We start from the raw sequence: 57671 nt of genomic DNA on the forward strand, positions 1-57671 counted from the left end.
TGCTACTGAAGCATCGCTCTTAGCTTGACTTGCAGCGCTTGAAGCTACTGATTCTGCTGAACTTGCGGCACTTGAGTTGCCTTGACTTGCATAGCTTGATGCGGCACTTTGGGCACTTGAGGCTGTTGATGCAGCATTTGAGGCGTCGGTTGCTGCGGATGAAGCAGTTGAGGCTGCTGAACTTGCTACTGAAGCGGCTGAGCTTGCCTTATTTGCATCGCTCTTAGCTGCTGAATCAGTAGGATTCTTGTCTGCATTACTCTTGGCTTCACTTGCTGAACTTGAGGCATGTGATGCTGAGCTTGATGCATTACTTGCATGGCTACCTGCTTCACTGGCTGCTGAGCTGGCTTGGCTTGCGTAGTCACTTGAAGCTGAACTTGAGCCTGGGTTTACTGCACTTGAAGCTTCGCTTGCTGCTGATGAAGCTGTTGAAGCAGCTGAGCTGGCTTTTGATGCGGCACTTGAAGCTACTGAATCATCACTCTTAGCTTGACTTGCTGCGCTTGAAGCTACTGATTCTGCGGAACTTGCGGCACTTGAGTTGCCTTCACTTGCATAGCTTGATGCTGCACTTTGGGCACTTGAAGCTGTTGAGGCTGCACTTGAAGCATCACTTGCTGCATCTGAGGCAGTTAATGCGGCTGATGAAGCTTCGCTTGCTGCTGATGAAGCCGTTGAAGCGGCTGAGCTGGCTTTAGAATTGTTTGGATCCTTATCTGCATTACTCTTGGCTTCACTTGCTGCGCTACTTGCGTTGCTTGATGAACTTGAAGCATCACTTGCGTGACTTCCTGCTTCACTGGCTGCACTTGAAGCTTCGCTTGCGTAATCACTATTTGCTGAGCTGGCTGCACTTGAGTTATCTGATGATGAGCCTTCACTTGCTGCTGAACTTGATGCGCTTGAGTCAGCTGATGATGAACCTTCGCTTGCTGCTGAGCTGGCAGTTGATGCGGCACTGCTTGCTACACTTGCAGCACTTGAGGCTGTTGAAGCGGCGGAGCTGGCTACTGAGTCATCACTCTTAGCTTGACTTGCAGCACTACTTGCTACTGATTCTGCGGAACTTGCAGCACTTGAGTTGCCTTCACTTGCATAGCTTGATGCGGCACTTTGAGCGCTTGAGGCTGTTGAAGCGGCGCTTGATGCATCCTTTGCAGCGCTTGAGGCCGTTGATGAAGCGCTTGAAGCTGTTGATGCTGCTGAGCTGGCAGTTGATGCGGCACTTGAGGCTGTTGAGTTGTTTGGATCTTTATCAGCGTTGCTCTTTGCTTCGCTTGCAGAACTTGATGCGGCACTTGATGAGTTTGAAGCATCACTTGCGTGACTCTTAGCATCACTGGCTGCGCTTGAAGCTTCACTTGCGTAATCACTTGATGCTGAGCTATTAGCGATTGAAGTTGCTTCACTGGCTGCGCTTGAAGCTGTTGATGAAGCAGAACTTGCTTCTGATGCGGCACTTGATGATTCACTTGCGGCACTCTTAGCGATATCTGCATCTTCACTAGCCTTCTTAGCTGCATCTGATGCCTTTGATTGTGCTTCGCTGGCGGCTGAGCTGTTACCTGCTGAGGCTGCACTGCTTGCAATTGAATCTTGTTCACTTGCAATGCTCTTTTGTACATCGGCATCACTTGCGGCTGATGAAGCAGTTGAGGCTGCGCTTGAAGCTTTTTCTGCGGCTGAACTTGCTACACTTGCTGCTGAGCTTGCCTTGTCGGCATCACTCTTAGCTGCTGAGTTCTTTTCTGCTGCACTTGAGGCTGCTGATGCGGCACTTGAGGCATTAGAAGCATTGGATGCAGCTGAACTTGCATTGCTCTTTGCTACATCTGCTGCACTATTTGCCTCTGATGCTGAGCTTGATGCAGCTGGTTCATATGGTGTTACATCAATTGGCTTCTTGTTTGCTTCACTTTCTGCGGCACTTGCTGCGTCTGAGGCTGTTGATGCGGCACTTGAAGCAGTTGATTGTGCTGATGAAGCTTCGCTTGCTGCACTCTTAGCAATATCTGCATCTTCACTAGCCTTCTTAGCTGCGTCTGAGGCCTTTGATTGTGCTTCGCTGGCTGCTGAACTGTTACCTGCTGATGCGGCTGAGCTTGCAATTGAATCTTGTTCACTTGCAATGCTCTTTTGTACATCGGCATCACTTGCGGCTGAGCTGGCTGTTGAGGCTGCACTTGAGGCTTTTTCTGCAGCTGAACTTGCAACACTTGCTGCTGAGCTGGCTTTATCTGCATCACTCTTAGCTGCTGAGTTCTTTTCTGCGGCACTTGAGGCCTTAGCTGCGTTGCTTTGAGCATCGCTGTTTGCGGAACTTGCCTTATCTGCACTACTTGATGCTTGACTTGCTGCTGAGCTTGCTACATCTGCTGAGCTTGATGCGACTGGTTCATATGGTGTTACATCAATTGGCTTCTTGTTTGCTTCACTTTCTGCGGCACTAGCTGCGTCTGAGGCAGTTGAAGCTGCAGAACTTGCTGCTGATGCGGCACTTGATGATTCACTTGCGGCACTCTTAGCAATTTCTGCATCTGAGCTTGCCTTGTCTGCTGCTTCTGATGCCTTTGATTGTGCTTCGCTGGCTGCGGTGCTATCACCTGCTGAGGCTGCTGAGCTTGCTATTGAATCTTGTTCACTTGCGATGCTCTTTTGTTTATCTGCATCACTTGCGGCACTGCTTGCTGTTGAGGCTGCGCTTGAAGCTTTTTCTGCGGCTGAACTTGCTACACTTGCTGCTGAGCTTGCCTTGTCGGCATCACTCTTAGCTGCTGAGTTCTTTTCTGCTGCACTTGAAGCTGCTGATGCGGCACTTGATGCTGTTGAAGCATTTGATGCGGCGGAACTTGCGTTACTCTTTGCTACATCTGCGGCACTGTTTGCTTCTGATGCTGAGCTTGAAGTTGCTGGGTAGTAAGGGTTAACGATAATCTTACCATCTAAACCAGTCTTAGCATCTTCAATTGCCTTAGTTGCCTTATCTACTTCATCTTGAGTTGCATCTGGGTTATCTAACACACTCTTACCTGCTGCTACAGCATCATCGTAAGCCTTCTTAGCTTCGTCAGTACCATTAATGTATGCTGGAGTCTTTTCTACTGTTGGTGCGTCGTCAACTGCCTTTTGTAAGTCAGTTTTGTCTGCACCTTCTACTGTTACTGGAACAGTTACTTTGTCAGTAGTTCCATCTGGGTAAGTTACTGTTATTTCTCCAGTGGTTTCGCCAACCTTACTTGTGTCTGGAGTCTTAGTCCATTCATAAGTTGTGCCTTCTGGCATATCCTTAGCGTTAGTAATAGTAGTTTCTGCGTCTGGTACTTGGCCACCTACTGGAACCTTTACATCGGTTGATGCTTCTGGAGTGTAAGTATCTGAATCTGGCTTACCATCTAATGCACCCTTAGCCTTGTTGATTGCGTTAGTAGCGTCATCTACTTGAGCTTGGGTTGCATCTGGGTTATCTAAGACTTTCTTACCTGCTGCTACTGCATCATCGTATGCCTTCTTAGCATCGTCTGTACCATTTCTGTAAGCTGGAGTCTTTTCTACTGTTGGTGCTTCATCTACAGCTTGTTGCAAAGCAGTCTTATCTACTTCTTCTGCACCTTTTACAGTTACAGGTACTGTTACTGTATCAGTAGTTCCATCTGGATAAGTTACAGTAACCACACCAGTAGTTTCGCCAACTTTGCTTACATCTGGTTCAGTTGTCCATGCATAAGTAGTACCTTCTGGCATTTGATCAGCATTAGCAATTGCCTTAGCTGCTTCTGGTACCTTACCTACAATAGTAGTTAAATCAGTAGCAGCTTCTGGAGTGTATTGATCTGCATCAGTAATTCCAGAAGTAGTGATAGTAGTAGAAACTTTATCAGTTGAACCATCTGGGTAAGTTACGACAATCACACCTGGAATAGTTTGATCTGCAGTAACTGGGACTTGTTGTCCATCTTGCCATGCGTAAGTAGTACCTTCTGGTAACTTGTCCTTGTTCAAAATTTGTTCTGCTGCATCAGGTAATGATTCTGCAGTTGCTTGAACAGGATTCTTAACTTGAGGAGTGTAAATAGCACTGTCATCGTAATGAGCTGTACCAGTTACTTCAATTGGTTCAGCACCCGGAACAGTAACGATAACCTTAGCTGGTACATTGTCACCTGCTGTAGGAGTATTATCATCTGCCCAAGTTACCTTAGTACCTGCTGGTAAGTTAGCTGGATCCTTGATCATGTCATATGGAGAAGTTGGGTTCTTCACATCATCATTAGTTGCAACAGATACACTCTTAACAGTGGTTTGAGTAGTTGAACCATCTGGGTAAGTTACTGTTACAGGAACAGTTGTTACACCAGTAGTGTTAGTTGCTGGAATAGTAACAACACCAGTTGATGAATCAATAGTTGCACCTGCTGGAGCATTACCATCAATAGCAAACTTGGTACCTTCTGGTACAGCAACAGTCTTACCATCGTTATCAGTAATTACTGGAGTAATAGTTGCTGCCTTGTTAGCTTCAACTGCAGTAGTTGGGTAAGTTACATCAACATCATCAGCAGTTTGTGCTGGATCATTAACTTTGTATTGAACTGGAATATCTAAGTAAGCTGGAGTAGTACCATCTGCTTGCATTACTGATGGATAAGTTACACGAACAACACCATTGTTTTGTGTCTTAGTAGTTGGAGTTTCTGCCCAACTTAAAGTGTAATCAATACCTGCGTTATCTAAAGCAGTAGTGTCTACTAAACGCTTGAATTGAGTTTGAGTTAAACCGTTATCGATGCTCTTCTTTGAGAAGCCAAGATCAGTATTCTTAGCAGTAGCACCGGTTAAATCTAAGTTTAAGTCAACAGTTTGAGTACCGCCCTTAACATAACCATTCTTAACTACAACTGAATCTGGAGCAAAGCTAATAGATACTGGAGCTGTAATAGTTTCATTGTTACTTGGAGTATCTACCACAGTTGATGGAGTCTTAGCCCATGAAACTTTACCGTAGTTAGTAATATCTACTGGAGTAACTTCTGGATTATCCTTAGTTGGGATAGCGTAGTAAGTTAACTTGTAGTTATCAGCAATATTTTCTACTTGTGCTGACTTATCAGTAGTTTCTGGTAAGTTACCTGCAGCATATTGAATTGCAACAGCACCAGTGGTGTTACCATTTTCATCCTTTTGCCATACAGGTGTAGTATCGTTACCTAAAACATAAACAGGAGCAATAACTTGATCGATTGAGTCATCCTTGTAAGTTACAGTTACAGGAATGTTTACAACAGTACCAACTTGACCTTGGTTAGCAGCAAAAGTAATCTTACCAGTTGCTGAGTCAATAGTTGCACCTTGAGGAATTGTTACATTACCTGTTTGTACCCAACCTAATTGGTATGGGTGACCTGACATAGTGTTATCAAGTAAATCAGGATTTGGATTTGCTGGAGTAAGAGTTCCATCTTCACCTACTTGGTAGAAAGTTGGTGAATCAATGTTAATAGTTTCGCCAACTTTAGCAGTTGAATCCTTGTAACGTGCATCGTATTTGTAAGATTCAAGATCCATTGAAGTCAATACTAAACGTTGTTGAGTACCCTTAACGAAGTTAACGCTTGAAAGGAAATCATTTAACTTGTTGTTATCAACTGGTGCCATACCAGCAGCGTTAATCTTACCGCTAGATTCTTCACTAAAGTTTTCCACTTGCCAAGTCTTGTTTGGATCAGCATTGTTATTCCCCTTATCCCATTGCTTGACATCAACGCCACCAAATTTACCAGCATCCATGTGAAGACCTGAAGCAGCATCAATCAAGTTACCAACTGAGTAACCATTAGGGTTGGTTCTTTGAAGGTTTAAGTATTTAACTTGGCCAATAGTTCCAACCTTTGAGGTCTTCATGATATTAATTAATGGACTATAAGCATCTTTCTTACCAGTAGCAATACCTATACCACCTATACCAAGAGTCATACCTTCATTGTCAGAAGCATCTTGAATATCAATGGTTGATCCATCTGCAAACTCTAAGTCGTAAGCTTGACCACCAAATACTGTACTTCCTCCAAGTTGAATCATAGCAGTAGAAGTTTTTACATTTCCACGCTTCATCTTCAAAGTAGCACCATCTGCAACTGTTAATCTAGCATTACCAGTTTGTGAGAAACTAATTGCACCTAAAGCAATAGGAGCATAAATCCAACCATCTGAACCCATGTTACCAGACATTCTTTGACTAAAGCCATTATTGTCTTGCATGGTATCAATATTAAGAGTTGAGCCTTTCTTTAAGTCTAAGTTGGACAAAAGAACAGCAGATGAGTGACCTTTACCTAAGGTCATGTTAACAGTAGCACCTTCATTTAAAGTCAAGGTACCATTAGCATTACGTGAAGCAATACCACGTAAACTTGTAGTGCTGCCCTTACCATCAATACCATTAGTATTAATAGTTAACTTGGCATTCTTACCAACAGCCATACTACCAGCTGGATCACTACTATCACTAGTATCAGGACTAAGCTTAATTACATTGTGTTCTTCATCTTGAACACCAGAAGTGAGACCACCAATACCAAATGATCCAGTCATTGATGCTGTAATACTTACATCAGCATTGTCATCAATAAGGACATTACGTGCAAAAATTATATTTCTATCAGCACCTTGTTCAATTGAACCGGTAGCATTATTAGCTAAAGGTGAAACGTTAATAACATCTTTACCCTTGAAGATAACGTCGACACCATCTTCATCATTAGTTAATGGCGTGTTTAAATCAGCTTGGAAATTATTGAATGTAAGAGTAACCTTTTTGAGATTAGCACTGTTCATGTTACCAAAATAAATTGGTGTGTAACGTGTACTAGTTGAGTTATTCTTAACCTTTACATCATTGAAAGTTAACTTCCAACCATTAGTATTATCTTGGTTTTGGTTCCACAATGAAATGAACCATTTACCCATATTAACTGTGTGGTCATTACCATTAACAGTTAAATCACGAGCAATGCTAGTAAATGGACTGTTTGAAGTCTTATTAGCAGCTAATTCGTAAGGTTGTAACCAGTTATCACCAGTTAAACCAGTACCACCTGATACTAATCCACCATCAACTTGACTTTGTTCTTCAGTCATGTTGGTTAAATCAATATCCTGGTTAAGATTAATTGTAGTAATATCTTTGTTTGCAATAGCCTTTGATAAGTCAGCAAAGTTTTCTACATTAGCAGTATGTTCATCAGTAACTGCAGTTTTAGCAAGCTTATTTGCCTTAATTAAAGAATCTAATGAACCATTACCTTTTGCTAAATCCTTAGTATTAAGCTTTAAAGCAGTTGTTTCTGTGGATTTTGCATCTTTATTATCAGTCTTTTCATCTGCTTTTGTAGCAACAGATTTAACTTCTTCTGACTTAGGTGCATCAGACTTAACTGCATCTGATTTTAGAGCTTCAGATTCTGGAGTTGCATTTTCTGAAGTAGGTTGAGCCTTTTCAGTAGCAACTGACTTAGTAGTATCTTCAGCAGTTTGTTTTACTGGAGCTTGACTGTCAGCTTCTGGCTTTGCAGAAGTTTTACTGGTATCAGCTTTAACAGTAATATTTTGACCAGTTAATTCAGAAGCGTGAACTACGTGATTAGTTGGTCCTTCATTCATAAAGAACAATACTCCGATAAGAACAGAAGCAGCACCTACGCTAAACTTTCTGATTGAGAAACGTTCTTGTTTACGTTCCATCTTACGAAGACGTTCTTGATAATTATTTTTTGATAACATCTAATCGATCTCCTCCTGGGAAAAACAACAATCGTTGTTTCATTATTTTTCTTTATAAATATTATAGTATTATAAAGCATTTATTATATTACCATCATTGATTTTAAAATACCAGCTGTTATTGTTACAAATTAATATTTATTCATAATTCCTCTTCAACTCTTTATACTAAGGCCCGAACTAAAAGAATTACTATTATAAAATAGTAATAATTAATTAATAATTTTATATATCCGTTATTTAATCTTTTTTCTTTGATTATCATTTGCTAAATGTTATTTATTAAATAACTTTTAACAAATAAAAAACCGCTACTTTTTTAAGTAGCGGTTTTACTTAACGATAAAAATCTCCATCTTCTAATCGAGAATCTCGATCCTTTTGGATGGTATCAATTAATTCATCATTTGCTTTATCATCTTCAGTTGTTTCTAGAAACTCTTCTGTTTTTTCTAGTAAACTCTTTTTCTTCTTTTCATGTTTTGGTTTATATGCCATTTTGATCATCCCTTTTCACCCTTATTTTATCCTCTTTAACAAAAAAGCTCCAAGAATATATCTTGGAACTTTTCTACTATATTATAGTTACTTTTAAATTAGTCTTCGTTAGTGTATTCTGCAGTCCATTGCATTTCTTCAGTAACCTTAGCAGGATCAGTAATACCTTCACCAGCTAAACCTTGGTCAATTGCGGATTGAACGACTGCACGAGCTTCAGTCTTAGTAAATGATTGAAGCATTGAGATTGGTGGCAATACTGCTGCACCTGGCTTAGAAGTATCAACGATACCACCAAGTGAGTGAGCTGCAGCTGATAAAATTTCATCATTAACAAGTCTAGTCTTACTTGCCAATACACCCAAACCTAAACCTGGATAAATCAAAGCGTTGTTTGCTTGACCAATGTGGTAAGTTACACCGTTGTATTCTACTGGAGCTGATGGAATACCAGTAGCCACTAATGCACGTCCTTCAGTCCATTTAATTATGTCTTCTGGATGAGCTTCGATCAACTTAGTTGGGTTAGAAATTGGGAAAATAATTGGACGTTCAGTACCAGCCGCCATAGCTTTTACAACACCTTCAGTGAAAGCACCTGGGTTAGTAGAAGTACCAATCATAACGCTAGGATGAACTGCCTTAACTACGGCTTCTAAGTTAGTTAATTCATCAGCATTAGCAAATTCACTTCTCTTACGTACAAATGGCTTTTGTTCTGGAGTTAAGCCTGGAGTATCTTCGAATAAAAGACCTTGCTTATCTACTAAGTAGAAGTGCTTCTTAGCTTCTTCTTCACTTAAACCTTCCATACGCATTTCACGGTACATCATGTTGGCAATACCCATACCGGCAGTACCAGCACCGTAAGTTAAGAATACTTGATCAGTGAATTTTTGCTTAGAAATGTTTAAGGCACCTAATACACCAGCTAAACATACAATACCAGTACCTTGAACATCATCGTTAAAGACAGGAATCTTATCTTGGTATTGCTTTAAGATCTTAGTAGCATTATCACGACCAAAGTCTTCAAAGTGTAAGTAAACATCTGGGAATACTTCACGTGCTGCTGCAACAAATGAATCTACGAAGTGGTAGTACTTGTCACCGTAAACACGTTTCTTTCTCAAACCTAAGTATAATGGATCGTTCAATAAAGTTTCGTTATTAGTACCAACATCTAAAGAAACTGGTAATACTTCGCTAGGATCAATTCCAGCTGCAGCAGTATAAACCATTAACTTACCAATAGCAATGTTGACACCGTTAGTACCCCAGTCACCGATACCTAAGATACCTTCTGCATCAGTCGCAACAATTAATTTAACGTTACGACCAGCAGCTGCATTCTTCAAGCTTTCCTTAATATCATCTTCGTTATCAATTGATAAAAAGGCTGCTTCTTGAGGTCTTTGGAAAATTTCACTGTATTTTTCAATTGCAGGTGCAATGATTGGATCGTAAATAATTGGCATTAATTCTTCAATGTGGTGTTGCATCACATAGTAGAACAAAGTACGGTTAGTATCAAAAACTTCCATTAAATATTGACGTTGTTGCAAGCCTTCTGGACGATTCTTGTATTCGTCATATACACGCTTAGCTTGTTGTTCAATAGTTTCAACTTCAACTGGTAAAGTACCAACTAAGCCAAGTCTCTTTCTTTCTTCATTAGTAAATGCAGTACCCTTATTTTTAAAAGGATTGTTTAAAATTGACCATGCATTACTCATTATATTGCCTCCCTAGCCTTGGTAATTCTAACTTTTTTCTTGTATCATAAGTTAGTATAGCCCGATGAAAAAATTATAGTCAAAGATAACGCTATCCTAAACTTTTATTTATATGAGGAGGACTAATATGAATATTCAGGATTTAAGATATTTTCATGCTCTAGTAAATTTAAAAAGTTATACTAAAACAGCTGAAAAATTTAATGTTAGTCAACCAACTATTACTGCCGCCATTAAACGTTTAGAAAAGAAATTTGGTGGTCAATTTATTATTCGGGATCAATCACATAAAAGTATTATTATTACTAGTTTAGGGCAGCAATTTGATGAACACGCGCAAGCAATCTTAAATGAAGTTTCAGTTGCCGAAGCAGAAGTTAAGGCTCAACCTAGTCCTGATATCTTATTTGGTTTACCACCAATTATTGGCCGTAACTATTTACCTACTATTGCTCCTACTTTATTTGCGAAAGGAATTTTACCACGCTTAAATGTAGTTGAACGTGGCTCTAATGATTTACGTAAAATGCTAGTAGAAGGTGAAATTAATCTTACCTTACTCGGTCTTGCCTCTTTAGATATTGAGCCAATCATTAAAATTCATGTAATTGATCGCTACCCAATGGAAGTCATTGTTTCAAAAGATCATCCCTTCGCCAAAAAAGATGGTATCTATTTTAAAGACTTGGCTAAAGAAAACTTCATCGGAATGACCCAAGACTATATTCATACACAGGCTTTAGAAAAACTTGCCCATCAAAATCATCTTACCTTGAATACAATTTATCGTAGTCCCGATGTGGCTGTCATTAAATCATTAGTTGCCAAAAATTTGGGTGTTTCTTTTATTACTACCTTATCCTTGAATGAAAAAGACAATGTAGTTTCAATTCCACTTTTAGACAAAGAACAACCAGAATTTATTTTTGCGGCGGCAATGAGAAAAAATCATATTCTCACTTCAAAAGAAGAAGTATTATGGGACATTTTAACGCAAAAAAAATAAGGCTTCATTTGAAGCCTTATTTTTATAGCTAATTATCCTTTTATACAAAAAGACGGTCATTCGACCGTCCCTGCAAGACCTTGCTCGTCCTAAGAACCACCAAAGGACATTACGCACGCCTTATATTATCTTGTTTTATATGTTTATTGTAACATGGTAAACTAATAATTGCACGCGAAGATCTTACCAAATCTTCATTCTTTGTGCAGATGGGAGGTGTTCCCATGGAAGCTTATATTATCTTGTTTTTATTACTCGTACGTGAAATTCTGCACGAGCTTAATAAGCTTTTACGTAAATAGGGGTGAATAGAGAGTCTTTGACTCTCTATTTTTATACACTAATCCCAAAAATTCAAATTTTAATTTTCCTCAACACTTAACGCAAAAAAAATAAGGCTTCATTTGAAGCCTTATTTTTATAGCTAATTAGCCAATGATAAACATTAAAACTGGAACAACGATGATGAAGAGCAAAGTACTCAAAACAACAACGTTGGTTGCGTAATCAACATCACCATGTGCTTCACCAGCCAAGATTGGAAGAACAGCAAGAGCTGGAGTAGCAGATTGAACGATGAAGGTCTTACCCATTAAGTTAGCAATATCTAAGTGAAGGACTGTAGGTCCAAACCATTTAACTAATAAGATCATTACTACTGGAGCTAAAATGAAACGTCCAAGTAAAGCAAAGACTGTATCTTTGTCAAAGTGAATACTCTTAAGACCAGCATTAGCTAACACAATACCAATATAAATTAATGATAATGGAGTAACTAAATTACCAACGTAGTTAAAAGTATCACCTAAGAATTTAGGTAATTGAATTCCAGTTAATAACCAGATAACTGCCACAAAGAAACCAACCAATGGCATTGGTAAGATCTTTCTCCAGTTAATCTTGTTATGTTGCTTTTCAGCTTTAACTAAAGTTGGATCGTCATTCTTAATCAAGAACACACCAAATGCCCAAGTAGAAACGGTATTGATGATGTAGTAGATTAAGAAGTATGAAGTTGCTGCACTACCAAAAAGTGCTAAGTTCAAAGGCATCCCAATAAAGATCGTATTTGCGTTAGCGATGGTGTTAATGAATACCCCACGGCGACCAACCTTAACCTTAAGAACTTTAACTAAAATAAAGGCAACAATATAGGAAATAACTACTCCAATAAATGGTAATAGTAAACCTGCAAATAAGTTAAACAACTTGCCTCTAGTTAAGTTGTTTTGCACAGACATAAAAATGGATGCTGGCAAGGCAATTTGAGTAATTAACTTAGAAACGTTACCGCCAAATGAATCTGCGAGCCATCCTTGTTTTCTAAGAATGTATCCCAAAAGCATAATCAAAACAATAACGACTACACTTTGGATAGATGATAGAAATGCTTGCATCTAATCCCCTCTCATATAAATAAAATTTTACTAGCGTTATGAAATGCTTATATGTGCACTTCCTGAACGAATTATTTATAACACTTTTTAGAAAATTTTAAAACTTTATTTTTAATTATCCGTCTAATTCAACACCCTGTAATTTCTTCATGGCGTTATAAACTTTGCCACGTTCTCCCTCATCTACTTCAATCACCAACATGTCACCTGCTTGAATGATAGTATTTCCTACTGGAATTAAATCTTCACTATTACGTCTAATCATTCGAACTAAGGTGTTTTCAGGCCACTTAATTTCAGCAATCTTTTTACCTACTAACTTACTATCTTCATAGACAGGTAAAGTAATTTGATCTTGGCGTCCAGTTCTTTCGTCATGATAAGAATTAGTTTTTTCCATGGCATTAGCCAATTGGTCATAGATTGGATGTCCACCTAAAAAGTCATCAACTAGCAATGCAATAAAGGCTACAACTGCTAATGGCATTAATTGAAAAATCGAGCCCACCATTTCAACAATTAATAAAATCGCTGTAAATGGCGCATGAATTACTGAAGCAAATGCTCCTGCCAAAGAAAAAATAATTAGATTAATGATATAACGTTCTGGCAATAATCCTAATTGGGCCATCAAAGCACCATAAGTCGCACCAATCACAGCTCCTAAAGTTAGGACCGGTAAGAATACCCCACTGGGAACACCTGAATCATAAGAAACAATTGAGAAAACTAATCTAATTAAATAGTAAACTACCAGCATCCCAACTACTGTCCAGCCCAAAGGACTAACCAATTGATTTAATGAAAGAATCAGACGGCTACCTGAACCAGTAATATTCGGTAGATAATAAGCAATGGGAATCAAAATTGCTAATGGAATTAAACTATAAAGCCATGCTGGTAAAAAAGTGATTTTAGCATAAAGTTTTTTAACATTAAATAAACCAATTTTATATAAATGACCTAAAAGTCCAATTAACAAGCCTAAGATTACCAAATGCCAATATAAATTTAGCGGCAACATGTGCCCATAATGTAAGGGCAGTGCAACATGCTGGCCGAACATATTAGATACCACAAAATTAGCTGCAATTGCACCTGCTAGTGAAGTCATCCAAACTCTAGGTGCAAAATCACGAAAAACTGCCTCCAAAATAAACATACTTCCTGCTAATGGTGCACCAAATGCGGCCGCTAACCCACTAGCACTCCCACTAGCTAGTAACACTCTGGTATTTGTTTTTGACTGCTTAACTCCTTGAGCTACACCTTTACCAACCATTGCTCCCATTTGAAGTGAGGGACCTTCTGGTCCTAGAAAAAGTCCTGAACCAATTGTTAAAATTCCACCAATAAACTTACGCCATAATGTCGGCCACCAACTCAATGACAGCTTACCGGCTAATTCCAATTTAACTTCTGGAATACCAGAGCCACCAACATGGGGATGCTTTTTAACTAGTAATCCAGAAATTACACTAATTAAAATAAAACCGATAATTATAACTACAAACCAAAGATTATTTTCATGAGCATTGGCAAAAATTTTTAGCCAAGAGTTTGTTACATAATCTAATCCCCACCTAAAGGCACCAATTACTACACCAACAAGAGCTCCGACGATAATTGATTGAAAAATAAGTTTCCAATATACAGCTGTGAGTGTTTTTTTCATAACTTAATCCATAACTTTTATAACTTTACTTTAATATACCTTACCTATTATAGGACAAAATAAAAGACTCATAGAAATTTCTATGAGTCTTTTGCGTTTCACATGAAACAATTATTTTTCTTCATACCATTCAGTATGGAAAGTACCTGGACGATCATTTCTTTGGTAAGTGTGAGCACCAAAGTAATCACGTTGAGCTTGAAGTAAGTTCTGTGGCAAGTTTGGATTAAAAATTGATTCCAAGTAATTCAAAGCAGCACTTAAAGTTGGGGTTGGAATACCCGCATCAGTTGCTAATTTGATAATGTCACGTAAAGCACCAATATCTTCTTTCTTAACTTTGTCAAAGAACGGAGCTTTGAAAAGATTTTGCAAGTTTTCGTCAGCACGATAAGCAGACTTGATATCTTGTAACATTTCTGAACGGATGATACATCCAGCTTCCCAGTTTTGAGCAATGGTATCGTAGTGAAGTCCCCAATTATAAGCTTTAGCAGCTGCAGTCATTTGTTCAAAACCTTGAGCATAAGAAACAGCAGTAGCTAGGTATAAAGCTTTACCTAACTTTTCAACCAAGTCTTCAGGTGCCTTTTCAGGAGCAGTAGCTGGTTCAGGATCATCTCTAAAGGTAGCTTTTGACATGAAACGAGCCATAACTGCTTCAGCAATTACAGTAATTGGCACACCTAATTTAATAGCATCTTCAAGCATCCAGTTACCAGTACCCTTGTATGAAGCCTCATTTAAAATGTGGTCAACTACGTAATCAGGAGTTAAGTCATCTTTTTGTTTCAATACTTTAGCAGTAATTTCAATGAGGTAACTCTTAAGGGCACTTTCATCCCATTTAGAAAAAATGTCACTCATTTCTTCATTAGAGTAGCCACCAATGGTACGTAAAATATCATATACTTCACAAATAATTTGCATAATACCATATTCAATACCATTGTGAACCATTTTTACGTAGTGACCACTACCTTCAGGCCCAATATAACCAACACAAGGTTGACCACTTGGAGTCTTAGCAGCCATTGCTTCTAAGATTGGAGCAACTTCTTCATAAGCTTTTTCATCTCCACCTGGCATTAAAGCTGGGCCATTAAGAGCTCCTTCTTCACCACCGGAAACTCCCATACCAAAGAAGTGAATGCCTTTTGCTTCAAGCTCACGTGAACGACGAACAGTATCGTGGAAATTTGAGTTACCACCATCAATGATAATGTCTTCTTTATCAAGTAAAGGAATTAATCGTTGAATAACTTCATCCACTGGTGCACCAGCCATAATTTGTACCAAAATTTTACGTGGACGTTCCAATGAATTTACAAAGTCTTCTAAAGTATAAGTAGGTTTAAGATCTTTATCTTCATATTTTGCTAAAGCATCTACTTCAGGTTTATCAATTGAATAGCCTGCAACAGAAAAGCCATGATTCTTTGCATTAAGAGCTAGGTTCTTTCCCATAACTGAAAGACCAATAACACCGAATTGTTGCATAATTGCGCCTCCATAATCTAAATATCTCTAGTTATATAGTATAAACGTTTTTTGAAAAATTTATTACCCTTTTACTTACTTTTAGTGATTACTAATCATAATAAAAAGTCTGCCTCAATTCAAGAGACAGACTTTTTAAATAATAACTTATTTTGTATCAACTTTTAATGTTGTGATGCACCACTTGAAGTATCAACAGTTGCTTCTTCTTTTTCATCTTTGTCTTCATGTTGAGAGGCACCAGTTTCTGCATCAAGATCAACACCATACTTTTCAGCAAAGTAGCTAAATGGCTTCAATGCTTGAGCTTGATACTTTTGAACAAATTCTGGGTCATCCAAAGTATTTAATTCAGATGAGTAAGGCATATCATGAGTGAACTTAACATCAATTAACATTGGTCCATCCATCTTCTTAAATTCCTTAACTGCATCTTCAAATTCTTTCTTAGTACGAACAGTTACGCCTTTAACATTCATACCTTCTGCAGCCTTGGCCCAGTCATTATCTGGAAGTAAAACGCCTGATAATGGTTGGTGAGATTCATCTTCTTGTTCAGCTTGAATGTAACCCAAAGTTTCATTAGTAAATACTACATTTAAAACATGCATATTGTAACGAGCTTGAGTAAGCAATTCTTGGTTCATCATAGCAAAACCACCATCACCAACTAATTGCCATACTTCACGATCTGGATATACCGTTGCGGCTGCCAAAGAAGCAGGTGAGCCATATCCCATCGTTGCATATAAACCAGAAGTTGACCACTTTTGCTTATCGTGCAAGTTCATTAAACGTTGGAAGTCAATGTTTACGTTACCAACATCAACAGCAAAAATCGCATCATCAGCGGCATATTTATTAATTACATCAAAGATTGGTTCAGGTCTAACTGGCATTTGATCTGAATCTTTAAAGCTATCTTGCCATGCATCCCAGTTTTCACGGTCTGCTAAAGCAGCCTTGTAAAGTGGTGATTCTTCTCTGCCATCACCTGCTTCAATTAAGGCTCTTAAAGTTTTCTTAGCATCAGCCAAAATTGGTACATCAACCTTGTGACGTTTACCTAATTTTTCTGAATCAGTATCAATTTGAATTACCTTTGCATTTGGATTAAAGAAGAAGATTGAGAATGGTGAATTATTACCAACCCAAACAACCAAATCAGCATGAGTTTGAATATCATCACTTGGTTTTGGAGCAACTCTGCCAATTGAACCCATATATGCAGGAAATTCATCTGGTACAACACCTTTAGCCAATACTGATGACATAATTGGCATCTTAAATTTATCAGAAAATTCTTCTAATTCTTTACCAGCATGTTTAGCACCTAAACCATAGTAAACAACTGGATTATGGGCTTCTTTAATTAATTTTACAGCTTCTTCAATTGATTCTTTCTTAGGAGCTGGGGTATTTTCACGGTGTGCATTGGCATTAACACGGAAATTATCTTCAATTTTATCCCAACCAAAGTCCTTAGGTACGATAATTACAGCTGGACCCTTTTTAGCATAAGCTTGACGAATAGCTTCATCCATTAGAATAGGAAGTTGTTCTTTAGTCTTAGCTTCACGATTCCAAACAGCAACGGGATCAAACCATGGCTTTTCGTCAAATGCTTGGAAGAAATCAATTTCTTGACGATTAGTTGGTACATTAGCAACAATAGCTACCATTGGTACCTTATCGTATTTAGCGTCGTAAAGCCCATTCATTAAGTGAACGGCACCAGGACCAGCTGAACCAAAGCAGACAGCCACTTTACCAGTGTATTTATATTCAGCAGAAGCAGCTAAAGCAGCAGCTTCTTCATGACGTACTTCAATAAATTTAATCTTATCTTTCCAATTATGAATTGCGTTCATTGATGAATCAAAAGAACCGCCTGGGAAACCATAAACATGGTCGATACCCCAATCATAGATTACTTGGAACATAGCATCAGAGCCATTTATTTTTGCCATTTAAAGCATCTCCTTATCCCTTTTTTCTCTTCACCATTATTAAACCACTTTCATTCACAATATAAAAGCGTTTGCATTTGTGATATAGCAGCGTTTATTAATTTATAAAGATAATTATTTCACAATATTTCGACTACTTAAAGTAAAAATTAGCTCTTTATCGGTTCTTTACTGTTGTGATTAATTGATCATAATTAGAGTTTTTCTAGCGAAAAAATTTTAAATATTAAAAAAAGCAATAGCCTTTCACAAACTATCCCTTTTTTCATCTTAATTTATATTTTAATTACTCTATTTATCTTCAGGACGGTAACCTGGCAATTTGGCAATTTTTCCTTGTTGGATATATGCAGTCAGGATTGCTAAGTCAGCCGGATTTACTCCAGAAATTCTTTCTGCTTGAGCAATTGATTCCGGTCTAATTTTTTCAAACTTTTGACGAGCTTCAGTTGCTAAACTAGAAATAGCAGAATAATCAATTCCCTCAGGAATCTTCTTCGATTCCAAACGATGAAGACGTTCAACAAGCTTTTGTTCTTTCTTAATATAGCCTTCATACTTAATTGCAATTTCAACTTGTTCTTTTACGTAACGGTCATCAGCAAGTGGCTCACCTACAATCTTTTCGATTGCTTCGAAAGTTACACGTGGGCGCTTCAAAAAGTCAGCAGCAGTCACACCCGCATTTAACTTATCTTGATTAATGCTTGCCAGGTACTCCTGTACTTCATCAGTAGGATGAATTTTAATTTCATGCATCTTCTTTAAGGTAGCTTCAATTGCAGCACGTTTTTCAACAAATTTTGCATATCGTTCATCATCAATCAAACCTAAATCATGACCTTTTTCAGTTAAACGAAGATCTGCATTATCGTTACGTAAAAGCAATCTGTATTCGGCACGAGATGTTAAAAGACGGTAAGGTTCATTAGTTCCCTTAGTAACCAAGTCATCAATTAAGACACCGATATAAGCTTCATCACGATCTAAGGTAAAGCCTGGCTTATTTTCAGCACTTAAGGCAGCATTGATTCCAGCAACTAAACCTTGTCCAGCTGCTTCTTCATAGCCTGAAGTTCCGTTCATTTGACCAGCTGTAAATAAGCCCTTAATATTTTTAGTTTCGAGGGTATGCTTCAATTGCCATGGTTCAATTACATCATATTCAATTGCATAACCAGGACGCATTAATTCAGCATTTTCTAAACCAACAACTGAGTGAAGCATCTTTAATTGAACTTCTTCTGGCATAGAAGTTGAAAAGTCACCAACATAAACTTCTTTAGTATTTCGTCCTTCCGGTTCTAAGAAAATTTGGTGACGATCTTTATCAGCAAAACGAACAATTTTATCTTCAATTGAAGGACAATAACGTGGTCCTACACCTTTAATTACACCTGAAAACATTGGTGCACGATCCAGGTTTTCGCGAATAATTTCATGCGTCGTAGGATTTGTATAAGTCATGTAACAAGACATTTGATCTTCTACAGGAATGTAGTCCTCATCTTTACTTGTATAAGAAAAATGACGTGGTTCTTCATCTCCAGGCTCTTCTTCAGTCTTAGAATAATCAATTGTATTACCGTCTACCCGTGGTGGGGTACCTGTCTTAAATCTTCTTAATTTAAAGCCTAATTCTTCCAAGTTTTCTGAAAGCTTAATTGAAGGAATAGAATTATTAGGTCCTGATGAATAAGAAAGCTCTCCAATAATAATTTTTCCACGAGCTGCAGTTCCCGTGGTTAGAACTACACTCTTAGCCAAATAACGAGCTCCAGTATTGGTAATGACACCTTTACAAATTCCATCTTCTACAATGAGTTCATTCGCAATACCTTGTCTTAAGGTTAAATTAGGTGTGTTTTCAATTACATCCTTCATGTGCTCATGGTATTGCCACTTATCTGCCTGAGCTCTTAATGCACGAACTGCTGGGCCTTTACCAGTATTGAGCATTCTCATTTGAACGTATGTAGCATCAATATTTTTACCCATTTGACCACCAAGGGCATCAATTTCGCGTACTACTGTCCCCTTTGCAGGTCCCCCTACTGAAGGATTACATGGCATAAATGCCACCATATCTAAGTTAATAGTTAATAAAAGTGTTTTTTGCCCCATATGAGCTGCTGCTAAAGCTGCTTCACTGCCTGCATGCCCTGCTCCAACAACAATTACATCATATTCTTTTGAATCATAAGTTTTCATTTTTTACCTCTATTTTCCAAGACAAAATTGACTAAATAATTCCGTAATTAATTCATCAGGTGCACTTTCACCAGTTATTTCACCTAAGCTGTCCCAAGCATTTGTTAAATCAATTTGTACCAAATCTAATGGCATATCATTATCCACCCCATTGATTACTTCTTGGAGGGACTGCTTAGCCTTAGTTAATAAGGAAGATTGCCTTTGATTAGTGACCATTACTTCATTAGATTTATTCTCAATTCCATTAAAGAAAAGTTTTTCAATAGAATTTTCAAGTAGATCCATGTTAGCTTTTTGCAAGACGGAAATTTCAATGATTGGATCACTGGTTAAATTCTCTATCATTTCCCGGGAAATTTTTGTTCCTAAATCATTTTTATTTAAAACAATAATTCTCTTTTTATGTTTCGTAAATTCTAATAAAGACTTATCTTCTTCGGAAAGATCTCGACTTGCATCTAAAAGAAGTAGTACCAAATCAGCTTCATCAACTGCCTTTTTGGATCTTTCAACTCCAATTTTTTCAACTTTATCTTCAGTTTGATGAATTCCAGCTGTATCAATTAATTTTAAAGGAATTCCCTTAACAGAAACATATTCTTCCAAGGTATCTCTAGTAGTACCTGCTACATCAGTTACGATTGCCTTTTCGTCTTGAGTTAAGTAATTAAGTAAAGAAGATTTACCTACATTTGGACGCCCAACAATTGCTGTAGCTAAGCCGGAACGAATAATTTTTCCTTCTTTTGCTGTTTCGAGTAAGTGATCAATCTTTTTAGAGACGGAAATTGCTTTTTTCTTCATTTCTTGCCCTGTCATATCATCCATATCATATTCAGGATAATCAATATTTACTTCTTCTTGAGCCATTGTATTAAGCAATTCTTGACGTAAGTCTTTTATCTGATCCAGCAACCCACCTTCAAGTTGATTCATTGCGACTGAACGTGCCCGATCAGTTTTTGCACGTACCATATCCATAACTGATTCAGCTTGCGTTAAATCGATTCTACCATTCATAAAAGCACGACGAGTAAATTCACCTGGTTCGGCCATTCGCGCACCATTAGCTAACAGGAGTTGCAGAATTTCATTAGTTACTACCATTCCACCATGGCAAGAAATCTCTACCGTATTTTCACGGGTAAAAGTTTTAGGTCCTAACATTACGGTAGCCATCACTTCATCAATAGTTTCTTTCGATTCAGGATTTATAATATGTCCGTAATGAATAGTATGTGTAGGAACCGTCTGCAGATTTGCGCCTTTAAAAACTTTATTCGCAATCTTAAGTGCCTCTTCACCAGAAAGACGCACAATTGAAATTCCACCTTCCCCAATTGGTGTTGAAATTGCTGCAATAGTGTCAAATTGAGTTAAAACTTGTGCCATTTTTATCACCTTAAATAATTTTTTAAATAAAAAAAGCGCTAATTCCACCAATAAAAATAATGATGGATAAAGCACTTTCACTACTTTATCTATTAAACTTAGATAATTATTTAGTTTGTTTACGACCTAATCGCTTATAAGTTTTACGAATACGACGTTGACGTTCTCTTTCAGCTTCCTTTTGAGCTTCCAATTCTCGTTGATACTTAAATGGATTTTGTAAAAAGAAAGTCTGAACTACTTGGAATAAGTTAGAAATCACCCAGTAAAGGGAAATCGCTGATTGAATTCCAACCGCTGAAATACCAATAATCACTGGCATTACATAAGTCATAGACTTAGTCATCCCATTTTGTGAAGACTTAGGTTGTGATAACTGACTTATATAAGAAGACATAAAAGTAAATACTGCAGCCAGCACTGGCATTACGTAATATGGATCCGGACGTCCTAAATCCATCCATAAGAATTTACCATTCATCAGTTCCGGAGTTCTGTAGATTGTTTGGTACAAAGCCCACATAATTGGAAGTTGAATTAGTAATGGCAAACATCCAACATAAGGATTAATTCCCGCTTCTTTATATAATTTACTTGTTTCTTCTTGAAGTTTTTGTCTAGACTCTACATCTTTACCATTATATTTTTTACGCAAGGCTTCCATTTGAGGTTGCACTTGTTGTTGCTTAGCCATACTTTTAATTGAAATAGCATTTAATGGCAACAAAATAACTCTGATAATAAGAGTAAAGATGACAATTGCCCATCCATAAGAATTATTTACTAAACTAGCAATCCAAATAATGAACTGTGAAAGATAGTAAATAACATATCTGCTCCACCAACTTCCACTTGTATGAGAAACTGGTTGAACATGTCCCGTATTAGTTGCACAACCGGATAAGGTAACAGCTAATACTGCAATTCCAAGAACTAAAATTAACCTTTTGATATTTCTTTTAGTTAAAAGGTTTTTCACACTACTTTTCCTCTGTTTCCGTCGTCTTCATCACTAAAATATGTGACAAATTCATCACATGTTCCAGATTTTTTCTCGTTCTTTCCATATTAAAATCACGAGCATAAGGTCGAGCAATAACTAAAAAATCTAAATCAGGTTTGATATAGGGTTTTAAATCTGTTAGAGCTGCACGAATATATCTTTTAAGGCGGTTACGAGCAACCGCTGTATGTCCTACTTTTTTTCCAACGGAAATTCCAACACGAAAATGTTTTTGCCCTTCTTTAGGCAAAACATAGAGTACGAAAGCTCGATTCGCCATTGATTCGCCATTTTCAAAAACAGTTTGAAAATCTTTTTCAGATTTAACCCGATAGGATTTTCTCAAAATAAATCATCCTAACTTAGATAAAAAAAACCACTGGTTTTCAGTGGTTTAAGCAGATAAAACTTTTCTACCCTTTTTACGGCGTCTTGCTAAAACCTTACGGCCATTTGAAGTAGCCATACGCTTCATGAAACCGTGAACACGTGAACGGTGACGTTTCTTAGGTTGGTAAGTTCTTTTAGTGGTCATTAATATGCACCTCCGTTTTTAGTACTTTACGCACAATTTATTAAAAAGAATACCATATTTTTTTCAAAAAACCAAGGCGTTCTAAGAAAAAAGACCCATAAATCATAATATTTTTCTTTAATTTTTTGTGGATATCTTGAGTATCAAATTTTAATAAATATTTTTTCAACAGACTAATTCTCAATTTTATACACAATTAACAGAGTGTGAAAAAGTCTATTCACAGCTTGTGGAAAAGCATTTAAAAAATCTGAATCAAAGCCTTTTAAATAAAGGATTTTTTATCCACATTTTTTCTGTGGAAAATCCTATTTTTTTCTCTTTCTTATTTGTTCCTGTGTATTTCTAAAATTATTTTTCCACACCCTTGTTAATTTGTTAATTTTATATTTCACCTTGTGGAAAACTAACGTTAAAAATGCTAAACTTATTTTGCTTTATTGTTATAATCATCCCTTATTGGAGGAATTATTTTGTTTGATCTAGATAAATTTTGGCAATTTTTTAATTCAGAGATGAAATCTCGTTACAGCGAAGTTGCCTATAATGCATGGTTTAAAAATACTAAACCAATTTCCTTTGATAAAAATACTAAAGAAATGATAATTGCAGTTGAGTCTCCAGTTTCTAAAGGTTATTGGGAAAAAAATTTGGCTTCTCAGTTAGTGCAAGAAGCCTATGCATATGCAGACATGGAAATATCTCCAGTTTTCCAAGTTGCTGGTAGCGGCGGACCAGAAAGGATAGTTACACCTAGTAAACCTGAACCAGTTCCCCACCTTGCTAGCTCCGACCAACCTGATGAATTTACTAAAGACCTCCAATTAAATAGCAATTATACTTTTGACACCTTTGTTCAAGGTGAAGGAAATAAATTAGCAGCTGGAGCTGCATTAGCTGTAGCTGATAATCCTGGGAGTTTTTATAATCCCTTATTTATCTTTGGTGGTGTTGGTTTAGGTAAAACTCACCTTATGCAAGCAATTGGACACCAAATGTTAGCAGAAAAACCTAATGCTAAAGTTGTTTACATTCAAAGTGAAACTTTTGTTAATGACTTTATTAATTCAATAAAAAATAAGACCCAAGACGAATTTCGAGAAAAATATCGTACTTGTGATCTTTTATTAGTTGATGATATTCAATTTTTCGCTAAAAAAGAGGGAATCCAAGAGGAATTCTTCCATACATTTGAAACTCTTTATAATGATCAAAAACAGATTGTTATGACCAGTGATCGTTTACCCAATGAAATTCCTGCCTTATCTGAACGTTTAGTCTCACGTTTTACCTGGGGGCTACAAGTTGAAATTACCCCTCCAGACCTAGAAACTAGAATTGCTATTTTGCGCAAACGAGCTGAAGCAGATGGACTTTCAATTGACGATAATACTTTGGATTATATTGCTTCACAAGTTGATACAAATATTCGTGAACTTGAAGGTGCACTGGTTAAAGTACAAGCTCATGCCACAATCGAAAAAGAAGATATCAATATTGATTTAGCAAAAGAAGCTTTAGCAGATTTAAAATTAGTTCAGAAAAATCGCGGTTTGCAAGTTTCTAAAATTCAAGAAGTAGTAGCCAATTATTTCCAAACTTCTACTACTGAATTAAAAGGCAAAAAACGTGTTAAGCAAATTGTAATTCCACGCCAAATCGCTATGTACCTCTCCCGAGAACTAACAGATTCGAGTTTGCCAAAAATCGGACAAGAATTTGGGGGAAAAGATCATACTACTGTTATGCATGCATGCGATAAAATTAGTCGTGCACTCAAAACTGATTCAGAAATTAAGTCAGCTGTGTATGATTTAAGAGCGATGTTAGATCATTAAAAAGTTAATAACATGTGGATAACTTTAATATTTTTCCACATCTTTTATACATGCATTTTGCTTTAATATTACTAGTTTGTTCCAGTTTTCAACATAATCCACTGGACCTACTACTACTTCTATATATTTAATATATAATTAAATAAAAAGTATTCGAAAAAACAGGAGGTAAACGATGCAGTTTACAATTAATCGAAATTTGTTCCTGGAAAACTTAAATAATGTTATGCGGGCAATTTCTTCTCGTACCACTATTCCAATTTTAAGTGGTATTAAATTGGATTTATCTGAAACTGAATTAGTTCTAACAGGTAGTGACACAAATATTTCTATTGAAATAAAGATACCAGTAAATGATGATTTAAAAGTCATATCAACTGGTTCTATTGTTTTACCAGCTCGCTTTTTCAGTGAAATTATTAAAAAATTACCAGGTAAAGATTTTTCATTTGAAGTTAAAGAAAGTTTTCAAACTAAAATCACTTCAGAAAACACAGAATTTATGATTAATGGTTTAGATGCTAATAACTATCCACGTTTACCAGAAATTCCTAATGATTCTGCCTTTACCTTATCAGGAAAAACATTTAGAGAAATAATCAATGAAACTGTTTTTGCGGTAGCTAATCAAGAAAGTCGTCCAACTCTAAATGGGGTTAACTTTAATTTTAGTCAAGATAAAATTAAGGCAGTTGCAACTGATAGTCACCGTTTGGCTCAAAGAACAATTGAGCTAGAAAATGGACCTGAAACAAAAGCTAAGTTGGTTATTCCAGGTAATAGCCTAGTTGAATTTTCACGAATTATTGGTGAAAGTGATCCAGAAATCACTGTTAGTCCTGGTGAAAATCAAGTCTTGTTTACAATTGGAAATCTAGCTTTCTATTCACGTTTATTAGAGGGATCCTACCCAGATACTGATCGTTTAATTCCAACTGAGTCTACTACTGAAGCTGAATTTGATTTATCGACATTAGCAAGAGCACTTGATCGTGTAAGTTTGTTAACCCATGAAAGTAGAAATAACGTTGTTAAGTTAAATTTAGATACTGAAAATCAAAAGGTAAAAATGACAGGTGATTCTGCGGAAATCGGTAATGTAGAAGAAGAATTACCATTTAAGAAATTAACAGGAGAAAGTTTATTAATCGCATTTAATCCTGATTACTTGCGGGATGCCCTAAGAGCTTCATTTACTGATTCAGTGGTAATGAACTTTACACAACCATTACGCCCATTTACCGTTGTGCCTGGAAAAGATGATGTTGAATTTACTCAACTAATTACTCCGGTAAGAACTTTTTAACTTAAAGAATAAAAATAAAAATTAATAAAAAAGCTGAAAGAGGCAAAATTAGCCCATTTCAGCTTTTTTTATTAGTTTTAATATAGGGATATTAATAGAGGCTAAAACCTCTCAGAGGCTTTAATGGCATTGCGTAAGCTCTTAAAAAACGGTATAATAGCTTGGTGTAACAAGGTAATGGGGTGATTTCGATTAAAAAATTTATAGTTAAAGGTGAATTTATTACTTTAGCTCAATTTTTAAAGGAAGAAGCAATCATTTCGTCTGGAGGTCAAGCGAAATGGTACTTACAAGATAATCCTGTGAATTTGAATGGCCAGCTAGAAAATCGGCGTGGTAAAAAACTACATCCAGGTGATACTTTAAAAGTTGAAGGGGAAGAGTATAGATTCGTTACAGAATAATTAATGTATCTTGAAAATCTAACTTTAAAGGGTTTTCGTAATTTTTCTGAGCTACAAATAGATTTTGATCCAAACGTTAATATTTTTATTGGGCAAAATGCGCAAGGAAAGACTAACCTACTGGAAGCAATCTATTTTTTAGCACTGACTAAATCTCATCGTACCAATAATGACAAAGAATTAATTAAATTCGGTAGCAAATTTGCAGGCTTGCAAGGACGACTACATAAAAGTCAAGTAGAAGTAGAATTGCGTTTACGACTGACCACTAAAGGAAAAAAAGCTTGGGTAAATCGGTTAGAACAAAAGAAGTTATCTGGTTATGTGGGTCAAATGAATGCGGTCTTATTTTCTCCGGAAGATTTAGCCTTGGTAAAAGGGGCGCCGGCAGTACGACGTCATTTTATGAATTTAGAATTTGGTCAAATTAATCCGGAATATTTATATTTTTCAAGTCAATATCGCCAGATATTACAACAAAAAAATAATTATCTTAAGCAATTATCGGCAGGGAAGGCAAAAGATAAATTATTTTTGGATGTCCTCTCCGATCAATTGGCCGGAGTGGCAGCTGAAATTATTTATAGAAGAATAAAATATGTCTCTCTATTAAATAAGTATGCACAACAGGCACACCAGCAAATTAGCGGGAAGAAAGAAGAATTATTAGTTCAATATCGACCTTCAGTTCCAGATATTGAAGATGATAATAGTGTCGAAACGATTTATCAGAAGGTTTTAAGTAATTTTCAGAAAAATAAAAATATGGAAATCCGCAAGGGTACTACTCTGAGTGGGCCGCACCGGGATGATCTGGAATTCTTTATTGATAAAAGAAATGCCCATGATTATGCCTCACAAGGTCAACAAAGAACAATTGCTTTGAGTATGAAATTAGCAGAAATTAGTGTTGTTCATGAACTAACAAATGAATACCCCATTTTACTGTTAGATGATGTGATGAGTGAGTTAGATCACACCAGACAGAGTAGTTTATTAAGCTATATTCATGGAAAAACACAAACATTTATAACTACTACTGATTTAGAAGGAATTTCCTGGGAAATAGTAAAAGCGCCCCGTGTTTTTCAAATTAGTAATGGTATTGTCACAAAAGAGGAGAAATAAATGGCTGAAGATAAAAGTAAAAATAATTTAAGTGAAGCCGAAGAATTTGAAAAAAAAGCCGATAGTTATGATGCTAGTCAAATTCAAGTTTTAGGTGGTCTAGAAGCTGTTCGTAAGCGTCCCGGGATGTATATTGGCTCGACTAGTGTACAGGGTCTACACCATTTAGTCTGGGAAATTATTGATAACAGTATTGATGAAAGATTAGCTGGTTTTGCAACTCAAATTGAAATTACTGTTAATGAAGACGGTAGTGTAACTGTTCAAGATGATGGTCGTGGTATCCCGGTTGATATTCAAAAGAAAACTGGACGGCCTGCTTTAGAAACTGTCTTTACTGTTCTTCACGCTGGAGGTAAATTTGGCGGTGGCGGATATAAAGTATCTGGTGGACTCCATGGGGTAGGGGCCTCAGTTGTTAATGCTCTTTCAACTAAGCTGGACGCTACTGTTATGCGTGATGGTAAAAAATACACTATTGCTTTTGATCATGGACGTGTTGTGCAAGAAATGAAAGAAGTGGGCGAAGTTCCTTTAGATCAACATGGTACAATTGTTCATTTTTATCCTGATCCTGATATTTTTACTGAAACCACTGTTTTTGATGACAAGATTTTAAAAAATAGAATTCGTGAATTAGCTTTCTTAAACAAAGGATTAAAATTAACTTTTACTGATAAGCGTAAAGAAACTGCTGAAACTGATGTTTACCACTTTGAAGGTGGTATCAAGGAATATGTTTCATTCTTAAATAAAGGTCAAGAAATTTTATTTGATGAGCCAGTTTATGTAGAAGGTACTTATGACGGTATTGATGTTGAAGTAGCCCTTCAATATACTACTGGTTACAAGACCACGATGATGACTTTTGCTAATAACATCCATACCTATGAAGGTGGGATGCATGAATCAGGCTTTAAGACAGCTTTGACTCGTGTTGTGAATGATTATGCTCGTAAGTCAAAAATCTTTAAAGATAAAGATGATAACCTTTCTGGTGAAGATATTCGTGAAGGTATGACCGCAGTCGTATCTGTAAAACACCCTAATCCGCAATTTGAAGGTCAAACCAAGACTAAATTAGGTAACTCTGATGCTAGAGCAGCAGTTGATAAGGCCTTCTCAGAAACGTTTAGCAAATTCTTAATGGAAAACCCTCAAGTTGGACGTAAGATTGTTGAAAAAGGACAATTAGCTGCTCGTGCTCGTGTTGCTGCTAAACGTGCTCGTGAAGTTACGCGTAAGAAATCTGGTTTAGAAATTGCCAACTTACCAGGAAAATTAGCTGATAATACAAGTAATGATCCAGAAATCTCTGAATTATTTATCGTCGAGGGTAACTCAGCCGGTGGTTCAGCTAAGCAAGGACGTTCACGTTTAACTCAAGCGATCTTGCCAATTAGAGGGAAGATTTTGAATGTTGAAAAAGCATCAATGGACCGAATTTTAGCTAACCAAGAAATTAGATCTTTATTTACTGCTCTTGGAACTGGTTTTGGTGCAGACTTTGATATTTCAAAAGCTCGTTATCATAAATTGATTATTATGACTGATGCCGATGTCGATGGTGCCCATATTCGTACTTTATTATTGACGCTCTTCTACAATTACATGCGTCCAATGATCGAAAAGGGATATGTTTACATCGCTCGTCCACCTCTGTACCAAGTACGTCAAGGTAAAGTTATTAAATATCTTGATACCGATGAAGAATTAAAAGATTACATGGGAACACTCCAACCTAGTCCAAAACCAATTGTGCAACGTTATAAGGGACTTGGAGAAATGGATCCTGAACAACTTTGGGAAACAACCATGAATCCAGAAAATCGTCGTTTAGATCGTGTAAGTCCTGAAATGGCAAAAGACGTTGACGAGGTCTTTGAACTTTTAATGGGTAATGAAGTTTCTCCAAGACGTGAATTTATCGAAAAGAATGCTAAATACGTAGAAAACTTAGATGCATAGGAGGGTAGTAATAAATGGCTGATGATAATCAAATGCAAGATCATAGAATTAGAAATGTTGATCTAACGCAAACTATGCGTAGTTCATTTTTGGACTATGCCATGTCCGTTATCGTGGCACGTGCATTACCTGATGTACGTGATGGGATGAAGCCGGTTCAACGTCGTATCTTATACGGGATGAACGAATTAGGAGTAACTCCAGATAAACCTTACAAAAAGTCTGCCAGAATTGTTGGGGATGTAATGGGTAAGTTTCACCCTCATGGTGACTCATCAATTTATCTAGCAATGGCACACATGGCTCAAGACTTTTCATATCGCTATATGTTAGTTGATGGACACGGTAACTTTGGTTCTGTCGATGGTGATGAACCAGCTGCCATGCGTTATACAGAAGCTAGAATGAGTAAAATTACCCTGGAAATGCTTCGTGACATCAATAAAGAAACGATTGATTGGGTTCCAAACTATGATGGAACTGAAAATGAACCTGAAGTTTTACCGGCTCGTATTCCAAATCTTTTAGTTAATGGTGCAAGTGGTATCGCCGTTGGTATGACTACTAACATTCCACCTCATAACTTGTCAGAGGTAATTAGTGGTCTTCACATGTTAATGGGAAATCCAGACGTAACAGTTAAAGAATTAATGCAAGTGATTCCGGGACCAGATTTTCCAACTGGCGGAATTGTAATGGGACGAAGCGGTATCTATCACGCATATGAAAGTGGTAAAGGAAATATAGTTGTTCGGGCTAAAACTAATATTGAAATTGAAAAGAATGGTCGCGAACGAATCGTTGTTACTGAATTACCATATTTAGTTAATAAAGCTGAATTAGTTAAAAAGATTGCTGAATTAGCTCGTGAAAAAGTAATTGACGGTATTACTGGAATTCGCGATGAATCTGACCAAACTGGAATGCGTATCACTATTGATATCAGAAGAGATGCTAGTGCTAGTGTTGTGTTAAATAATTTATTTAAAGAGACACAAATGCAGGCAAACTTTGGTATCAATATGGTGGCAATTGTTAATGGTGCGCCACATTTCCTAACGCTGAAGGAAATGCTTCAATACTACCTTGATCACCAAGAAGATGTTATTACTCGTAGAACTAAATTTGATTTAAAGAAAGCAGAAGCACGAGCTCACATCTTAGCCGGTTTAAGAATTGCGTTAGACCATATCGATGAAATTATTAGTATTATTCGTGGTTCAAAGACTAGTGATATTGCTAAAACTCAATTAATTTCACGTTTTGGTTTAGATGATCGTCAATCCCAGGCTATTTTAGATATGCGTTTAGTACGTTTAACTGGTTTAGAGCGTGATAAGATCGAAGGTGAATATCAAGATCTCCAAGCAAAAATTGCTGATTATAAGGATATCTTAGCCAAACCAGAACGTATTGATAAAATCATTTATGATGAATTACTTGATATTCAAAAACGTTTTGGAGATGAACGTCGTACCGAAATTGCTGCTGGTGAAGTAGTTTCAATTGAAGATGAAGATTTAATTGAAAAAGAAGATGTTCTTTTAACTTTAACCCATAACGGCTACATCAAGAGAATGCCAGCTAGTGAGTTTAAAGTTCAAAATCGTGGTGGTCGTGGTATTAAAGGAATGGGCGTCCAAGATGATGACTTTATTAATCACTTGATTTTCTCAAGTACTCACGACTTCTTATTATTCTTTACAAACTTGGGTAAAGTATATTCTAAGAAAGCTTATGAAATCCCAGAATTTGGGCGTAATGCAAAGGGATTGCCAATCGTTAACTTGCTCCAATTAGACAAGGGCGAAAAAATTCAGGCCGTAATTAACATTCCTGAAGATGCAGATGATAGTTACTTATTCTTCGTTACTAAATTAGGTACTGTAAAACGGACACCAGTTTCAGAATTTGAAAATATTAGACGAAGCGGATTAATTGCTTTAACTTTGCGTGACAGTGATGAATTAAACAATGTTTTAACTACTGATGGTAATCAAAATATCTTTATTGGTACCCATTTAGGTTATGCAGTAACTTTTAATGAAAATGATGTTCGTGCAATGGGACGTACAGCTGCTGGAGTCCGTGGTATTAAACTAAGAGATAATGACTATGTTGTTGGTTCAGAAGTACTTGCGCCTGATTCTGAGGTACTAGTTATTTCTGAAAATGGTTATGGTAAGCGAACAGCTGCAAGTGAATACCCAGTTAAAGGCCGTGGCGGTAAAGGGATCAAGACTATCAATGTGACTGAAAAGAATGGTCCATTAGCCGGAGTAACAGTTGTTAATGGTAATGAAGATATCATGCTGATTACTGATGCCGGTGTAATGATTAGATTTGATGTTAACGATGTATCGCAAACTGGTCGTGCTACCTTAGGAGTCCGCTTAATTAAGGTAGATGATGGGGCTAAAGTAGCAAGCATTACAAGGGTTGCTTCAACAGAAGATGAAGAAGAAACAGATGAAGCTGAAGTAACAACTGAAACTAACAGTGAAAATTCAGAAGAATAAAAAATAAAAGTTCTTCTTTTACGTAATAATTAATGAGCAATGTGCTCAGGATCACGTGAAAAAGGTTTGTAAATTTAAAAAAATATGGTAAAATCAAGCACTGTGAGTAATAATATTCATTACTCCTTGTTCTTGATTTACAAGAACCATTTAGTCCAAGAGGAGGTGCATTTTAATGGCAAAGACTAAGTACGAAGTTACTTACATCATCAAGCCAGATATTGATGAAGATTCAAAGAAGGCTTTAGTTGAACGTTATGACAAGGTTGTGAAGGACAATGGTGCTGAAGACCTTGACTCAAAAGATTGGGGTAAGAGACGTTTCGCTTACGAAATTGAAAAATACCGTGAAGGTACTTACCACATCTTAACTTTCACTGCTGAAAACGCAGATGCAGTTAACGAATTCGGTCGTCTTTCACGTATTGATGGCTCAATTCTTCGTTCAATGACTGTTAAATTAGACAAGTAATTGATTATTCGTGAATTAGGAAAGGGGACAAAAGTATGATTAATAATGTTGTACTTGTTGGCCGTTTAACACGTGATCCTGATTTACGTACTACTGGGAGCGGAATCTCAGTTGCTACGTTTACCCTTGCTGTGGATCGACAATATACCAATAGCCAAGGAGAACGTGGTGCTGATTTCATCAACTGTGTAATTTGGCGTAAAGCTGCAGAAAATTTTGTCAACTTTACATCCAAAGGATCACTTGTGGGAATCCAAGGAAGACTTCAAAGTAGAAGTTACGATAATAAGGATGGACAACGTGTTTATGTAACTGAAGTTGTCGTAGATAATTTCTCATTCTTAGAATCACGTCGTGATCGTGAAAATCGTCAAGCTAATGGTGGTGCTAACTTTGCTCCGCAAGGTAATAATGCACCAAGTACAAATAACTTTGGTGGTAATAGTGCTCCAAGCACTAATAATGCCACCCCAAGTTCTGACCCACAACCTCAAGATCCATTTGCAGATTCAAGTAATTCAATTGATATCTCAGATGATGATCTCCCATTTTAATTTTAGATAGAAAGGATCTTTGACATGGCTCAACAAAGAAGAGGTGGCCGTCGTCGTCGCAAGGTTGACTACATTGCTGCTAACCACATCGACTACATCGACTACAAAGACGTTGATTTGTTGAAACGTTTTATCTCAGAAAGAGGTAAGATCTTACCACGTCGTGTAACTGGCACTAGCGCAAAGAACCAACGTAAGTTGACTGTTGCTATTAAGAGAGCTCGCGTTATGGGCTTATTGCCATTCGTTGCAGAAGACTAAGCAATACAGATCAAAACAATTAATAAAAAGAGTATATCTGCTTAGATATACTCTTTTTTGTTTAGCTTTTTTAAGGTATTATTGATTAGTATAGAAAAAAGAAATGAGGGAGAAAATGATTATCAAGCAAACACTTTCAGGTGAGTATGATTTTGATTATAAATGGTTTGATATTTATAATCTTGATGATCATGATATTGAAGTTTTAAAAGAAAAATTCCATCTTACTACTGAAATTATTTCTTATATCAATGATATTCATGAACGACCTCACTTTGATCATGATTATATAACTAATAGTGATCTTTTTGTTTATGATGTGCCACTATGGCCTACATCTGAAACGGATCATTTTACTAGCCTTCCTATAAAGTTTTTAATGGTTCATGATATTTTGTTTACTGTCCATACTCCAGAAACAACATATATGATTGAAGAATTTAAAACTACTGCTCCTAAAGATATTCATAGTAATAAGGAATTAGTATTTGCTATTCTTTTTTCTGTAACTAAATATTTCCAACGTGCCTTAAGCCAATTAAATAGTCAGAGGATTGTGCTTGATGCTCATTTAAGTGGGAGTAAAATTAAAAATAAGGACTTACAAGAACTTGCACAAGTAGAAAAAAGTTTGGTCTTTCTTTCTAGCTCTATTAGAACGAATTTAATGATGTTAGAAAGCTTAAAAAATAAAAAATCTGGGTTACACATGAATGCTTCTGAAGAAGAGATGTGTGATGATATCATTATTGAGGTACAACAAGCTTCACAAACAGTAAAAATTTATAATGAAGTTACCGAAGAGATCTCAGCTACTTCCAATAATATTTTGAATAATAATTTGAATGATACGATGCAATTTTTAACTGTTTGGTCTTTATTGCTTACTGTGCCAACTATCGTAACTGGTTTTTTTGGAATGAACGTTTCATTACCAATTTTGAATAAGCCAATTGATTGGATCATTATTACCGTTGGAACCCTATTGGTAATGTTGTGGCTATTATGGTATTTGAAAAGACATAATAGATTTTAAAAGTTATGACAAAGAGATAAAAGAAGATAAACTTATCCACTGTGGAAAAGTTTATCTTCTTTTTTGGTATAATATAAAGTAACGCAGTGTACATTATTTAGGAAGGAATCTTTATGAAAGATTTTTTACGAAAATTAGAATTACCTGCATTTATTAAGGATTCAAGATTAACTGCATCTATTATAATTATACTTGCACTTTCTTTACTGGGTACAATTATTGGCTTTATTATTAGCCCTTTATATGGGGTAGCTATGCTTTTGTTATTCTTGTTAACCTGTATTTTTGCAGTTTATGGAACCTACGTTTTAGCTAATAATGCAAATAACTATGCCGCAAACTTGTCTTACCGTATTAAGCGGGGAGAGCAAGAGGCAATGATAAAAATGCCTTTGGGTATTTTACTTTATGATAAGGATGAACAAATACAGTGGGTTAATCCTTATCTACAACTTTATTTAAAAAATAAAGATTTAATTGGTTCCTCAATTAAGTCAGTTGATCCAGAACTTTATGAGTATATTCAAGATGCAATTACTGATAAAACTGTCCAAAGTAAGATAATTGAATTAGATAATCATAAATTTCAAATGATTGTCCAAGATGATTTGGGAGTAGTCTACCTCTTAGATGTAACAAAATATGTCAATATCGAAGAGAAATATCAACAACAACGCTTGGCAATTGGGTTAATTTTTATTGATAATTATGACGAGTTAAGTCAAGCAATGAGTGATGAAAACCTAACGGATATGAGTTCTTATGTACAAAAGGCACTGAATTCATATGTTAAGAAATTTCATGCTTACTTAAAACGCATTGACGAAGACCACTTTATCTTACTTACTCATATGGCTGACCTCAAAAAAATGGAAGAAGATAAGTTTTCGATTTTGGATAAGGTTAGAAAGGATTCAAGCCGTCGTAATACTCCACTTACACTTTCAATTGGAATTGCATTTGGTTCAGAAAGTCTAAATGAAATCGCTAAGCAAGCGCAATCTAACCTTGATTTAGCTTTAGGACGTGGAGGAGATCAGGTAGTTGTAAGACAACCTGGCGAAAATGCACATTTTTATGGCGGTAAGTCTAATCCAATGGAAAAACGTACTCGAGTTAGGGCACGGATGGTTTCACAGGCGGTTGAAGAGCTATTTAAAGGTGTTGATCATGTCTTTGTTCAAGGCCACCGTAATCCGGACTTAGATGCTATTGGATCAGCAATTGGGATTGTAAAAATTGCTCAAATTCACGGTGTTGATGCTCATGTAGTATTAGATACTGGAGACGTTAACTATGATGTAGGACGTCTAATTGCAAAAATGAAAGATGCAGGAGTAGATGAAGATATGTTCATGGCTCCAAATGAAGCATTAAATAAAGCAACTGATGATTCCTTATTGGTTTTAACTGATCATTCAAAGTTTTCAATTACATATGATCAAGATTTGTATGAACGCTTAAAGAGTCGGCTAATTATAATTGATCACCATCGTCGTGGTGAAGAATTTCCTGAGAATCCGATGTTGGTTTATATTGAGCCATATGCTTCCTCAACTTGTGAATTAGTAACTGAAATGATTGAATATCAACCTCAAGGAGGAGAAGGAGTTCTTAATAATCTTGAGGCTTCAGCAATGCTAGCAGGTATTACAGTGGATTCTAAAGAATTTTCACTTAGAACTGGTACGCGAACCTTTGATGCTGCTAGTTATCTACGATCAATTGGAGCTAACTCTTCAGTGGTAGGAGAGTTATTAAAAGAAAACATTAATAATTATTTGCAACGAAGTCATTTGGTTTCAACCATTGAAATGATCAATTCAACAATGGCTTTATTAATGGGGGAAGAAGATAAAATTTATGATCCCGTTATTGTGGCCCAAGCTGCTGATACTGCTCTTTCTTTAGAAGACGTAGAGGCTAGTTTTGCAATAGCACGTCGAAGTAAAGATGAAGTTGGTATTTCTGCCCGTTCAACGGGAAAAATTAATGTCCAAATTATTATGGAAAAATTAGGTGGCGGTGGTCACTTATCAAATGCGGCTGTGCAACTAAAAGATGTCAGCTTAAAAGAAGCAAAAGAGCAACTCCTAAATGCAATTGATGAGTATAATAAAGAAAATGAGTAGGAGGTCATAATTATGAAAGTTATTTTTGTAAAAGATATGAAGGGTAAAGGCAAAAGAGGAGACGTTAAGGAAGTTCCAGATGGCTATGCCCAAAACTTTTTGATTAAACGTGGTTTTGCTAAAGAAGCTACTAGTAGCAATTTGAATACATTAAAACGTGTTGAAAAAGCTGAAAAAGATGCTTATGAAGCAGAAAAGGCTGAAGCACAAAATATTAAAAAGAAGCTTGAAGATGACAAAACAGTAGTTGAGTTTAAATCAAAAGCTGGAACTGATGGCCGTTTATTTGGTTCAATTTCAGGTAAAAAAATTATTGAAGGCTTAGACAAACAATTTGGAATTAAACTAGATAAACATAAGTTAGCTTTACCTGAACCAGTTAAAGCACTTGGTTACACTAACGTACCAGTAAAGTTATTTAAGGGTATTGAATCAACTATTAGAGTACATATTACGGAGCAAAATTAATCAAAATGGACAATGTTGTTTCCCAACAAATCCCTCACGATAGTGATGCAGAAAAGGCGGTCTTAGGTGCCGTCTTTTTAAATCCTGAAGCAATTATTGAAGCTTCAGATATCGTACAACCGGATGATTTTTATGAAAGAGCTAATCGTCTTGTATTTCAAGCCATGCTTAATATTGCTGATCGTGGCGATGAAATTGATCCTGTCACGTTACAAGACGAATTAAAAAAGAATAATCAACTAGAAGATATTGGTGGAATTGCTTATGTTTCAGAGCTTACTTTAGCCACTCCAACAGCAGTTCATGTAACTTACTATGCCAATATTGTAAAAAGACAAGCCTTATTACGTAATTTAGTAACAACAAGTCAACGAATTATTCAGAATGCGATTAGCGGCTCTGATGATGTTACAGACATTCTTGATGATGCAGAGAGTGCAATTATGAATGTTTCCCAGGAAAACACCGCAGGGGGCTTTAAATCGATTCATGAAGTATTGAATGATACTGTCGAGGCAATTAATAATATTCCTGAAGATGGCAATTCAGTAACAGGATTGCCAACAGGTTTTCAAGAATTAGATAAAATGACGACAGGTTTTCATGAGGATGAATTAATTATTTTAGCTGCTCGTCCCGGTGTAGGTAAAACTGCTTTTGCCTTGAATGTAGCTCAATTTGTTGGGTTGCATACTGATAAAACAGTGGCGATGTTTTCTTTAGAAATGGGTGCGGACCAATTAGTACAAAGAATGCTAGCATCAGAAGGATTGATTGATTCCCAACATTTGAGAACTGGACAATTGACTGAAGAAGAATGGCGTAAACTTGTTGTAGCAGCAGGCTCACTTGATCGGACCAGTATTTACATTGATGATACTCCGGGGATTAAGATGAGTGAAATTCGGGCTAAAGCACGAAGATTAGCCAAAGAAAAAGGTAATCTTGGGTTAATTGTAATTGATTATTTACAGTTGATTGAAGGACCACGTAGTGAATCTCGTCAACAAGAGGTTTCAGCTATTTCCCGTCAATTAAAGAAACTAGCTAAGGAATTAAAAATCCCAGTAATTGCCTTGTCACAGTTATCACGTTCTGTTGAACAAAGACAAGATAAACGACCAGTCTTATCTGATATTCGTGAATCGGGATCAATTGAACAGGATGCGGATATTGTTGCTTTTCTTTATCGTGATGATTACTATCGTGATGAAAATGAAGATGGGGATGAAGGACAAGTAGAACCTGAAGATGATAATGGTGAAGTAGAAGTTATCATAGAGAAGAACCGTTCCGGTAGTAGGGGTACTGTTAAGTTAATGTTTTCAAAACCTTATAATCGTTTTTCAAACCTAGATTATGCTCATGATGCTCCTAATAATTAGTCTTTGAAAGCGCTGTAATTACTGCTATAATATGAACAATAAATTTAATTAAGGAGAAGTGGAGACAAATAATGACGCAAGAAAAATTTCTGGGTAGTATTGAAGCAGGTGGAACAAAATTTATTTTGGCAGTTCAAAATGCTGAAACAGGAGAAATGGTCGCACAAAAACGTGTTCCAACTACCGATGCCAAAGAAACTTTACAAAAAAGTGTAGAATTTTTTAAAGACAATCCAGTTGCGGCACTAGGAATTGGTACTTTTGGCCCAATAGATATTAATCCAAATTCTCGGACATACGGTTATATTTTAGATACCCCAAAACGTGGGTGGTCTGGAACTGATGTAAAGGGATTTTTTGAACAACAATTACATATTCCGGTTGTAATGACCACTGATGTTAATGCTTCAGCTTATGGGGAATATATTGCACGCGGAAAAGATGATACAAAGACTTATTACTATATAACCATTGGAACTGGAATTGGTGCTGGTATTGTGCAGGCGGGTAAATTTGTTGGTTTAAATAATCACCCAGAAATAGGTCATATGTTTGTTAGAACTTATCCAGGAGATGATTATGCTGGTAACTGTCCTTTCCATGGTAATAAATGTGCTGAAGGGATGGCAGCCGGCCCAACTTTAAAAGGAAGAACTGGTATTGCCGGGGAAGATTTGCCACGTGATAACCAAGTGTTTAATTATCTAGCTTACTATGTAGCTCAAGTACTCTACAACTCTTATATGGCCATGCGTCCCGATGTAATGGTGGTTGGTGGCTCTGTTTTAAATGAAGATGATTTAAAACAAGTCAGAAAATATTTTGATGAATTTAATAATAACTATGTGGCTACACCACCTTTAGACGAATTAATTGTTCGTCCTGCTGTGGCTGATAATGGTTCAGCTACATTAGGTGATTTTGAATTAGCAAAACAAGCTTTAGCACAAAAGTAACAATACACAACTAAAAAAGAACTTCCTAAAAAGGAAGTTCTTTTTTGGTTTCACGTGTAACTTTATGATCCGTCATATGAATCAAGTACAATCGGTCCCTTGCTTGAATCATTACCAAGAGGTTCTAATACTTCAGCCTTATTAATGAAGGGAATGTGCACATGTTCACGCGTATTGGAAGCTAAATCAGTTACTATTTTATTGGCTAGGAGTCTAATTTCAGGATCAAGTGCCAAGTAAGCATGACTAAATTGGATTGCTCCACGAAGCTTATGAGCAGTTAGCTGGTTCATTTCAGTAATATTTTCATCTTCTAAAGTAGTAAATAATGCCATCCAAAGTGATTCACGTTCCTCACGTGGAATTGCTGTATTCCATGAAATTAAGGAATGACGAATTACCCGACTGGCGGTAGTTAAGCCGTTAGGAGCTAAAACAAAGCCGTTACGAGCTGCACGCCAGCGACGTGGATCATGTTGACTAACCATGTGTACATCACTTGAAACAACTAAAGTACGTTCGGGATGATCTAGCATCATCCCAAAAATAGATCCTTCAGGTACATAAGTAATCATTTTTGGAATCATCCGTTGAAAAGCAGGCGTTGAATAGGTAGCTTTCATAAAGCCTGGGCCATCAAAACTATAAGCTTTAATTACGCGGTCTTCATCTCCAATGGGTAATCCTGTAATTGCATAAGTAGCTAGGTTACCACCTTTAGAATGTCCAGTAGTATAAATTTTGTCATTAGGAAAACGTTGAGCAATTTCTTTTAAATAATCAGCAGCAACAGTTTGACCAACAATTTGTGGCTGATAAGACATGTTAATATCTTCGGTTAAACCAATCATTGAGCCATCAGTACCACGAAAAGCAACTAAAATTGTATTTTTATCAAGCCGCAAGGTCATTGCCGTAAATTGCACTGGTGGTTCTTTTTGTTGTTTATCAGTCCAATCAAGAATCTCTAAATCTTTATAACGTGCACTATAAGGAATTAAATGGAGGGTAGTAGTATCTACAGTATTTAATTGATAAGGTTTAGTACGTTTGTAAAGTAATCTTTTGGATGCTTCTTCAAGTGTGTGATTAGCAACTGATTTATCGAAAGGAAGATATGAAAAAGTAGCAAAAAAAGCAGCATCAAGACTGTTGAAGGGATCTTTTTCAAAAGAAAGGTCCCCGCGCCAACGAACGTAATCAAGTAGTTTTGGCATAAAAATTTCCTTTCTAATTTTTCTAACAAATTAATTTTAATAGTTTTTGATTAAGATAGTTAGTACAAAGCTTTATAAGTATAAAAAAACTGACAGATAAAATCTGTCAGTTTTAAAATATTTAAATAATTTTTACATTCCACCACGATTATGAAGTACACGATGGATATTTTGATTTTTTTCAAGTGACATAATAATGTCATTTTCATCTTTACGATTTTTAATTACACCATCGACATTAATTAAGATACGATCAGAAGAAACATCTAAGATCTTCATACTAATTTGTTCAACTTCGTTTTCTTCTAAATCTTTCTTTACATCTTGGAGGATATTTGGCGTGTTATTGGCATCAACGTTAGCATTAAAGCGAACATGCAAAATGATGAAATTAATAAAGGAATCGTCGTGGAAAAGAATTTGAATTAAGAAAAGTAAAACCGTACAAATGATTCCAATAAAGTACATGCCAGCACCGATTGCCATACCGATAGCAGCAGTTGCCCAGACACCGGCGGCTGTAGTTAATCCAGAGACTTGTTCCTTACGAACTAAGATTGTACCTGCACCAATGAAGGAAATACCAGTAACGATTTGAGCGGCAATTCTTGATGGATCAAGTGCGATATTATGTAGATTTAAAATATCAAAGAACCCATATTTGGAAACTAACATAAATAATGCAGCTGCCACTGCAACTACCATGTGGGTACGCATCCCAGCACTTTTACGCTGCGTAGCTCTTTCATAACCAATTGCGCCACCACAGAGGGCCGCAATTAAAAGACGACAGAACCAATCTATTTCAGTTGAAAATGAAGTAAATACAGACATAAATTCTCCTTTTTGTATACTGTGTTTTATTGTAGACCTTTTTTGAATATTAATATAGGAGTTTTAGACTCTTTTAGCTATTAATAAAAAAACTTTATCGGAGGAAAAATGTAATTTCTTTCTTCTTTTGTCGTTATTTTATTCTGTAAAAATAAAAATATAACGAGTTATTGACCTGATAAATTATTTTCTGTAAGCTTTAAAAAGTTGGATAAGATTTGTAAGAGTAAGAATGAGAATAAATCTAATAAAATTATTACCTAAAGTAAATCTTTGGGTATATTTTTTAATGATTAAAAGAACATAAGTTATTAATAATGATTAAAAGCCTGAAAATCTAAAAGCTATTAAGGCTTTTCATTTTTTACTTGAAGATGTTAAAGATCTGCGAGAACTTTCAGATAAATATATATTTCTTCCAACAATACTCATCTTAGTAAATTTTGAGATATGAAAAAGGAAATGAGAATGGAAATAAATGTTAATGCTAAGCGATCAATTCTATTAATGAACTTAGTAGTCGCTTTTTTAATAACTTTGAGTTGCTTTAGTGTCTTTAATTCAACAGTTAATGCTGATAATAAGGATGTTCAAGATAATGCCCAAGTCTTAATGGAAGAAACGCAGGCTCATATTAAACAAGTTAATGATAATGAGCTTAGTAAAATAGATGGACATCCCCAAATTGCAGTTATTACACAAGAACACTTAAATGGGGAAGATTTAGATCAACGTGCTCAAGACTTATTTGATAAATATAAATTTGGTCGTAAAGGCTATGATAATGGGATTTTATTTTTAATAATTACTGGCGATCACAAAATGCGTATGCAGACAGGATATGGTGTAGAATCGGCAGTCCCAGATACTTTTATTAATGAGTTAGTTGCCGGTGAGACTAAAGAAGACTTACAAGCTGGCGATTATAATGATGCAGTGACTGCAATTGTAGATAAGACTGCAAAACGATTAGCTGATCATGAAGATGAATTATTGGATAAAGGAGAAGTGGCCCAGGAAGAAAAAGCCCATCCTCATAAGACTTCTATATTTAGCTCTATTAGTAAATTTTTTAGGAATAATATTGTTAATAAAATTCCAGATACACTTATTGTTATTGGGTTAATTATTTTAGGTATCTGGGCCTTTAAAGATGAATTATTGGTCATTTTAGCTGCTTTAGGATTGTTAATTGCAAGTCCGTACTTTATAGTTCACGGGCATAAATTGAAAAAGGCCATTAGAGCCGAAGCTGCTAATCTATCACAAAGAGATTTAAAAAATATGCTAAATGAAGCGGACGAAGCCGATATAAAAATAGAGCAGGTCCCAACCTTTGTAAAATTCTTTAAATATAATAAAGAAATTCGAGGTAAAACACTCCCTTGGTCGTCAGAATTGCTTGATGAAATTTCGAATATGGATCTTGATGAATACAAGAAATTAACTGAGCGTTATAACCAAACTTTTGAGGCAGGAAGAAAAATAGAAAATTGGTCTGAAGATGATTTTCTTAAATATTTAGGAACTACAGCAGTGACTGCTTCTATAGGAGCACTTTTAGCTAAAGATTTTGATCCTGAAAAATTAGGTAAGAAATGGGATGAAGATGTTCATAAAGCATATAAGAGAAGTGTAGAGCAGGCAAGTAGGGATAACGATTCTTGGTTCTTTGACAGTGATTCAGGTGGGTCATCAGATTTCGGTGGCGATGGAGGATCATCCGGTGGAGGAGGTGGAGATGCTTCTTGGTAAAAGACGGCATCTTCAGTAATTAATATTTAAGCGTAAAGGTTAAAATAAAATGGATAAAAACAAAAGTAAAATTTGGTGGATAATAATTGGAGCTGTTGTGATCTTAGCAATAGGATCATACATAAAAATGAGTAATGATTTAAATAATGCAAAGCTAGCAGTTGATGCTCAATGGTCACAAGTTGAAAATGTAATGCAACGAAGAGCTGATTTAATTCCTAACTTAACTAGTTCAGTTCAAGGCTCAATGAAACATGAAGATAAGGTTTTTGGCGAAATTGCCAAGGCTAGATCCAATTTTAATAATGCCAAAACACCTAATGCTAAATTAAAGGCAAATGATGAATTGAATGATAAAACTACTGTGTTAGTTAATGCAATTTATGAAAATTACCCTAACTTAACTTCTAACAAAAATATTAATAGTTTAATGACTGAGCTTGAAGGAACAGAGAATAGAATTGCAGTTGAACGACGTCGCTATATTCAAGATGTTAATGCCTATAATCAAAGGGTCTATAATTTCCCAACAAATATGGTTGCATCATCAAAAGGGATGTACCCAATTCAAAACTATAAAGCAACTTCTTCAGCGCAAAAGGTTCCTAAAGTTAAATTAGATGAGTAATAGAAAAAACTATATTTAAATAAATAAACTATACTTAGTAATAGATAATTTATTTGTAGAAAGGCTGGAAATTTAAGTGAAAGCTGTTGTAATTCATGAACCAGGTGGTCCTGAAAAATTAATTTATGAAGATATCCCAACACCAACTATCAAACCAGGATGGTCTTTAGTAAAAATAAAAGGTTTTGGAATTAATCATTCAGAAATTTTTACTCGTAAGGGCTTATCACCATCTGTTAAATTTCCTCGAGTTTTAGGTATTGAATGTGTAGGAGTAATTGCTGAAACTACTGATCCTGAACGTTTACCGAAAGGACAAAAGGTAATCTCTATCATGGGAGAAATGGGCCGAGACTTTGATGGATCTTATGCTGAATATGCACTTTTACCAAATAAACAAATTTATCCAGTAAGTACGACATTAGATTGGGCAAGTTTAGCAGCCGTACCGGAAACATACTACACCGCTTTTGGGTCATTACTTAATTTAAAGATAGAGCCTAGTGATAGTATCCTTGTTCGTGGTGGCACTAGTGGAGTAGGGATTGCGTTTACCAAATTAATTAAGGCACAATATCCGCAAATTAAAGTTGCTGGCACATCACGTAGTTTTGCTAAGGCTGAAGCGATGAAAAAGGTTGGCTATGAAGAAGTTGTAGTAGATAAAGATGGAGAACTCCAAACTCCTAAAAAGTTTGACAAAATTCTAGAATTAATTGGTCCTAAAACTATTAAGGATAGCTTTAAGCATACAAATGAGGGCGGAATTGTTTGTTCAACAGGTGAGCTTGGGAATGAATGGTACCTAAATCACTTTGATCCTATCATGGATATAGCTCCAAATGGTTATCTAACAAGTTTTTACTCTAATAATGTTGATCAAAGCAGAATTAACGAAATGCTTGCTTATATAGAAAAATATCATGTTGATGTAAAACCAGAAAAAGTATTTGATCTTGCTCATGTAGCTGATGCTCATCATTATTTAGAGGGACACAATAGCTTTGGTAAAGTAGTGGTAGTAGAAGAATAAAAGCATTCTGAAAAATTTTTACTAAACTATTTTCAAATAACCCATATCTTTGATAAAATAAAGCAGTACAACATAACAGTTTTATAGGATTAGGAGAAAATCGAGATGAGATTTAAAAAAGTTATTGCGGCTATTGCCTTAGCTGCGGGGTTAACTGCTACTGTGACTGCTTGTTCACAAAAGCCAAGTAATGAAGAAGTAATTAAGCAAGTTAATAAGCACAAGATTCAGAGTTTCCACATGACTCAGGACATGACAACGGAAGTTAATGGTCAAAAGCAAGCTATAAAACAAGAAATCACTTTTGGCGGTAACCCAATGACTGCTAAGGCAACTAGCTCTGCTGCTGGTCAAGAAGTCAAAATGTGGACTAGTGGTACAAATCAATACATTTCTGCTGGTGATGCTGATACTTGGTACAAGACAAAAATCACTGACCCAACTCAGTCTGCTGACAAGATTGCCAAGAGTATGAAAAATAGTAATAATATTTTAGCAGCCAATAAGGAAATTGCAAAAAACGCTTCTATTAAAGAAGACGGTGATAACTACGTAATTACTGTTAAGAATAATAAAGATACTAATGATGCAATCAGCAAGTCAGTTTATGAAGCAATAACTAAGATGGGTAACACTAATCAAGCTGATCAAGCCAAAGAAATTGCAAAGCAAATGAAGATCAAGAAGTTTACTTTCACCGAAACTGTTGATAAGAAGACTTACAAAGTTAAGAAATTAACTTCAAAGGGTACCATTTCTGTTGAGGGCGTGATTACTATGAACTTCAAACAAGTTATGGACCATATTAATGGTTATCCACACTTAAAGGTCCCTGCTGATGTTGAAAATAACGCAAAACTTCTTAAGTCTTTAAATAAAAAGTAAAAAGACGGATAGTTTAAAATATAAGATTAATTAAGGCCTGATTTCGATATTTTATCGGAGTCAGGCCTCTTTCATTTACTAACTTTATTAAGCCAATTAATTAGCAAGCTAGCCACTTGTTTTTGTTGATTAGCATTAGAAATGGTCGCATGACCGTCGCCTTTTTGCTGACCATAAGAGCCAAAATTACCATGATTACCGCCTTTAATTGTTTGGTAGCTAGTATTTTTAGGTAGATATTTTTTATTTGTTTGGTATTTTTGCCAATTTAGGACTTTATCATGACTGGCGGTGATAGAAAGTACATCTAAATTAGTTTTATCTAAACGTCCCTTTTCATCCGCGTAAGCACCAAGTAAGAAAATACCACGCAGATATTTATTATGACTACCATGGCCATAACGACTAGCCATTGCTCCGCCGAGAGAGTGACCACCAACTACATAATTTTTATTTTTTCCCGCTAGTTTATCAGCTGCATTAACATTAAAGAAAGCAAGATTTAAGGGAAAATGAACGACTTTAACTGTATAGCCTGCATTTGCCACTTGTTTGGCCCAGATTGAATATGAATCTGGTTCAACTAACGCACCAGTATAAAAAATGACCGTCATCTTATTATGCCGTGCTTTAAAAACTGTTACCTTATTAGTTTGACTAGCAGTTTGGGCTACTTTTTGAGCTGCAGATGAGGGATGATAAGTTGAAAAATGAAGCCATCCCGCTGCTGCTATTAGTAAGATCGCGATGATACTGATGATGACAATAATAACTTTTTTGGCCTTTTTCATTAGTTTTTATCCTGTTCTTCCTTATGTAGATTCTTAACTTGTTGGGCATTGATATCAAAACTGATATTTGCTTGGTTAACTTGCGCTAAGTTTTCACCTAGAAAATTTAGATTAATCAGGTGTTTTGAAAGTTCTTGACCGATTGGCGTTAAAGAATAGACCACCTTAGGAGGGATAGTACCATAACTTTTTTTAGTGACAATACCATCTTCTTCCAATTGATTAAGCTGTTCAGTTAATACTTTTTTAGAAATCTTAGTATGGTTAACATCATTTTCGTATTTAAGTAATTCTAGGTAACGATAATCTTTTAGTCCTAAAGCACAAATAATAGAAACCTTCCATTTTCCTGTAATTACTTTTAAGAGATAGTTAGTACCCATATGAAAATTATTCGTCAAACTCTTCACCACTTTTAATTTATACTTGTTAGTTACTATTATACTTCAAAGTAACTACTTACTTTATACAAGCATAATAATTAAAATAACTGTGTATATTTGCAGTCATTTCAATTAAATAGTTTGTAGTTTTGGGAGGTAACATTGATGAAGTACTTCAAAAAAATTATCGGTAACCATGGTGCCTATGCCAAATATTATCTTCAAGAACGTAGTGAAGAAGTTGATCCGCAACGTAAATTTCCAACTATGGTTATTTGTCCCGGTGGAGCTTTTATGATGACCTCTTTTCGTGAAGATGAGGCAGTCACTTTACGTTTTTTGGATGAAGGCTTCAATGTGGTAGTAGTCCATTATGCAACTAATGGTGCAGATAAATACTTAGGTAAAAGTAGTGACCAGCTTCCAAAGAAACCAGTAAGTTTATTTCCGAATTCTTTAGTTGAGCTTGCTCAAGCGGTTAGCTATCTCAAAGAACATGCGACTGATTGGGGAGTTAATGAAAATTATATTTGTGTCGGTGGCTTTTCCGCAGGAGCTAATATTGCGGCCCAGTTAGGTGTGTATTGGCAAGAAGATTGGTTAGAAAAATTAGTTGGTAAGCCTAAAGAATTTTATCGCCCAACACATTTAATGTTGGGATACGGAGCTTATGATTTATCGGATAACGGTAATTCCCGTTACACAAAAATGCCGGAAATTATGAGTTATACTCGTCACGCTTTATTAGGGACAGTTGATCCGTCAAAAGACCAATTAGATAAAGTAAATCCTATAAAACATATTAGTAGTTTTACGCCACCAACGTTTTTATGGCAAACTGTAAAAGATGAGATTGTTAATGTTCAGGGAACGATTGATTTTGAGCAAGCCCTTTTTAATAAAAATGTTCCATTCGAAGCTCATATTTTTAATGAGGGTGGTCATGGGCTCTCATTGGCTGACTTAAGAACAGGTAATGATCAAAAACAAGTTAATTTTCAAGTAAGTAAGTGGTTTGATCTCTTTATTGAATGGTTAGCCCCTCAGAAAAGTCAAAGAGCTACTTTCTTTTCAGTAGATTAATTATGAGGTGATTCAATGGTAAAAATAGATCTTGATTTTGTAAAAGAATTAACTCTTAAAGAGCGTGCAGAACTAGTTACAGGAAAGGATTTCTGGTTTACTGCTAGTGTTCCTAGAGTTAAATCAATGATGATGACTGATGGACCATCAGGTTTAAGAAAACAAGCTGATGGTGCTGATGCATTAGGAATTAACGCTAGTGTTGATGCAGTTTGTTTTCCCAGTTCAGCTTTAACAGCAAGTTCTTTTGATGAAAAGATGCTGTTTAAATTAGGAGAAAATCTGGGAATAGCAGCAAGTGCAGAAAATATTGGTGTGTTATTAGGACCGGGAGTAAATATTAAACGTAGTCCTTTGGCAGGGCGAAATTTTGAATACTTTTCTGAAGACCCCTTGTTAACTGGAAAAATGGGTGTTGCCTATGTAAAGGGCGTTCAAAGTAAAGAAGTTGGAGTAAGTGTAAAACACTTTGCGGCTAATAATCGTGAAGACCAACGCTTTACTTCATCTTCAAATATTGATGAACGTACCTTACGTGAAATATATCTTTCTCAATTTGAAAGAATTGTTACTGAGACACAACCCGCTACAATTATGTGTTCTTATAATCGTTTAAATGGAGTACTTAATTCCCAAAATCAACATCTTTTAACTGATATCCTTCGCAATGAATGGGGGTTTGAAGGCTTTGTAATGTCTGATTGGGGCGCAGTAGCTGATCATGTAGCAGCATTAAAAGCCGGCTTAGATTTAGAAATGCCTGGTAAAGGGGAAGCTTCAGTTGATGAAATTGTGACTGCAGTTAAGGAAGGTCAATTAGACGAAGCTACTTTAAATCGCTCTGTGTTACGCATATTAAAAATCGTTGAAAAATGGGGTAAAAATCATGCTGAGAAAGTAAATTATGATAAGGATCAACAACATGAATTTGCTCGTAAATTAGCAGATGAAAGTATTATTCTTTTAAAAAATGAAAATCAGCAACTTCCACTTAATACTGAAAAATCGATTGCTATTATTGGTAAATTAGCGCAAAAGCCACGCTATGAAGGTGGCGGTAGTTCCCATGTTAATGCTCACCACCTAGTTACACCTTTTGAAGCCGCACCTAAAAATGCGGAATATGCTTCTGGCTATGACTTAACTACAAATGAACCTGATAATGAGCTAGAAAGAAAAGCTGTTGACTTAGCAAAACAAAAAGATCAAGTCGTTTTCTTTGCTGGTTTTCCAGAGGAAATGGAAACAGAAGGTTTTGATAAGAAGTCAATTGCTTTGCCAGAAAATCAAAATCATTTATTAACTGAAATTATTAAGGTTAATCCAAATGTAGTGGTGGTATTAGAAAACGGCTCAGTAGTCGAAATGCCTTGGGCTGATCAAGTACCTGCAATTGTAGAAACTTATTTGGCAGGTGAAGCAGTTGGTGAAGCTACGTGGGATATCTTAACTGGTAAAGTTAATCCGTCAGGAAAATTATCTGAAACCTTTCCAATTAAGTTAGCTGATAATCCAACCTATTTAACCTTTGATGCCAGCAAAAAAGAAGAAAATTATCATGAAGGAATTTTTGTCGGCTATCGTTATTATGATTCTAAAGGTGTTCCCGTACGTTTCCCATTTGGTCATGGATTAAGTTATACAGAATTTGAATATAGCAATTTACAAATTTCTGAAAAAGAGAATAGTGTTGCAGTCAATTTTGAGATTAAGAATGTAGGGCAAAGATCAGGTAAAGAAGTAGCGCAGCTATATGTAGGAAATAAGACTAGTTTTATTGAAAAACCAAAGAAGGAATTAAGAGCCTTTACTAAGGTGAACCTTGAACCAGGAGAAAGTAAAAAGGTGACACTTTTCTTACCTCGACGAGATTTTGCTTGGTATAACGCTGAAAAAGCAAGTTGGCAAATTGATAATGGTAGCTATGAAATTTTTGTTGGTTCTTCTGTTGCTGACATTAGACTTAAGGATAAATTTACTTTAACAATTGGTACAACTCCGACAGTTAAAATTAATCGCGATACTTATATTAATGAAATTATTAATAGTAAAGATCCAGTAATTAAAAAAGCATTACAAACATCTGGTTTGGGAAGTGAACTAGAAAAAATTCTAAGTCCAGAAAATGAAGCTATTTTTGCTAATATGCCATTACGTGCACTAGGAATGGTAAATATTCCTGATGAAATGGTTAAAAACTTTATTGCAGAAGCTAATTAAGGAGAAAGACTTAATGAAAGTATTAGTAATTTTAGGTAGTACACAACGTCCAGGTACTTCAACTACTTTAGCAGAAGCTTTTGTTAAAGGCGCACAAGAAGCAGGTCATGATGTGACGATTTATGATGCCGCAAAGAATCCAATTACTCCAATGCATGTTGATGCTAATAATCGCGCAATTCCAGGAGATGAAAATACTCAATATTATCTGCGTTTATTAGAAGAAACTGATGCAGTAGTCTTTGCTACACCACTTTATTACTTTGGCATGAGTGCCCAAATGAAGGCAGCAGTTGATCGCTTTTATGAAGATGATTATGGCCTAATGGGCAATAAGTATGGAGTTTTACTTGCCACTGCTTGGGGTGATAGTTTCCGATTTGATAATTTAGTTGGTCATTATCATGCGATTCTTCACTATATGAAGTGGGTTGATGCAGGCTACATTACGGCTCAATGGTCTGATAATGTGGATTTGTTAAAACGTCATGACTATATTGAACAAGCATATAAGCTTGGACGTCATTTAGGTGAACCAATTAGATAAGAGGGAAAAATAGAAAATGAAAAGCCAAAAATTTGGTAATAAGATATATCTTCGTTTAGATAAGGGCGATGAAGTATTAAATAGTGTACTTCAAACCTGCCGAGAACAAAAAATTAGTTCAGCAACTTTTTCTGGAATTGGTGCTTGTGACAAAGTCGTAATCGGTACTTATCTTCCAGAAAAACAAGATTTTTTACTTCATACTAAAGAAGGAATGTTAGAAATGATTAGCTTAATGGGAAATGTAACGCAAGATGCTGATCATTTTAAATTAAATATTCATGCTCATGGGATGTTTTCATATCTTGATGCTAAAACTAATACTATTCAGTATTTTGGTGGCGATTTAAAATTAGCCCAAATTATGTATACTGGTGAAATTGTAATTGAACCAGTAAGAGGTGGTGAAATATCTAAGCAGTTTGATCCAAATGTTGGTATAGATGTCTGGCATTTTGAAGAAGATAAGTAATAAAAAAATCAAATAAATGCATAAAACGTCTCCGTTATAGACTAAGTTTATTATCGGAGATGTTTTTATTTATATAACTTGACTTAAAGTTAACTCTAAGTAGTAAGCTAATCTTGAGGAGGAAATTATGGCAGATTTAACAATTACTCAAGTTAGTAAAAAATATGGTTTAACTACTGATACCTTAAGATATTATGAGCGGATTGGACTTCTTCCTCCAATTCCCCGCAAAAGCAACGGTAATCGTTACTTTCCCCGGGAAATATTAGATTGGATTGAGTTGGTAGTATGTCTTCGTCAAGCGGGAGTTCCCATTGAAAAGTTAATTGATTATGCCCATCTTTTGGCCTTAGGGGATGCCAGTTTAAAGGCTAGAGAAGACCTATTACAAGAACAATTAGATAGCTTAAAACAAAAAAGAAAGAGCCTTGATAATTCAATTGACCGCCTTACTTGTAAAATAGATCTTTATAAGACCGGGAAGATTAAGGATAGTAAGAATTATTTTGTGGATTTAAAAAGGAAGGGAAGTAATAATAATGAAGAGTAGTCGCTTTGTAGAAAATAATGAAATTAAACCTGTTGAGGTCGATAAACCCGTAATTAAGGATGATCAAGATGTTTTAATCCGCGTGGTACGTACTTGTGTCTGTGGTTCTGACTTATGGACTTATCATGATGTGCCAGAAAAGGGTTTAATTAATTCAGGACATGAAGCCCTAGGAATTGTAGAAGCTGTAGGTAAAGATATCACTACAGTAAAGCCGGGAGATTTTGTTATTGCACCTTTTACTCATGGTTGTGGTCATTGTCGTGCTTGTTTAGCAGGCTTTGATGGTGTATGTATGAGTCACAAAGATAATTGGAGTGATGGCTTTCAAGCTGAATATTTACGCTTTAAATATGGTCAATGGGCTTTAGTCAAGGTACCGGGAAAACCTGAAGATTACAGTGAAGGAATGTTAAAATCACTTTTAACTTTAGCTGATGTAATGGCTACTGGTTATCATGCAGCGCGTGTTGCAAATGTAAAACCAGGAGATACTGTAATTGTTTTAGGTGATGGAGCTGTTGGTCTTTGTGCAATTATTGCGGCTAAAATGCGTGGTGCATCTCGTATTATTTCAACTAGCCGTCATGCTGACCGTGAAGCTTTAGCACGTGAATTTGGTGCTACAGAAAACATTGCTACACGTGGTGAAGAGGGAATTAAACAATTACTTGAAACTACAAATGGTGGTGCTGATGCAGTTTTAGAATGTGTTGGTAGTGAGCAATCTACTCAAGAAGCAATGCAAATTGGACGACCAGGATCAATTATTGGTCGGGTAGGGTTACCCCATGGAAGTAAGTTAGATCCTGCACAAACTTTTTATCAAGATAAAGCTCTAGCAGGGGGGCCAGCCTCAGTAACTACCTATGATAAAGAAATTTTGCTTAAGGCTGTTTTAGAAGGTAGAATCAATCCAGGTAAGGTCTTTACCAAAACATATACACTTGATGATATTAATGATGCCTATCAAGATATGGCGGATCGAAAGACAATTAAATCTTATATTAAAATTGATTAATTTATGACTCCGATTTTTATCGGGGTTTTTATTTGGCTTAGTTAGAATTGGCAAATATTGAATCTTATGGGAGCAAGTAGTATATTTTAAATAACGGACTAGTGATGGAGGAATAAGTTCAATGAAAATTAATAATAAAACACGTTTGGGTGCAGGCTTTTTAACTGCCATTCTTGCTAGTGCAGCAATTGCTACAACTACTGTGGCACATGCTAATTCAGTAACTGGTTCACCTGAAGAACAAGCAGATATTACCAACTGGATTGCTAATACACCTCAACAAGTTTCAAATAACATGGCAATGCAACATATTAATGTAAATCATCTTAATGGAGTACGATACGTAATCCAATGGGGTGATACTTTATGGAGTATTTCTCATGCTACTGGTATTTCAATTGCAAAACTTTGTTATGACAATAATATTCGTAATGCCAATATGATTTACGCAGGAAATGTTTTAATTTTAAATCGTGATGGCTATGTACCAGATGATTTTGATCCTGATATTGATCCATATGTAGTAGCTCAAACTAAGGTCACAATTAATAATGGCCCACAAATTGTGAATATTAACGTTCAACCTGATGCTATTAAGCAATATTACGATAATTCTAATAACTCAAATACTACTAATATTTATAAGGCTAATAGTGATAACAGTAGTCAAGCAACTTCGAAGAAAGATGATTCTGATAGTGATTCAGAAGATTCATCATCTTCATCTGATATTTCTGTTTCAGATATTGTTGATGGTTTAGAGAAGGCTAATGATAATGATAAGTTATCATTTAAAGAAGCAGATGATGATAGTGATATCAAGGATGCCGATGAATTAGATATTGATTCTGATGATATTGCAAAAGATGTTAAGGACAAGGATTACGATGATCTTCTCGATAAGATAAAAGATGCGTTAGATAGCGATGATGATTCTGATGTAACAATCTATGTTCAAGAAGATGGCGATGAAATTCATATCTATGCAAGTTCTGATAAGAGTGATGAAGATAGCAATGATTCAGAAGATTCTTCCGATAGCAATGATGAAGATACTGATTCAGATAGCTCAAATCAAAGTGCAGATACTAACGACGACACCGAAGAAGATGATGATTAATAGGAGTTAAAACAAAATATGAGAAAAGGTACTAAAATTGTTATTTCTATTATTGTTGCGCTTCTAGTAATTGTAGGTGGTTTTTATATCTATGCTAGTCATGCAGCGGCAGGCCATATTCCTGGTCATGTTTATGAATATACTTCAGTTTCAGGCAACCAAAAAGCATATATGACTTTTGCTCAAAGTGGTGATGAAGTAATTGTTACGCCAGATAAGAACAAGGCTTTGCAAGCAAGTAATAGTACTGCTGATTTTGAAAAAGTTTATAAGGCCCAAGCTAAAGAAGGTAAGTGGAACTATAAAGCTGATGGTAGTAAGCTCACAATTTCAAAAACTCAAAATAAGCAAGTTTCTTTATGGCAATACAATAATGTGTTAGTTCTTGGTAAGAAGATGCATTCAAGTAGTTTTACTTATCAAATTGCTAATGCCGGACAAGGGCTAGATAAAAAAGCGACAAACTTTGAACAAATTAAATAAAAAATTAATCCTGATGGTAAATCCTTAGATATTTATCATCAGGATTTTTTTGTAAATAAAAAGTATAACTTATTTAAACAATTATTAACAAATAGCTAGTTTTGTTAATAATTGTGTCGAATTAAATATACTATTATTGACAAAATACCAGTTTTGTCGATAATTATTATCAAATACATAAATTAATCTCGACAAAATACTATTTTATTAATATTAAGTAATCAAAATATTTATTGCTTAATTTTTAGTTTATGAAAGAAGGAGAATGAAATGCCTGCAAAATATTTGCCTCTTTCAAAAGTTAGATTTTTATATCCTGGTAATTATTTAGAAGATAGTGACTTTGAAAAAATTTATCAAAATCGTATAAATAATGTATCTGCTTTACGAACTAATTTACATCCTTTACTTACTGACAAAAAGAAATTTCAAAATAATCAATATCCTATTTTTGTAACAATAACTTTTGAATTATTAAAATTAATGGATGATTTTTCAAATAACTCAAAAAAGATTAAATCAATTGTAAAGCATCTTCCTGGTGTAGCCCAGCGGCAATTTCTAGATTCATTATTATTATCTGAAATAACATATACTAATGAAATCGAAGGTGTTCAAACAAACGCATATGAAATAAGTACTTTAATTAAAGAAGGAGAAAAAATTAAGGATGACAATAAGAAAGAAAGGCCACAGCGCTTACGTTCAACAGTAAGAATGTATCAAGAAAATCTTAAAAAGATTGATATAAAAATAAATGCTTTAGAAGATTTTAGAAAAATATATGATCGCTTATTAGCTGGTGAAATTCCAAAAGATAAGCTACCTAATGGGAAGGTCTTCCGTGACAAGCTTCCGAATAATGAAATTTTAAGTATTGGCTCACAATTTAATGTTGTTCATCAACCACCAATTACTGAAAAAGAAATTAATTTTTCTCTTTATCAATTAATAGAATTTATGAATAGCAAAGAAATTCCTGATATTTTAAAGTCAATTATTACTCACTTTTTCTTTGAAAATACTCATCCATTCTTAGACGGAAATGGTAGAATGGGACGCTATTTATTTTCAACGTATGTAACCAGAAAGTATGACTTTTTTACGGGATTATCTATTGCAACAGCAATTCATTCAAGAGTAGAAACTTATTATCGAATTTTTAAAGAAGCAGATAAATTAGAGAATCGAGCAGAATTAACATTCTTTGTAGAGGAAATGTTAAAAATTATTATTGAACAACAAAATAAGAATTTTGAGGCCTTAGATGAAGCAAAATCAAAGCTAGAGGAAGCAAAAAAGAAGATAGAAGGTAAAGTTAAAAGTTTTGGTAACTTAACTGAAAAGCAAAAGGGAGCAGCTTTACAAACATTGATTTATTTAGCTGAATCCAAACTGTTTACTTCAAATGAGCATCTAGGGATTAGAGATGAAACTATTAAAAAATTAAATTCTGAAAATAAAATTTCGCTTCGTAGGACACAGGAAATTATTAAAATTCTTGAAGAAAAGGAATTAATTAAGCAAGTAAGTGCTAGACCAAAACAGCATGTCATAACTTTTTTGTAAAGTAAGATTATAGTCCATGTAGCTAAAAATTATTTTTAATCCTGATGGTAAATCCTTAGATATTTATCATCAGGATTTTTTTGTAAATAAAAAGGCTATAGTAAAAACTATAGTCTAAGTATCAGTCAAATAATCATATTAATTTAATTCTATTTTTACTTTTGTATTATCTTTCATCTTACTTATCACTGAAGAATAATTTTCTGAGGTAAATTTTCCGATAATGTGAATGCCAGGATAGTAATCAACATGACCATAGTAAAAAATAATTCTTTGATCGGGTGACCAATAGCCAATTTCTCCTGCTTTACCTTGGTCTCCCTTTGGCATGCCTTTAATTGACAAAGAATGGTTCAGGTCCGCCATCTTCTCTGGATTATCCATAAAACTAGTAAAAGTTAAGGTAGTAGGTAATTCCTTTTTAAAATCCTTGGCCGCACTTGTAGAATTTAATTGTGCATTTAAAGTCTTTCCATTAATGGTAATTTTTAAATTTGTCATTTTAGTTTGATTCCTTTCTTTTGTAGTATGTGTAGTTGAAATTGAAGAAGAGTTCGTATTGTTCTTTTGATTTGAACAACCAACTAAATTTAAAGTAAATATTAATATTAAAAATAAAGATAATTTTTTCATTATTTCACCTCTAAAAAATTGTTCAAGAAAATAATTAAAATGCTTGACTTGTAGTTAACTCAAAGTAGTAATTTACATTCAGGAGGTATATAGATGTCTGATTTAACTATTACAGAAGTGAGTAAAAAATACAATATAAAACCTGATACTATTCGTTATTATGAACGCATTGGGTTACTTCCTAAAATTCCTCGTAAGAATAATGGTAATCGTTACTTTAATGAGGGGATGCAGGGCTGGATTGAAATGATAGTATGTTTACGTCATTCAGGTGTTCCTGTTGAAAAATTAATTGATTATGCTGATATGTTACGTGTTGGCGATGAAACTTTACAAGCACGTGAAGATTTATTAAAAGAACAACTTAAAGAATTAGAACAAAAAAAGAAAGATTTAAATCGTTCAATTAATCGCTTAAAACATAAAATTTCCCTTTATGAATCAGGAGAAATTAGAGAAAATAAAAGCTATTTTGAAGAATATAAGATTTTAGATGATTAGGAGAAAACTAATGACAAAAAATACAATAGTACTTGGAACCTGGGCTTGGGGCGATAATAACAGTTATTTTGGTAATAATTATGATGAGGATCATTTCCGACCAGTTTTTGATGCTGCAATTGCTAAAAAATTAACCTTTTTTGATACTGCGACAGCTTATGGCAATGGAGGCTCAGAAAAAATTCTGGGTGATTTAATGCAGAGTGTTCCACGTAATGAATTAACGATTTCTACTAAATTTACTCCTCAAATGGCACCAGCTACAGATAATCCTGTTCAAACAATGCTTGATGAAAGTTTAAAACGTTTAGGAACTGATTACATAGATTATTATTGGATTCATAATGATGCCGATGTTGAAAAATGGACCCATGATCTTTTACCGGTTTTAAAATCAGGCAAGATTAAACATGTGGGAGTATCTAATCACACACTAAGTGAAATTAAACGAGTACAAGAGATTCTAGCTGAGGAGGGTTTTAAACTAGATGCAGTTCAAAATCATTTAAGTTTATTAGATCGAAGCTCAGAAAAGGCTGGAATTTTAGATTACTGTAAGGAAAATGGTTTAGAATTTTTTGCCTACATGGTTTTAGAACAAGGTGCGCTAACTGGTAAATATAGTGTTAATAATCCTTTCCCTGCTGGTAGTGTTCGTGCTCAGGCTTATAACGATAAATTGCCGCAGTTAACCGACTTAGTTGATAAATTATCAGAAATTGGTAAAAAGTATGATTTATCTGCAGCTCAAACAGCTATGGCTTGGGCGCTCTCTAAAGATACTTTCCCAATTATTGGGGTAACTAAAGTTAAC

Annotated in this window: 47 protein-coding genes (1 of these 47 running past the window's edge); 30 read left to right on the forward strand and 17 right to left on the reverse strand. The window is 35.6% G+C overall.

Going from position 1 to position 57671, the window contains the following annotated elements:
• The 3 genes from LrDSM24759_RS04170 to LrDSM24759_RS04175 all read right to left on the reverse strand — a co-directional run.
• The coding region (locus LrDSM24759_RS04170) for a Rib/alpha-like domain-containing protein (protein WP_117118238.1) at positions 1–7779 on the reverse strand (7779 nt) is incomplete at its 3' end.
• A gap of 336 nt (positions 7780–8115) precedes the next feature.
• Positions 8116–8277, reverse strand: coding sequence for a hypothetical protein (locus LrDSM24759_RS07710; protein ID WP_157964236.1), 162 nt, complete (start codon positions 8275–8277; stop codon positions 8116–8118).
• Between the two features lie 98 nt (positions 8278–8375).
• Positions 8376–10013, reverse strand: a complete 1638-nt coding sequence (locus LrDSM24759_RS04175) for a malolactic enzyme (RefSeq protein ID WP_117118239.1) — start codon at positions 10011–10013, stop codon at positions 8376–8378.
• A gap of 127 nt (positions 10014–10140) precedes the next feature.
• Here LrDSM24759_RS04175 and LrDSM24759_RS04180 point away from each other — a divergent pair, with 127 nt between their 5' ends.
• Positions 10141–11019: a LysR family transcriptional regulator gene (locus tag LrDSM24759_RS04180; protein ID WP_117118240.1), complete on the forward strand. Its 879-nt coding sequence runs from the start codon at positions 10141–10143 to the stop codon at positions 11017–11019.
• 428 nt (positions 11020–11447) lie between these two features.
• Here LrDSM24759_RS04180 and LrDSM24759_RS04185 read toward each other — a convergent pair whose 3' ends face one another.
• The 9 genes from LrDSM24759_RS04185 to rpmH form a co-directional block, all read right to left on the reverse strand.
• Positions 11448–12416, reverse strand: a complete 969-nt coding sequence (locus LrDSM24759_RS04185) for an AEC family transporter (RefSeq protein ID WP_117118241.1) — start codon at positions 12414–12416, stop codon at positions 11448–11450.
• A 115-nt stretch (positions 12417–12531) separates the two neighbouring features.
• Positions 12532–14091: a ClC family H(+)/Cl(-) exchange transporter gene (locus LrDSM24759_RS04190; RefSeq protein ID WP_117118242.1), complete on the reverse strand. Its 1560-nt coding sequence runs from the start codon at positions 14089–14091 to the stop codon at positions 12532–12534.
• 111 nt (positions 14092–14202) lie between these two features.
• Positions 14203–15591, reverse strand: coding sequence for an NADP-dependent phosphogluconate dehydrogenase (gnd, locus tag LrDSM24759_RS04195; protein ID WP_117118243.1), 1389 nt, complete (start codon positions 15589–15591; stop codon positions 14203–14205).
• Between the two features lie 164 nt (positions 15592–15755).
• Complete coding sequence (gene spxB / locus LrDSM24759_RS04200) at positions 15756–17561, reverse strand: pyruvate oxidase (protein WP_117118244.1); 1806 nt, start codon at positions 17559–17561, stop codon at positions 15756–15758.
• A gap of 291 nt (positions 17562–17852) precedes the next feature.
• The gene (mnmG, locus tag LrDSM24759_RS04205; protein WP_117118245.1) at positions 17853–19772 is read right to left on the reverse strand and encodes a tRNA uridine-5-carboxymethylaminomethyl(34) synthesis enzyme MnmG; all 1920 of its coding nucleotides are present in this window, start codon (positions 19770–19772) and stop codon (positions 17853–17855) included.
• A 9-nt stretch (positions 19773–19781) separates the two neighbouring features.
• Positions 19782–21167, reverse strand: coding sequence for a tRNA uridine-5-carboxymethylaminomethyl(34) synthesis GTPase MnmE (mnmE, locus tag LrDSM24759_RS04210; RefSeq protein WP_117118246.1), 1386 nt, complete (start codon positions 21165–21167; stop codon positions 19782–19784).
• 106 nt (positions 21168–21273) lie between these two features.
• Entirely contained in the window at positions 21274–22146 is an 873-nt protein-coding gene (locus tag LrDSM24759_RS04215; RefSeq protein ID WP_117118247.1) for a YidC/Oxa1 family membrane protein insertase, read from the reverse strand.
• Between the two features lies 1 nt (position 22147).
• The gene (gene rnpA, locus LrDSM24759_RS04220; RefSeq protein WP_117118248.1) at positions 22148–22516 is read right to left on the reverse strand and encodes a ribonuclease P protein component; all 369 of its coding nucleotides are present in this window, start codon (positions 22514–22516) and stop codon (positions 22148–22150) included.
• Between the two features lie 48 nt (positions 22517–22564).
• Positions 22565–22705, reverse strand: coding sequence for a 50S ribosomal protein L34 (gene rpmH / locus LrDSM24759_RS04225; RefSeq protein ID WP_117118249.1), 141 nt, complete (start codon positions 22703–22705; stop codon positions 22565–22567).
• 473 nt (positions 22706–23178) lie between these two features.
• Between rpmH and dnaA the strand changes: the two genes are divergently transcribed.
• From dnaA to LrDSM24759_RS04295, 14 genes are all read left to right on the forward strand, one after another.
• Positions 23179–24543, forward strand: a complete 1365-nt coding sequence (gene dnaA / locus LrDSM24759_RS04230; protein WP_117118250.1) for a chromosomal replication initiator protein DnaA — start codon at positions 23179–23181, stop codon at positions 24541–24543.
• Between the two features lie 175 nt (positions 24544–24718).
• Complete coding sequence (dnaN, locus tag LrDSM24759_RS04235; RefSeq protein ID WP_117118251.1) at positions 24719–25849, forward strand: DNA polymerase III subunit beta; 1131 nt, start codon at positions 24719–24721, stop codon at positions 25847–25849.
• Between the two features lie 182 nt (positions 25850–26031).
• Positions 26032–26253 (forward strand): S4 domain-containing protein YaaA, encoded by a 222-nt coding sequence (gene yaaA / locus LrDSM24759_RS04240; RefSeq protein WP_117118252.1) that lies wholly within the window; start codon positions 26032–26034, stop codon positions 26251–26253.
• A 3-nt stretch (positions 26254–26256) separates the two neighbouring features.
• On the forward strand, positions 26257–27381 hold the full coding sequence (recF, locus tag LrDSM24759_RS04245; protein WP_117118253.1) for a DNA replication/repair protein RecF: 1125 nt from the start codon (positions 26257–26259) through the stop codon (positions 27379–27381).
• Complete coding sequence (gene gyrB, locus LrDSM24759_RS04250) at positions 27382–29349, forward strand: DNA topoisomerase (ATP-hydrolyzing) subunit B (protein WP_117118254.1); 1968 nt, start codon at positions 27382–27384, stop codon at positions 29347–29349.
• A 14-nt stretch (positions 29350–29363) separates the two neighbouring features.
• Positions 29364–31868, forward strand: a complete 2505-nt coding sequence (gene gyrA, locus LrDSM24759_RS04255; RefSeq protein ID WP_117118255.1) for a DNA gyrase subunit A — start codon at positions 29364–29366, stop codon at positions 31866–31868.
• A 175-nt stretch (positions 31869–32043) separates the two neighbouring features.
• Positions 32044–32340 carry a 30S ribosomal protein S6 gene (gene rpsF / locus LrDSM24759_RS04260; RefSeq protein ID WP_117118256.1) on the forward strand — a complete coding sequence of 99 codons (297 nt, stop codon included), beginning with the start codon at positions 32044–32046 and terminating at the stop codon, positions 32338–32340.
• 35 nt (positions 32341–32375) lie between these two features.
• Positions 32376–32894, forward strand: a complete 519-nt coding sequence (gene ssb / locus LrDSM24759_RS04265; protein WP_117118257.1) for a single-stranded DNA-binding protein — start codon at positions 32376–32378, stop codon at positions 32892–32894.
• Positions 32895–32918: 24 nt separating this feature from the next.
• Complete coding sequence (rpsR, locus tag LrDSM24759_RS04270; RefSeq protein ID WP_008471430.1) at positions 32919–33155, forward strand: 30S ribosomal protein S18; 237 nt, start codon at positions 32919–32921, stop codon at positions 33153–33155.
• A gap of 115 nt (positions 33156–33270) precedes the next feature.
• A complete protein-coding gene (locus tag LrDSM24759_RS04275; RefSeq protein ID WP_117118258.1) occupies positions 33271–34191 on the forward strand; it encodes a magnesium transporter CorA family protein in 921 nt (306 codons plus the stop codon).
• Positions 34192–34304: 113 nt separating this feature from the next.
• Entirely contained in the window at positions 34305–36323 is a 2019-nt protein-coding gene (locus tag LrDSM24759_RS04280; protein WP_117118259.1) for a DHH family phosphoesterase, read from the forward strand.
• Positions 36324–36335: 12 nt separating this feature from the next.
• Complete coding sequence (gene rplI, locus LrDSM24759_RS04285) at positions 36336–36791, forward strand: 50S ribosomal protein L9 (protein ID WP_117118260.1); 456 nt, start codon at positions 36336–36338, stop codon at positions 36789–36791.
• Positions 36792–36796: 5 nt separating this feature from the next.
• A complete protein-coding gene (dnaB, locus tag LrDSM24759_RS04290) occupies positions 36797–38176 on the forward strand; it encodes a replicative DNA helicase (protein WP_117118261.1) in 1380 nt (459 codons plus the stop codon).
• Between the two features lie 71 nt (positions 38177–38247).
• Positions 38248–39132, forward strand: a complete 885-nt coding sequence (locus LrDSM24759_RS04295) for an ROK family protein (protein WP_117118262.1) — start codon at positions 38248–38250, stop codon at positions 39130–39132.
• Positions 39133–39194: 62 nt separating this feature from the next.
• On the opposite strand, the gene LrDSM24759_RS04300 is transcribed toward LrDSM24759_RS04295, so the two are convergent.
• Together LrDSM24759_RS04300 and LrDSM24759_RS04305 are read right to left on the reverse strand one after the other, a co-directional pair.
• The gene (locus tag LrDSM24759_RS04300; RefSeq protein ID WP_117118263.1) at positions 39195–40349 is read right to left on the reverse strand and encodes an Mbeg1-like protein; all 1155 of its coding nucleotides are present in this window, start codon (positions 40347–40349) and stop codon (positions 39195–39197) included.
• A 132-nt stretch (positions 40350–40481) separates the two neighbouring features.
• The gene (locus LrDSM24759_RS04305) at positions 40482–41183 is read right to left on the reverse strand and encodes an MgtC/SapB family protein (RefSeq protein WP_117118264.1); all 702 of its coding nucleotides are present in this window, start codon (positions 41181–41183) and stop codon (positions 40482–40484) included.
• Between the two features lie 468 nt (positions 41184–41651).
• Between LrDSM24759_RS04305 and LrDSM24759_RS04310 the strand changes: the two genes are divergently transcribed.
• From LrDSM24759_RS04310 to LrDSM24759_RS04325, 4 genes are all read left to right on the forward strand, one after another.
• The gene (locus LrDSM24759_RS04310) at positions 41652–42938 is read left to right on the forward strand and encodes a TPM domain-containing protein (RefSeq protein WP_157964237.1); all 1287 of its coding nucleotides are present in this window, start codon (positions 41652–41654) and stop codon (positions 42936–42938) included.
• Positions 42939–42987: 49 nt separating this feature from the next.
• Complete coding sequence (locus tag LrDSM24759_RS04315) at positions 42988–43566, forward strand: LemA family protein (RefSeq protein WP_117118266.1); 579 nt, start codon at positions 42988–42990, stop codon at positions 43564–43566.
• A 76-nt stretch (positions 43567–43642) separates the two neighbouring features.
• Positions 43643–44599, forward strand: a complete 957-nt coding sequence (locus LrDSM24759_RS04320; protein WP_117118267.1) for a zinc-binding alcohol dehydrogenase family protein — start codon at positions 43643–43645, stop codon at positions 44597–44599.
• Positions 44600–44704: 105 nt separating this feature from the next.
• Positions 44705–45484, forward strand: a complete 780-nt coding sequence (locus LrDSM24759_RS04325; protein ID WP_117118268.1) for a DUF6612 family protein — start codon at positions 44705–44707, stop codon at positions 45482–45484.
• 71 nt (positions 45485–45555) lie between these two features.
• Here the strand turns inward: LrDSM24759_RS04325 and LrDSM24759_RS04330 are convergent, their stop codons facing one another.
• On the reverse strand, positions 45556–46275 hold the full coding sequence (locus LrDSM24759_RS04330; protein WP_117118269.1) for an alpha/beta hydrolase: 720 nt from the start codon (positions 46273–46275) through the stop codon (positions 45556–45558).
• On the reverse strand, positions 46275–46676 hold the full coding sequence (locus tag LrDSM24759_RS04335; protein WP_133297788.1) for a winged helix-turn-helix transcriptional regulator: 402 nt from the start codon (positions 46674–46676) through the stop codon (positions 46275–46277). Before LrDSM24759_RS04335 ends, LrDSM24759_RS04330 begins: the two co-directional genes overlap by 1 nt.
• 147 nt (positions 46677–46823) lie before the next feature.
• Here LrDSM24759_RS04335 and LrDSM24759_RS04340 point away from each other — a divergent pair, with 147 nt between their 5' ends.
• The 9 genes from LrDSM24759_RS04340 (at position 46824) to LrDSM24759_RS04380 (ending at position 55723) form a co-directional block, all read left to right on the forward strand.
• Positions 46824–47741 (forward strand): alpha/beta hydrolase, encoded by a 918-nt coding sequence (locus tag LrDSM24759_RS04340; RefSeq protein ID WP_117118271.1) that lies wholly within the window; start codon positions 46824–46826, stop codon positions 47739–47741.
• Between the two features lie 15 nt (positions 47742–47756).
• Positions 47757–49961: a glycoside hydrolase family 3 C-terminal domain-containing protein gene (locus tag LrDSM24759_RS04345; protein ID WP_117118272.1), complete on the forward strand. Its 2205-nt coding sequence runs from the start codon at positions 47757–47759 to the stop codon at positions 49959–49961.
• A 13-nt stretch (positions 49962–49974) separates the two neighbouring features.
• On the forward strand, positions 49975–50508 hold the full coding sequence (locus tag LrDSM24759_RS04350; protein WP_157964238.1) for a flavodoxin family protein: 534 nt from the start codon (positions 49975–49977) through the stop codon (positions 50506–50508).
• A 16-nt stretch (positions 50509–50524) separates the two neighbouring features.
• Positions 50525–50980, forward strand: coding sequence for a PPC domain-containing DNA-binding protein (locus LrDSM24759_RS04355; RefSeq protein WP_117118274.1), 456 nt, complete (start codon positions 50525–50527; stop codon positions 50978–50980).
• 127 nt (positions 50981–51107) lie between these two features.
• Entirely contained in the window at positions 51108–51530 is a 423-nt protein-coding gene (locus LrDSM24759_RS04360; protein WP_117118275.1) for a MerR family transcriptional regulator, read from the forward strand.
• Positions 51520–52551: an alcohol dehydrogenase catalytic domain-containing protein gene (locus LrDSM24759_RS04365; protein ID WP_117118276.1), complete on the forward strand. Its 1032-nt coding sequence runs from the start codon at positions 51520–51522 to the stop codon at positions 52549–52551. The genes LrDSM24759_RS04360 and LrDSM24759_RS04365 overlap by 11 nt, the downstream gene beginning before the upstream one ends.
• Before the next feature lie 121 nt (positions 52552–52672).
• Positions 52673–53671 (forward strand): LysM peptidoglycan-binding domain-containing protein, encoded by a 999-nt coding sequence (locus tag LrDSM24759_RS04370; protein ID WP_117118277.1) that lies wholly within the window; start codon positions 52673–52675, stop codon positions 53669–53671.
• Positions 53672–53689: 18 nt separating this feature from the next.
• Positions 53690–54154 (forward strand): hypothetical protein, encoded by a 465-nt coding sequence (locus LrDSM24759_RS04375; protein ID WP_117118278.1) that lies wholly within the window; start codon positions 53690–53692, stop codon positions 54152–54154.
• 270 nt (positions 54155–54424) lie between these two features.
• Positions 54425–55723, forward strand: a complete 1299-nt coding sequence (locus LrDSM24759_RS04380; RefSeq protein ID WP_117118279.1) for a Fic family protein — start codon at positions 54425–54427, stop codon at positions 55721–55723.
• 138 nt (positions 55724–55861) lie between these two features.
• On the opposite strand, the gene LrDSM24759_RS04385 is transcribed toward LrDSM24759_RS04380, so the two are convergent.
• Positions 55862–56356, reverse strand: coding sequence for a cyclophilin-like fold protein (locus LrDSM24759_RS04385; protein WP_117118280.1), 495 nt, complete (start codon positions 56354–56356; stop codon positions 55862–55864).
• A gap of 93 nt (positions 56357–56449) precedes the next feature.
• Between LrDSM24759_RS04385 and LrDSM24759_RS04390 the strand changes: the two genes are divergently transcribed.
• Together LrDSM24759_RS04390 and LrDSM24759_RS04395 are read left to right on the forward strand one after the other, a co-directional pair.
• Positions 56450–56857 carry a MerR family transcriptional regulator gene (locus LrDSM24759_RS04390; protein ID WP_117118281.1) on the forward strand — a complete coding sequence of 136 codons (408 nt, stop codon included), beginning with the start codon at positions 56450–56452 and terminating at the stop codon, positions 56855–56857.
• 10 nt (positions 56858–56867) lie between these two features.
• A protein-coding gene (locus LrDSM24759_RS04395; RefSeq protein ID WP_117118282.1) for an aldo/keto reductase crosses the window boundary here: on the forward strand, positions 56868–57671 show its 5' portion. It continues 129 nt past the right edge of the window; only the first 804 of its 933 coding nucleotides appear in the window; it begins with the start codon at positions 56868–56870; the stop codon falls past the right edge of the window.

The organism is Lactobacillus rodentium, from assembly GCF_003423665.1.
GTDB lineage: Bacteria > Bacillota > Bacilli > Lactobacillales > Lactobacillaceae > Lactobacillus > Lactobacillus rodentium.

Bases quoted from the DNA above. Each gene is read 5' to 3' on its own strand.
- LrDSM24759_RS07710 (WP_157964236.1), bottom strand. From the start codon at position 8,277: ATGGCATATAAACCAAAACATGAAAAGAAGAAAAAGAGTTTACTAGAA.
- LrDSM24759_RS04175 (WP_117118239.1), bottom strand. From the start codon at position 10,013: ATGAGTAATGCATGGTCAATTTTAAACAATCCTTTTAAAAATAAGGGT.
- LrDSM24759_RS04180 (WP_117118240.1), top strand. From the start codon at position 10,141: ATGAATATTCAGGATTTAAGATATTTTCATGCTCTAGTAAATTTAAAA.
- LrDSM24759_RS04185 (WP_117118241.1), bottom strand. From the start codon at position 12,416: ATGCAAGCATTTCTATCATCTATCCAAAGTGTAGTCGTTATTGTTTTG.
- LrDSM24759_RS04190 (WP_117118242.1), bottom strand. From the start codon at position 14,091: ATGAAAAAAACACTCACAGCTGTATATTGGAAACTTATTTTTCAATCA.
- gnd (WP_117118243.1), bottom strand. From the start codon at position 15,591: ATGCAACAATTCGGTGTTATTGGTCTTTCAGTTATGGGAAAGAACCTA.
- spxB (WP_117118244.1), bottom strand. From the start codon at position 17,561: ATGGCAAAAATAAATGGCTCTGATGCTATGTTCCAAGTAATCTATGAT.
- mnmG (WP_117118245.1), bottom strand. From the start codon at position 19,772: ATGAAAACTTATGATTCAAAAGAATATGATGTAATTGTTGTTGGAGCA.
- mnmE (WP_117118246.1), bottom strand. From the start codon at position 21,167: ATGGCACAAGTTTTAACTCAATTTGACACTATTGCAGCAATTTCAACA.
- rpmH (WP_117118249.1), bottom strand. From the start codon at position 22,705: ATGACCACTAAAAGAACTTACCAACCTAAGAAACGTCACCGTTCACGT.
- dnaN (WP_117118251.1), top strand. From the start codon at position 24,719: ATGCAGTTTACAATTAATCGAAATTTGTTCCTGGAAAACTTAAATAAT.
- recF (WP_117118253.1), top strand. From the start codon at position 26,257: ATGTATCTTGAAAATCTAACTTTAAAGGGTTTTCGTAATTTTTCTGAG.
- gyrB (WP_117118254.1), top strand. From the start codon at position 27,382: ATGGCTGAAGATAAAAGTAAAAATAATTTAAGTGAAGCCGAAGAATTT.
- gyrA (WP_117118255.1), top strand. From the start codon at position 29,364: ATGGCTGATGATAATCAAATGCAAGATCATAGAATTAGAAATGTTGAT.
- rpsF (WP_117118256.1), top strand. From the start codon at position 32,044: ATGGCAAAGACTAAGTACGAAGTTACTTACATCATCAAGCCAGATATT.
- ssb (WP_117118257.1), top strand. From the start codon at position 32,376: ATGATTAATAATGTTGTACTTGTTGGCCGTTTAACACGTGATCCTGAT.
- rpsR (WP_008471430.1), top strand. From the start codon at position 32,919: ATGGCTCAACAAAGAAGAGGTGGCCGTCGTCGTCGCAAGGTTGACTAC.
- LrDSM24759_RS04275 (WP_117118258.1), top strand. From the start codon at position 33,271: ATGATTATCAAGCAAACACTTTCAGGTGAGTATGATTTTGATTATAAA.
- LrDSM24759_RS04280 (WP_117118259.1), top strand. From the start codon at position 34,305: ATGAAAGATTTTTTACGAAAATTAGAATTACCTGCATTTATTAAGGAT.
- rplI (WP_117118260.1), top strand. From the start codon at position 36,336: ATGAAAGTTATTTTTGTAAAAGATATGAAGGGTAAAGGCAAAAGAGGA.
- dnaB (WP_117118261.1), top strand. From the start codon at position 36,797: ATGGACAATGTTGTTTCCCAACAAATCCCTCACGATAGTGATGCAGAA.
- LrDSM24759_RS04295 (WP_117118262.1), top strand. From the start codon at position 38,248: ATGACGCAAGAAAAATTTCTGGGTAGTATTGAAGCAGGTGGAACAAAA.
- LrDSM24759_RS04300 (WP_117118263.1), bottom strand. From the start codon at position 40,349: ATGCCAAAACTACTTGATTACGTTCGTTGGCGCGGGGACCTTTCTTTT.
- LrDSM24759_RS04305 (WP_117118264.1), bottom strand. From the start codon at position 41,183: ATGTCTGTATTTACTTCATTTTCAACTGAAATAGATTGGTTCTGTCGT.
- LrDSM24759_RS04310 (WP_157964237.1), top strand. From the start codon at position 41,652: ATGGAAATAAATGTTAATGCTAAGCGATCAATTCTATTAATGAACTTA.
- LrDSM24759_RS04315 (WP_117118266.1), top strand. From the start codon at position 42,988: ATGGATAAAAACAAAAGTAAAATTTGGTGGATAATAATTGGAGCTGTT.
- LrDSM24759_RS04325 (WP_117118268.1), top strand. From the start codon at position 44,705: ATGAGATTTAAAAAAGTTATTGCGGCTATTGCCTTAGCTGCGGGGTTA.
- LrDSM24759_RS04330 (WP_117118269.1), bottom strand. From the start codon at position 46,275: ATGAAAAAGGCCAAAAAAGTTATTATTGTCATCATCAGTATCATCGCG.
- LrDSM24759_RS04340 (WP_117118271.1), top strand. From the start codon at position 46,824: ATGAAGTACTTCAAAAAAATTATCGGTAACCATGGTGCCTATGCCAAA.
- LrDSM24759_RS04345 (WP_117118272.1), top strand. From the start codon at position 47,757: ATGGTAAAAATAGATCTTGATTTTGTAAAAGAATTAACTCTTAAAGAG.
- LrDSM24759_RS04350 (WP_157964238.1), top strand. From the start codon at position 49,975: ATGAAAGTATTAGTAATTTTAGGTAGTACACAACGTCCAGGTACTTCA.
- LrDSM24759_RS04355 (WP_117118274.1), top strand. From the start codon at position 50,525: ATGAAAAGCCAAAAATTTGGTAATAAGATATATCTTCGTTTAGATAAG.
- LrDSM24759_RS04360 (WP_117118275.1), top strand. From the start codon at position 51,108: ATGGCAGATTTAACAATTACTCAAGTTAGTAAAAAATATGGTTTAACT.
- LrDSM24759_RS04365 (WP_117118276.1), top strand. From the start codon at position 51,520: ATGAAGAGTAGTCGCTTTGTAGAAAATAATGAAATTAAACCTGTTGAG.
- LrDSM24759_RS04370 (WP_117118277.1), top strand. From the start codon at position 52,673: ATGAAAATTAATAATAAAACACGTTTGGGTGCAGGCTTTTTAACTGCC.
- LrDSM24759_RS04375 (WP_117118278.1), top strand. From the start codon at position 53,690: ATGAGAAAAGGTACTAAAATTGTTATTTCTATTATTGTTGCGCTTCTA.
- LrDSM24759_RS04380 (WP_117118279.1), top strand. From the start codon at position 54,425: ATGCCTGCAAAATATTTGCCTCTTTCAAAAGTTAGATTTTTATATCCT.
- LrDSM24759_RS04385 (WP_117118280.1), bottom strand. From the start codon at position 56,356: ATGAAAAAATTATCTTTATTTTTAATATTAATATTTACTTTAAATTTA.
- LrDSM24759_RS04390 (WP_117118281.1), top strand. From the start codon at position 56,450: ATGTCTGATTTAACTATTACAGAAGTGAGTAAAAAATACAATATAAAA.